The sequence below is a fragment of the Variovorax sp. Varisp85 genome, assembly GCF_047304045.1.
Lineage (GTDB): Bacteria > Pseudomonadota > Gammaproteobacteria > Burkholderiales > Burkholderiaceae_C > Variovorax.
The window spans coordinates 55,574-111,308 of record NZ_JBGLYN010000001.1; the positions used below are offsets into that span (position 1 = coordinate 55,574).

General features: G+C 67.5%; 52 protein-coding genes (2 of these 52 cut by a window edge). 28 read left to right on the plus strand and 24 right to left on the minus strand.

Annotation, left to right across the window (positions count from 1 at the left end; genetic code table 11):
• The 8 genes from ACCC97_RS00285 to mnhG form a co-directional block, all read left to right on the plus strand.
• Positions 1 to 1,267: the 3' portion of a TRAP transporter large permease gene (locus ACCC97_RS00285; protein WP_413314750.1), read on the plus strand. The gene continues 35 nt to the left of window position 1, outside the view; only the last 1,267 of its 1,302 coding nucleotides appear in the window; the start codon falls outside the window, past its left edge; the stop codon is at positions 1,265 to 1,267.
• 31 nt (positions 1,268 to 1,298) lie between these two features.
• Positions 1,299 to 1,679 (plus strand): fluoride efflux transporter CrcB, encoded by a 381-nt coding sequence (gene crcB / locus ACCC97_RS00290; RefSeq protein WP_413314751.1) that lies wholly within the window; start codon positions 1,299 to 1,301, stop codon positions 1,677 to 1,679.
• 77 nt (positions 1,680 to 1,756) lie between these two features.
• Positions 1,757 to 4,696 (plus strand): monovalent cation/H+ antiporter subunit A, encoded by a 2,940-nt coding sequence (locus ACCC97_RS00295; RefSeq protein ID WP_413331325.1) that lies wholly within the window; start codon positions 1,757 to 1,759, stop codon positions 4,694 to 4,696.
• Positions 4,696 to 5,046 (plus strand): Na+/H+ antiporter subunit C, encoded by a 351-nt coding sequence (locus ACCC97_RS00300; RefSeq protein WP_007829346.1) that lies wholly within the window; start codon positions 4,696 to 4,698, stop codon positions 5,044 to 5,046. Before ACCC97_RS00295 ends, ACCC97_RS00300 begins: the two co-directional genes overlap by 1 nt.
• Positions 5,047 to 5,087: 41 nt before the next feature.
• Positions 5,088 to 6,746, plus strand: a complete 1,659-nt coding sequence (locus tag ACCC97_RS00305) for a monovalent cation/H+ antiporter subunit D (RefSeq protein WP_042672813.1) — start codon at positions 5,088 to 5,090, stop codon at positions 6,744 to 6,746.
• On the plus strand, positions 6,743 to 7,234 hold the full coding sequence (locus ACCC97_RS00310) for a Na+/H+ antiporter subunit E (protein ID WP_413331326.1): 492 nt from the start codon (positions 6,743 to 6,745) through the stop codon (positions 7,232 to 7,234). The genes ACCC97_RS00305 and ACCC97_RS00310 overlap by 4 nt, the downstream gene beginning before the upstream one ends.
• Positions 7,231 to 7,509, plus strand: a complete 279-nt coding sequence (locus ACCC97_RS00315) for a K+/H+ antiporter subunit F (protein ID WP_007829342.1) — start codon at positions 7,231 to 7,233, stop codon at positions 7,507 to 7,509. Before ACCC97_RS00310 ends, ACCC97_RS00315 begins: the two co-directional genes overlap by 4 nt.
• Complete coding sequence (gene mnhG, locus ACCC97_RS00320) at positions 7,506 to 7,862, plus strand: monovalent cation/H(+) antiporter subunit G (protein ID WP_007829341.1); 357 nt, start codon at positions 7,506 to 7,508, stop codon at positions 7,860 to 7,862. The genes ACCC97_RS00315 and mnhG overlap by 4 nt, the downstream gene beginning before the upstream one ends.
• A 98-nt stretch (positions 7,863 to 7,960) precedes the next feature.
• On the opposite strand, the gene ACCC97_RS00325 is transcribed toward mnhG, so the two are convergent.
• From ACCC97_RS00325 to ACCC97_RS00355, 7 genes are all read right to left on the minus strand, one after another.
• The gene (locus ACCC97_RS00325; protein ID WP_007829339.1) at positions 7,961 to 8,974 is read right to left on the minus strand and encodes an XdhC family protein; all 1,014 of its coding nucleotides are present in this window, start codon (positions 8,972 to 8,974) and stop codon (positions 7,961 to 7,963) included.
• Positions 8,975 to 8,991: 17 nt separating this feature from the next.
• On the minus strand, positions 8,992 to 9,600 hold the full coding sequence (locus tag ACCC97_RS00330; RefSeq protein ID WP_413331327.1) for a CoxG family protein: 609 nt from the start codon (positions 9,598 to 9,600) through the stop codon (positions 8,992 to 8,994).
• Positions 9,601 to 9,633: 33 nt separating this feature from the next.
• The gene (locus ACCC97_RS00335; RefSeq protein ID WP_413331328.1) at positions 9,634 to 10,848 is read right to left on the minus strand and encodes a vWA domain-containing protein; all 1,215 of its coding nucleotides are present in this window, start codon (positions 10,846 to 10,848) and stop codon (positions 9,634 to 9,636) included.
• A 30-nt stretch (positions 10,849 to 10,878) separates the two neighbouring features.
• A complete protein-coding gene (locus tag ACCC97_RS00340; protein ID WP_007829333.1) occupies positions 10,879 to 11,781 on the minus strand; it encodes an AAA family ATPase in 903 nt (300 codons plus the stop codon).
• A 67-nt stretch (positions 11,782 to 11,848) separates the two neighbouring features.
• Positions 11,849 to 12,640, minus strand: a complete 792-nt coding sequence (locus ACCC97_RS00345) for an FAD binding domain-containing protein (protein WP_413331330.1) — start codon at positions 12,638 to 12,640, stop codon at positions 11,849 to 11,851.
• A gap of 20 nt (positions 12,641 to 12,660) precedes the next feature.
• Positions 12,661 to 15,045 carry a xanthine dehydrogenase family protein molybdopterin-binding subunit gene (locus tag ACCC97_RS00350; protein ID WP_413331331.1) on the minus strand — a complete coding sequence of 795 codons (2,385 nt, stop codon included), beginning with the start codon at positions 15,043 to 15,045 and terminating at the stop codon, positions 12,661 to 12,663.
• Positions 15,046 to 15,058: 13 nt separating this feature from the next.
• On the minus strand, positions 15,059 to 15,556 hold the full coding sequence (locus tag ACCC97_RS00355) for a (2Fe-2S)-binding protein (protein WP_413314757.1): 498 nt from the start codon (positions 15,554 to 15,556) through the stop codon (positions 15,059 to 15,061).
• A gap of 179 nt (positions 15,557 to 15,735) precedes the next feature.
• On the opposite strand from ACCC97_RS00355, the gene ACCC97_RS00360 reads away from it, so the two are divergent.
• Positions 15,736 to 16,875 (plus strand): helix-turn-helix domain-containing protein, encoded by a 1,140-nt coding sequence (locus tag ACCC97_RS00360; RefSeq protein WP_413331332.1) that lies wholly within the window; start codon positions 15,736 to 15,738, stop codon positions 16,873 to 16,875.
• Between the two features lie 25 nt (positions 16,876 to 16,900).
• On the opposite strand, the gene ACCC97_RS00365 is transcribed toward ACCC97_RS00360, so the two are convergent.
• From ACCC97_RS00365 to ACCC97_RS00400, 8 genes are all read right to left on the minus strand, one after another.
• Entirely contained in the window at positions 16,901 to 17,278 is a 378-nt protein-coding gene (locus ACCC97_RS00365; RefSeq protein WP_007829322.1) for a nuclear transport factor 2 family protein, read from the minus strand.
• Positions 17,279 to 17,370: 92 nt separating this feature from the next.
• A complete protein-coding gene (locus tag ACCC97_RS00370) occupies positions 17,371 to 18,867 on the minus strand; it encodes a M81 family metallopeptidase (protein ID WP_413331334.1) in 1,497 nt (498 codons plus the stop codon).
• Entirely contained in the window at positions 18,864 to 20,120 is a 1,257-nt protein-coding gene (locus ACCC97_RS00375) for a Zn-dependent hydrolase (RefSeq protein ID WP_413331335.1), read from the minus strand. Before ACCC97_RS00375 ends, ACCC97_RS00370 begins: the two co-directional genes overlap by 4 nt.
• A gap of 34 nt (positions 20,121 to 20,154) precedes the next feature.
• The gene (locus ACCC97_RS00380) at positions 20,155 to 20,868 is read right to left on the minus strand and encodes an ABC transporter ATP-binding protein (RefSeq protein ID WP_413331336.1); all 714 of its coding nucleotides are present in this window, start codon (positions 20,866 to 20,868) and stop codon (positions 20,155 to 20,157) included.
• Complete coding sequence (locus ACCC97_RS00385; protein WP_413331337.1) at positions 20,865 to 21,632, minus strand: ABC transporter ATP-binding protein; 768 nt, start codon at positions 21,630 to 21,632, stop codon at positions 20,865 to 20,867. The genes ACCC97_RS00380 and ACCC97_RS00385 overlap by 4 nt, the downstream gene beginning before the upstream one ends.
• Positions 21,629 to 22,588 carry a branched-chain amino acid ABC transporter permease gene (locus ACCC97_RS00390; protein WP_413331338.1) on the minus strand — a complete coding sequence of 320 codons (960 nt, stop codon included), beginning with the start codon at positions 22,586 to 22,588 and terminating at the stop codon, positions 21,629 to 21,631. The genes ACCC97_RS00385 and ACCC97_RS00390 overlap by 4 nt, the downstream gene beginning before the upstream one ends.
• A gap of 5 nt (positions 22,589 to 22,593) precedes the next feature.
• Positions 22,594 to 23,454, minus strand: a complete 861-nt coding sequence (locus tag ACCC97_RS00395; protein ID WP_007829315.1) for a branched-chain amino acid ABC transporter permease — start codon at positions 23,452 to 23,454, stop codon at positions 22,594 to 22,596.
• 22 nt (positions 23,455 to 23,476) lie between these two features.
• Complete coding sequence (locus ACCC97_RS00400) at positions 23,477 to 24,682, minus strand: ABC transporter substrate-binding protein (RefSeq protein WP_413331339.1); 1,206 nt, start codon at positions 24,680 to 24,682, stop codon at positions 23,477 to 23,479.
• A 209-nt stretch (positions 24,683 to 24,891) separates the two neighbouring features.
• Between ACCC97_RS00400 and ACCC97_RS00405 the strand changes: the two genes are divergently transcribed.
• The gene (locus ACCC97_RS00405) at positions 24,892 to 25,656 is read left to right on the plus strand and encodes a FadR/GntR family transcriptional regulator (RefSeq protein WP_413313371.1); all 765 of its coding nucleotides are present in this window, start codon (positions 24,892 to 24,894) and stop codon (positions 25,654 to 25,656) included.
• A 122-nt stretch (positions 25,657 to 25,778) separates the two neighbouring features.
• Here ACCC97_RS00405 and ACCC97_RS00410 read toward each other — a convergent pair whose 3' ends face one another.
• Complete coding sequence (locus ACCC97_RS00410; RefSeq protein ID WP_007829312.1) at positions 25,779 to 26,735, minus strand: LysR family transcriptional regulator; 957 nt, start codon at positions 26,733 to 26,735, stop codon at positions 25,779 to 25,781.
• Between the two features lie 106 nt (positions 26,736 to 26,841).
• Here ACCC97_RS00410 and ACCC97_RS00415 point away from each other — a divergent pair, with 106 nt between their 5' ends.
• Complete coding sequence (locus tag ACCC97_RS00415) at positions 26,842 to 28,197, plus strand: aspartate aminotransferase family protein (RefSeq protein WP_413313375.1); 1,356 nt, start codon at positions 26,842 to 26,844, stop codon at positions 28,195 to 28,197.
• A 34-nt stretch (positions 28,198 to 28,231) separates the two neighbouring features.
• Here the strand turns inward: ACCC97_RS00415 and ACCC97_RS00420 are convergent, their stop codons facing one another.
• Positions 28,232 to 29,092, minus strand: a complete 861-nt coding sequence (locus ACCC97_RS00420) for a hypothetical protein (RefSeq protein ID WP_413331341.1) — start codon at positions 29,090 to 29,092, stop codon at positions 28,232 to 28,234.
• A 107-nt stretch (positions 29,093 to 29,199) separates the two neighbouring features.
• On the opposite strand from ACCC97_RS00420, the gene ACCC97_RS00425 reads away from it, so the two are divergent.
• Positions 29,200 to 30,639 carry an MFS transporter gene (locus tag ACCC97_RS00425; RefSeq protein WP_413331342.1) on the plus strand — a complete coding sequence of 480 codons (1,440 nt, stop codon included), beginning with the start codon at positions 29,200 to 29,202 and terminating at the stop codon, positions 30,637 to 30,639.
• A 10-nt stretch (positions 30,640 to 30,649) separates the two neighbouring features.
• Here the strand turns inward: ACCC97_RS00425 and ACCC97_RS00430 are convergent, their stop codons facing one another.
• Positions 30,650 to 31,951 carry an SUMF1/EgtB/PvdO family nonheme iron enzyme gene (locus ACCC97_RS00430; RefSeq protein WP_413331343.1) on the minus strand — a complete coding sequence of 434 codons (1,302 nt, stop codon included), beginning with the start codon at positions 31,949 to 31,951 and terminating at the stop codon, positions 30,650 to 30,652.
• A 176-nt stretch (positions 31,952 to 32,127) separates the two neighbouring features.
• Between ACCC97_RS00430 and ACCC97_RS00435 the strand changes: the two genes are divergently transcribed.
• The 3 genes from ACCC97_RS00435 to ACCC97_RS00445 are packed head-to-tail and all read left to right on the plus strand — an operon-like array spanning position 32,128 to position 34,743.
• Positions 32,128 to 32,667: a TRAP transporter small permease subunit gene (locus ACCC97_RS00435; protein WP_413313379.1), complete on the plus strand. Its 540-nt coding sequence runs from the start codon at positions 32,128 to 32,130 to the stop codon at positions 32,665 to 32,667.
• A 58-nt stretch (positions 32,668 to 32,725) separates the two neighbouring features.
• Positions 32,726 to 34,267 carry a TRAP transporter large permease gene (locus tag ACCC97_RS00440; protein ID WP_007829307.1) on the plus strand — a complete coding sequence of 514 codons (1,542 nt, stop codon included), beginning with the start codon at positions 32,726 to 32,728 and terminating at the stop codon, positions 34,265 to 34,267.
• Positions 34,264 to 34,743 carry a hypothetical protein gene (locus ACCC97_RS00445; RefSeq protein WP_007829305.1) on the plus strand — a complete coding sequence of 160 codons (480 nt, stop codon included), beginning with the start codon at positions 34,264 to 34,266 and terminating at the stop codon, positions 34,741 to 34,743. Before ACCC97_RS00440 ends, ACCC97_RS00445 begins: the two co-directional genes overlap by 4 nt.
• 162 nt (positions 34,744 to 34,905) lie before the next feature.
• On the opposite strand, the gene ACCC97_RS00450 is transcribed toward ACCC97_RS00445, so the two are convergent.
• From ACCC97_RS00450 to xseB, 4 genes are all read right to left on the minus strand, one after another.
• Positions 34,906 to 35,985, minus strand: a complete 1,080-nt coding sequence (locus tag ACCC97_RS00450; protein ID WP_413313388.1) for a TRAP transporter substrate-binding protein — start codon at positions 35,983 to 35,985, stop codon at positions 34,906 to 34,908.
• A 110-nt stretch (positions 35,986 to 36,095) separates the two neighbouring features.
• Positions 36,096 to 37,952 carry a 1-deoxy-D-xylulose-5-phosphate synthase gene (dxs, locus tag ACCC97_RS00455; RefSeq protein ID WP_007829285.1) on the minus strand — a complete coding sequence of 619 codons (1,857 nt, stop codon included), beginning with the start codon at positions 37,950 to 37,952 and terminating at the stop codon, positions 36,096 to 36,098.
• A 21-nt stretch (positions 37,953 to 37,973) separates the two neighbouring features.
• Positions 37,974 to 38,894: a polyprenyl synthetase family protein gene (locus tag ACCC97_RS00460; RefSeq protein WP_007829284.1), complete on the minus strand. Its 921-nt coding sequence runs from the start codon at positions 38,892 to 38,894 to the stop codon at positions 37,974 to 37,976.
• Positions 38,891 to 39,157 (minus strand): exodeoxyribonuclease VII small subunit, encoded by a 267-nt coding sequence (gene xseB, locus ACCC97_RS00465; RefSeq protein ID WP_007829283.1) that lies wholly within the window; start codon positions 39,155 to 39,157, stop codon positions 38,891 to 38,893. Before xseB ends, ACCC97_RS00460 begins: the two co-directional genes overlap by 4 nt.
• A gap of 277 nt (positions 39,158 to 39,434) precedes the next feature.
• Here xseB and ACCC97_RS00470 point away from each other — a divergent pair, with 277 nt between their 5' ends.
• From ACCC97_RS00470 to ACCC97_RS00505, 8 genes are all read left to right on the plus strand, one after another.
• Entirely contained in the window at positions 39,435 to 40,574 is a 1,140-nt protein-coding gene (locus ACCC97_RS00470) for an aromatic ring-hydroxylating oxygenase subunit alpha (protein WP_007829282.1), read from the plus strand.
• Between the two features lie 147 nt (positions 40,575 to 40,721).
• On the plus strand, positions 40,722 to 41,639 hold the full coding sequence (locus ACCC97_RS00475; RefSeq protein ID WP_007831137.1) for a DMT family transporter: 918 nt from the start codon (positions 40,722 to 40,724) through the stop codon (positions 41,637 to 41,639).
• 40 nt (positions 41,640 to 41,679) lie between these two features.
• Positions 41,680 to 42,588 (plus strand): sulfurtransferase, encoded by a 909-nt coding sequence (locus ACCC97_RS00480; protein ID WP_007831138.1) that lies wholly within the window; start codon positions 41,680 to 41,682, stop codon positions 42,586 to 42,588.
• Positions 42,585 to 43,184, plus strand: coding sequence for a DUF2796 domain-containing protein (locus ACCC97_RS00485; RefSeq protein ID WP_007831140.1), 600 nt, complete (start codon positions 42,585 to 42,587; stop codon positions 43,182 to 43,184). The genes ACCC97_RS00480 and ACCC97_RS00485 overlap by 4 nt, the downstream gene beginning before the upstream one ends.
• A 4-nt stretch (positions 43,185 to 43,188) precedes the next feature.
• Positions 43,189 to 43,935, plus strand: a complete 747-nt coding sequence (locus ACCC97_RS00490) for an ABC transporter ATP-binding protein (RefSeq protein ID WP_042673075.1) — start codon at positions 43,189 to 43,191, stop codon at positions 43,933 to 43,935.
• Entirely contained in the window at positions 43,932 to 45,194 is a 1,263-nt protein-coding gene (locus ACCC97_RS00495) for an ABC transporter permease (RefSeq protein WP_413331344.1), read from the plus strand. Before ACCC97_RS00490 ends, ACCC97_RS00495 begins: the two co-directional genes overlap by 4 nt.
• Positions 45,195 to 45,197: 3 nt before the next feature.
• The gene (locus ACCC97_RS00500) at positions 45,198 to 45,833 is read left to right on the plus strand and encodes a DUF3299 domain-containing protein (protein ID WP_007831145.1); all 636 of its coding nucleotides are present in this window, start codon (positions 45,198 to 45,200) and stop codon (positions 45,831 to 45,833) included.
• 167 nt (positions 45,834 to 46,000) lie between these two features.
• The gene (locus ACCC97_RS00505) at positions 46,001 to 48,076 is read left to right on the plus strand and encodes a DUF3300 domain-containing protein (protein ID WP_413331345.1); all 2,076 of its coding nucleotides are present in this window, start codon (positions 46,001 to 46,003) and stop codon (positions 48,074 to 48,076) included.
• A gap of 42 nt (positions 48,077 to 48,118) precedes the next feature.
• Here the strand turns inward: ACCC97_RS00505 and ACCC97_RS00510 are convergent, their stop codons facing one another.
• A complete protein-coding gene (locus tag ACCC97_RS00510; RefSeq protein WP_413331346.1) occupies positions 48,119 to 49,324 on the minus strand; it encodes a M20/M25/M40 family metallo-hydrolase in 1,206 nt (401 codons plus the stop codon).
• Positions 49,325 to 49,347: 23 nt separating this feature from the next.
• Positions 49,348 to 50,061, minus strand: coding sequence for a helix-turn-helix domain-containing protein (locus tag ACCC97_RS00515; RefSeq protein WP_413331347.1), 714 nt, complete (start codon positions 50,059 to 50,061; stop codon positions 49,348 to 49,350).
• A 202-nt stretch (positions 50,062 to 50,263) separates the two neighbouring features.
• On the opposite strand from ACCC97_RS00515, the gene ACCC97_RS00520 reads away from it, so the two are divergent.
• The 5 genes in view from ACCC97_RS00520 to ACCC97_RS00540 are tightly spaced (at most 46 nt apart) and all read left to right on the plus strand, a layout consistent with a single transcriptional unit that may run on beyond the window.
• Entirely contained in the window at positions 50,264 to 51,421 is a 1,158-nt protein-coding gene (locus ACCC97_RS00520; protein WP_413331348.1) for an NAD(P)/FAD-dependent oxidoreductase, read from the plus strand.
• 45 nt (positions 51,422 to 51,466) lie between these two features.
• Positions 51,467 to 52,918, plus strand: a complete 1,452-nt coding sequence (locus ACCC97_RS00525) for a M81 family metallopeptidase (RefSeq protein ID WP_413331349.1) — start codon at positions 51,467 to 51,469, stop codon at positions 52,916 to 52,918.
• Positions 52,919 to 52,964: 46 nt separating this feature from the next.
• Positions 52,965 to 54,557, plus strand: a complete 1,593-nt coding sequence (locus ACCC97_RS00530) for an ABC transporter substrate-binding protein (protein ID WP_413331350.1) — start codon at positions 52,965 to 52,967, stop codon at positions 54,555 to 54,557.
• Positions 54,558 to 54,575: 18 nt separating this feature from the next.
• Entirely contained in the window at positions 54,576 to 55,511 is a 936-nt protein-coding gene (locus ACCC97_RS00535; protein WP_007831166.1) for an ABC transporter permease, read from the plus strand.
• 24 nt (positions 55,512 to 55,535) lie between these two features.
• Positions 55,536 to 55,735: the beginning of an ABC transporter permease gene (locus ACCC97_RS00540; protein WP_413331416.1), read on the plus strand. 694 nt of this gene lie beyond the right edge of the window; 200 of the gene's 894 nt are visible here — the first part of the coding sequence; it begins with the start codon at positions 55,536 to 55,538; its stop codon lies beyond the right edge, outside the window.

Consider the following 55,735-nt stretch of genomic DNA (forward strand, 5'->3'; position numbering starts at 1 on the left):
CGCGCTGTTCCTGATCCTCGGCAGCGGCGTCTGGATCGGCCTCACGCTCTCGGGCGTGGCATGGATCGCCATGCAGATCTTCTCGTCGCGCTCCGCCGGCGACGCCATGGCCGTGACCATCTGGGGATCGGCCTCGAGCTGGACGCTCACCGCGCTGCCGCTGTTCGTGTGGATGGGCGAGATCCTGTTTCGCACCCGTCTCTCGCAGGACATGTTCAAGGGTCTCGCACCCTGGATGCAAAGCCTGCCGGGCCGGCTGCTGCACACCAACGTGGTGGGCTGCGCGGTGTTTGCCGCGGTCTCCGGGTCGAGCGCGGCCACTTGCGCCACCATCGGCAAGATGAGCCTGCCCGAACTCAAGCGCCGCGGCTACCCCGACGACATGGTCATCGGCACGCTGGCCGGCGCGGGCACGCTCGGCCTCTTGATTCCGCCGTCGATCATCATGATCGTCTACGGGGTGAGCGCGGACGTATCGATCGCTCGGCTGTTCATCGCGGGCGTCATCCCGGGCATCATGCTTGCGCTGCTGTTCTCGGGCTACATCGTGTTCTGGGCGCTGCGCCACCCCGACCGCGTCCCGCCGGCCGACGCGAAGCTTCCTTTCATGGAAAAGCTCAAGGCCTCGATGTCGCTGATCCCGGTGGCCCTGCTCATCCTGTCGGTGCTCGGCTCCATCTATGCGGGCATCGCCACCGCCACCGAGGCGGCGGCCGTGGGCGTGGTCGGCGCGATGATCATCTCGGGCGCGCAGGGCTCGCTCACCTGGCAAAGCTTCAGGGACGCGTTGCTGGGAGCCACGCGGCTGTACTGCATGATGGCGCTGATCCTCGCGGGCGCGGCCTTCCTCACGCTGGCCATGGGCTACATCGGCCTGCCGCGGCACCTGGCCGAATGGATCGGCTCGCTGGGCCTGTCGAAGTTCCAGCTCATCCTGGCGCTGGCTGCCTTCTACATCGTGCTGGGCTGCTTCCTCGACGGCATCTCGATGGTGGTGCTGACCATGGGCGTGATCATGCCGACGGTCACAGCAGCCGGCATCGATCCGGTCTGGTTCGGCATCTTCGTCGTGCTGGTGGTCGAGATGGCGCAGATCACGCCACCCGTGGGCTTCAACCTGTTCGTGCTGCAAGGCATGACCGGCAAGGATCTGCTCTACATCGCGCGCGTCACCTTGCCGATGTTCTTCCTGATGGTCGCGGCCGTGCTGATCATCTACTTCGTGCCGCAGTTGGTGACCTGGCTGCCGCAACAGATGGCGCCCTGAAACCGCGGGGCGACGCGCCGACAATAGACGCATGCTTCTTCTACCGATTCTTGCCATCTGCATCGGCGCCTCGATCGGCGCCCTGGCCCGCTGGGGCCTTGCCCTCTGGTTGGGCATGGGCGGCCTCATGCCCTGGGGCACGCTGGCTGCCAACCTGATCGGCGGCTACCTCATCGGCGTGGCCGTTGCCACCTTCCAGCTGCTGCCCGACCTGGATCCGGTCTGGCGGCTCGCGCTGATCACCGGCTTCCTCGGCGGCCTCACCACCTTCTCGAGCTTCTCCATCGAGGTCACCACCATGCTGCTCGAAGGCCGGCTGGGCGTGGCCATGGTCACGGCCTCGGCCCACCTGGGCGGCTCGCTCTTCTTCACTTGGCTCGGCATCCGGACCGTGCGGATCTTCTCGGCTTGAACAGGGCATAAATGCGCCTTATGTCTTGCGGTTATGGATAGGGCTTCCCAAAGGGTCGATCGATAGAATCGATCCCAATGCCTCTGGTCTTTCTCGTCGCACTCCCCTTCATTGCCAGCGTGCTGGCCGCGTTGATGCCATCCAACGCGCGCAACAGGGAGTCGACCCTCGCGGGACTGGTCGCACTGGGCTGCGCGATACAGACCGCGTGGCTCTTTCCGCAGATCGCGCACGGCAACGTGCTGCGGCAGGAGATCGAATGGCTCCCGGCCCTCGGCCTCAACCTCGTGTTCCGCATGGACGGCTTCGCCTGGCTGTTCTGCATGCTTGTGCTGGGCATCGGCGCGCTGGTGGTGCTCTATGCGCGCTACTACATGTCGGCCTCCGACCCGGTGCCGCGCTTCTTCTCGTTCTTCCTCGCGTTCATGGGCGCGATGATGGGCGTGGTGCTCTCCGGCAACCTGATCCAGATGGCGCTGTTCTGGGAGCTCACCAGCCTCTTCTCCTTCCTGCTGATCGGCTACTGGCACCACCGCCGCGATGCGCGGCGCGGGGCGCGCATGGCGCTCACCGTCACCGGCGCGGGCGGGCTGTGCCTGCTGGCCGGCGTGCTGGTGCTGGGCCGCATCGTCGGAAGCTACGAGCTCGACGTGGTGCTGGCATCGGGTGACCTCATCCGCGCGCATGTGCTCTACCCGGCCGCGCTGGTGCTGGTGCTGCTCGGCGCCTTCACCAAGAGCGCGCAGTTCCCGTTCCACTTCTGGCTGCCGCGCGCCATGGCCGCGCCCACGCCGGTCTCGGCCTACCTGCATTCGGCCACCATGGTGAAACTCGGCGTGTTCCTCATGGCGCGGCTGTGGCCCGTGCTCTCGGGCACCGAGCAGTGGTTCTGGATGGTGGGCGGCGCGGGTGCGGTCACGCTGCTGCTCGGCGGCTTCATTGCCATGTTCCAGCGCGACCTGAAGGCACTGCTGGCCTATTCGACCATCTCGCATCTCGGGCTCATCACGCTGCTGCTGGGCCTCAACAGCCCGTTGGCGGCAGTGGCGGCGGTGTTCCACGTCATGAATCACGCGACCTTCAAGGCATCGCTGTTCATGGCGGCCGGCATCATCGACCACGAGAGCGGCACGCGCGACATCCGCAAGCTCAGCGGCCTGCTGCGGCTGATGCCGATCACCGGCACGCTGGCCATCATCGCCAGCGCCTCGATGGCCGGCGTGCCGCTGCTCAACGGATTCCTGTCGAAGGAGATGTTCTTCGCCGAGACGGTGTTCATCCAGTCCACGCCATGGATCGACTGGAGCCTGCCGATCATCGCCACCGTCGCGGGCGTCTTCACCGTGGCCTACTCCGCCCGCTTCGTGTTCGACGTGTTCTTCGGTCCGCCCTGCGGCCCCGACGTGCCCAGGCAACCGCATGAGCCGCCGCACTGGATGCGCGTGCCGGTCGAGCTTCTGGTGCTGCTGTGCCTGGTCGTGGGCGTGGCGCCGGCCTGGTCCATCGGCCCGCTGCTGGCGGCGGCCGCGGCGCCCGTGGTGGGCGGCACGCTGCCCGAGTACAGCCTGGCCGTATGGCACGGTTTCAACCTGCCGCTCGCGATGAGCTTCGTGGCGCTGGCGGGCGGCGCCGCGCTCTACCTGCTGCAGCGCAGCCGGCGCGCGGACGGCGGTCTCACGCACACGCCGCTGCTGCACCGCTTCGACGGCCAGACCATCTTCGAACACCTGCTCGCGCTGCTGAGCGAGGCGGGCCGGCGCAGCCGCCGCCTGCTCGGCACGCGGCGCATGCAGTGGCAGTTGCTGCTGCTGGTTGTCGTGGCCATCGCGGGCGCCGCGGCCTCGCTGTGGGCCACGCCCGCTGCGCCCGGCACGCGCGAGCTGCTGCCCTTCTCGCCGATGTTCGCCATGACCTGGATCATCGGCGGCACCTGCGCGCTGGCCGCCGCGTGGCAGGCCAAGTTCCACCGGCTCGCGGCGCTGATGCTGGCTTCGGGCGCCGGGCTTGTCTCGTGCGTGACCTACATCTGGTTCTCCGCGCCCGACCTCGCGCTGACGCAGCTGGTGGTCGAGGCCGTGACCACCGTGCTGATCCTGCTGGGGCTGCGCTGGCTGCCGATGCGCAGCAAGGACGCCGTGCAGCCCGCGCGCGCACGGCTGCGGCCCTGGGGCCGGCGCGGGCGCGACCTGCTGGTGGCGACTGTCGCCGGCGGCGGCATGGCGATGCTGGCCTGGGCCATGATGACGCGCGAGTTCCCGCAGAGCATCTCGCCCTTCTTCCTTGAACGCGCGCTCACCGAAGGCGGCGGCACCAACGTGGTCAACGTGATGCTGGTCGACTTCCGGGGCTTCGACACTTTCGGCGAGATCACGGTGCTCGGCGTGGTGGCGCTCACCGTGTATGCGCTGCTGCGGCGCTTCCGCCCCGCGATCGAATCGATGGCCCTGCCCATACAGCAGCGCCTGCAGGTCGACGACGGCAGCAGCGACCTGCTGAACCCGCGCCGCGCCAAGGACACCGCCGTCGGCTACCTGATGGTGCCGGCCGTGCTGGTGCGGCTGCTGCTGCCGCTGGCGGTGCTGGTGTCGGTCTACTTCTTCATGCGCGGCCACAACGCGCCGGGCGGCGGCTTCGTCGCGGGGCTGGTGATGTCGGTGGCGCTGGTGCTGCAGTTCATCGTCTCGGGCACCGAATGGGTCGAAGAGCACTTGCGCATCTATCCGCGCCGCTGGATCGCCATCGGCCTGCTGTTCGCGCTCGCCACCGGCAGCGGTGCGGTGTTCTTCGGCTACCCCTTCCTGACCACGCACACCGCGCACGTTCACCTGCCGCTGCTGGGCGAGGTGCATGTGCCCAGCGCCCTCTTCTTCGACATCGGCGTGTTCGCGCTGGTGCTCGGCGCCACCATGCTGATCCTCACCGGGCTGGCCCACCAGTCGATAAGAAGCCACCGCTGGGCCGACGAGCAAGCAGAGAGAGAGGCCGAAGCCAAGGCCGCCGCAGAGGGAGCCCGCTGATGGAAATCGTGCTCGCACTTGCCATCGGCGTGCTCACCGGCTCGGGCGTGTACATGCTGCTGCGCCCACGCACCTTCCAGGTCATCATGGGCCTGACGCTGATCTCGTACGCGGTCAATCTCTTCATCTTCAGCATGGGCCGGCTCAAGGTCGACAGCGAGCCGGTGCTCGTCCAAGGCTTCACCGCCACGCTGGCGAACACGGCCGACCCGATGCCGCAGGCCCTGGTACTGACCGCCATCGTGATCGGCTTCGCGATGACGGCGCTGTTCCTCGTGGTGATGCTCGCCTCGCGCGGCCTCACCGGCACCGACCATGTGGACGGTGAAGAGCGGCAGGAGGCAGAGTGAAGGAGATCTCCCATCTGCTCGACAGGTTGCTCGAGTTCGGCATGCCGCATTTGGTGGCGGTGCCGATCCTCGTGCCCATGCTCACGGCCGCGCTGATGCTGATGCTTGGCGAGCGCCGGCGGCGCACCAAATCGGCCCTCAGCGTGGTGTCGGGCCTCGTCGGCCTGCTCGCCGCGCTTGCATTGCTGCGCTGGGTCAACGCGGCCGACACCGGCGGCGGCCCCGGATCCATCGGCGTCTACCTGCCGGGCAACTGGCGCGCGCCCTTCGGCATCGTGCTGGTGGCCGACCGGCTCTCGACCATGATGGTCACGCTCACCGGGGTCATCGCATTTGCCGCATCGATCTACTCGACCTCGCGCTGGGACCGTGCGGGCGTGCATTTCCATCCGCTGCTGCAGCTGCAGCTCATGGGCCTGAACGGTGCCTTCCTCACGGGCGACCTGTTCAACCTGTTCGTCTTCTTCGAGGTCATGCTCGCAGCCTCGTACGGCCTGCTGCTGCACGGCTCCGGCCGGCTGCGCGTGCAGGCCGGGCTGCACTACGTCGCGATCAATCTCGCGGCCTCGTCGCTGTTCCTGATCGGCGCGGCCATCCTCTACGGCGTGACCGGCACGCTCAACATGGCCGACCTCGGCGTGCGCATCGCCGAACTCGCGCCGGGAGACCGCGGGCTGGTGCATGCGGCGGCAGCCATCCTCGCGACAGCCTTCTTCGCGAAGGCCGGCGCATGGCCGCTCAACTTCTGGCTGGTACCGGCCTACAGCGCGGCGGTGTCGCCCGTGGGCGCAGTGTTCGCTCTGCTGACCAAGCTCGGCATCTACACGATCCTGCGGCTGTGGACCGTGCTCTTCGCGCCCGACACCGGCGACTCGGCGGCCTTCGGGCAGGCCGCGCTGGTGGGTACCGGCCTTGCCACGCTGTTCGTCGGCGCCCTCGGCATCGTCGGCACCCAGCGGCTGTCGAACCTCGCGGGCTTCAGCGTGCTGGTGTCGGCCGGTACCCTGCTCGCGGCGCTCGGACTCGGACGGCCGGCCGTGTGGGCGGGCGCGCTGTACTACCTGCTGAGCTCCACGCTCGCGGTCAGCGCCTTCTTCCTGCTGACCGACATGATCGAACGCTGGCGCAACGCCGGCATGAGCGTCGCACCGCACGAGGCGGCCGGCAACGCCCCCTTCCTCGCCGAAGACCTGCGCGCGCTCGACAACGTGAACCTCGACGACGAGGCGCAAGCGCTCTACGGCCGCGCGATTCCCGCCGGCGTGGCCTTCCTCGGCCTGAGCTTCGTGGGCTGCACGCTGCTGCTCGCGGGCCTGCCGCCGCTGTCAGGCTTCATCGGCAAGTTCGCGATGCTCTCGGGCTTGCTCGGCGCAAAGGCGCTCGGCACCGCCAGCTGGATCTTCCTCGCGCTGCTGATCGTCTCCGGTTTTCTCTCGCTGATCGCCCTGAGCCGCACCGGCATCCGCCATTTCTGGACGCAGCTCCACCCCACCATGCCTTCGCTGCCCGCGCTCGAAGTGCTGCCGGTGGCCGGACTTCTCGCGGCCTGCGTGGCGCTGACCGTGTGGGCCGAGCCCGTGATGCAGCACGCCAGGGCCACGGCGGAGGGCCTGAAGACCCCCACGGCTTACCGCAACGCGGTGCTGGGCGCCAGGCAGATACCGAACCCAGTGAAGAAAAAGGAAGGCACGGCCCCATGAAGCGCCTTCTGCCTTCCCCGCCGCTGTCGTTCGCGCTGTTCATTGTCTGGCTGCTGCTCAACCAGTCGCTCGATGCGGCCACGCTGCTGGCAGCCCTGGTCCTCGCCATCGCCGTGCCGTTGCTCACCAAGGGCCTGCGTCCGGCGGCGGTACGCATGCGCCGGCCTGGCGTCGCGCTGCGGCTGTCCTTCATCGTGACCTTCGACATGCTGAAGTCGGCGTACGACGTGGCCCGCCTGCTGCTCACGCGGCGCACCTCGCGCATCGGCTCGAAGTTCGTGCAGATTCCGCTCGACATGCGCGACCCCAACGGGCTCGCGGTGCTGGCGATGATCATGTGCCTCACGCCCGGCACGGCCTGGGGCGAAGTGTCGTTCGACCGCAGCACGCTGCTGATCCACGTGTTCGACCTCGACGACGATGCTGCCTTCATTGCGCTGATCAAGCAGCGCTACGAACGCCCCCTGATGGAGATCTTCGAGCTATGACACCCATCCTCTTCTGGGCCCTGAAATTCGCGCTCTTCCTGCTGGCCGTGGCCATGCTGTGCGCGCTCTCCCGGCTGCTGATCGGCCCGAGCGCGCAGGACCGCGTGATGGCGCTCGACTGCCTCTACATCAACGGCATGCTGATGATGCTGGTGCTGGGCATCGTCTACGCGAGCAACGTCTACTTCGAGGCGGCGATGCTGATCGCGCTGTTCGGCTTCGTGGGTTCCACGGCGATGGCCAAGTTCCTGCTGCGCGGGGAGGTGATCGAATGACGGACTTCATCGCAGGCCCGCTGCCGCTGTGGGCCGAGATCGTCACCGCCGTGTTCGCCGTGCTGGGCGCAGCTTTCGCAGCCATCGGCTCGTTCGGCCTGATCCGGCTGCCCACCTTCTTCCGTCGCATCCATGCGCCCACATTGGGCGCGACGGTAGGCGTGTGGTGCATGACCGTGGCCACCATCGTGTACTTCTCGGTGCAGGGCTTCAGCCTGTTCCTGCACGCGGTGCTGATCGTGCTGTTCATCGCACTCACGGCGCCGATCACCACCATCTTCCTGATGCGCGCGGCGCTGTTCCGCGAGCGGCAGAAGGGTGGCGATGTGCCGCCTGAGGCGAAGTCGGGCTGACTTGTCTGTGTCTGCGTAGTTTCGGGGCGCGATCGTTCAGAGCAAACGCCGCGCCCATCGTGCTCAGGGCACCCCGAATGCCCCAGACATCGGCCAGGCTACAACTGCTGCATCTCCTTGGCCCGAGCCACTTCGACTTCACGCGGCAGAGTCACCGCGTTCTTCACCGCAAGAATTTCCGCCATCACGCTCACCGCGATCTCCGGCGGTGTCTTGCTGCCAATGTAGATGCCGATGGGCCCGCGCAGCCGCGCGAGCGACTCCTCGGTCTGGTCGAAGTGCTCGATCATGCGGTCGCGCCGCGCGTCGGCGTTGCGGCGCGAGCCGATGGCGCCGACGTAGAAGGCCTCGCTCTGCAGCGCCTCGAGCAACGCCAGGTCGTCGAGCTTCGGGTCGTGCGTGAGCGCGACCACGCAGCTTCGGCGGTCGGGCTTGAAGGCCAGCACCGCGTCGTCCGGCATCTCGGTCGTGATGTGCACGCCAGACAGCGACCACGCCGTTCGGTATTCGGCGCGCGGATCGCACAGCGTCACCGCGAAGCCGCTGAACTTGGCCATCGTGGCGAGGTACTCGGCGAGCTGGCCGGCACCGATCAGCAGCATGCGGTATTCGGGGCCGAAGGTGTTGGTGAGTTCGGTGTCGTTCACCGTGAGCTCGTCGGGCGCCGTCGCTTCGGCGAGCCGAACCTCGCCGGTGGCGAGCGTCACCGTGCGCTGCATGAGCTTGCCCTGTTCCAGCTGTGCGACCAGCAGGTCGAGCGACCCGGCATCGGGCGCGTACTCGAGCAGCAGCTCCAGCGTGCCGCCGCAAGGCAGTCCGAAGCGATGAGCCTCGTCGGCGGTGATGCCGTACTTCACGAGCGCGGGCGGCGCGCCCAGCGGCACGTCCTCGCCCTTGCCGTGGGCGTGGCTGTAGCGCGCGATCAGGTCGTCCTCGATGCAGCCGCCGGAGACCGATCCCACCACCGCACCGTCTTCGGCCAGGGCCATGATCGAACCCACGGGCCGCGGCGACGAGCCCCAGGTGCGCACGACGGTCGTCAGCAGCGCGCGTTTGCCGGCACGCCGCCAGTCGCGCAGCGTGCGCAGCACCATGACGTCGAGATTTTCCATAGCGCGGTTCGCCCCCCTCAGCCGGCGCCGCCGGTCGCGGCGGTGTCGTCTTTCTTGCCGAGGCCGATCTTCTTCATGAGGCCGGACATCATGCCGCTCTTCTCGGCCGGCGCCTCGGCGCTGGCGGCTTCCTCGGCCGGCGCAGGCGGGGGGCCATAGCGGCTCTGCATCTCGGCCTCGAAGCGCTTGAAGAAATCATCTGCGGTCGACTTGGCAGCGCCGTCGATCAGGCGTTGGCCAAGTTGGGCAATCTTGCCGCCGACCTGTGCCTGCACGGTGTAGTCGAGCTCGCAGCCGGCAACCGGCGGCGTCGCGGCCTCCGCTTCGGCCACCGGCTTGAGCGTGACGCTCGACGAGCCCTTGGCAAAGCCCGCCACACCGCCCTGCCCCTCGAAGGTGAGCTTGTAGCCATCGGGTGCGACGATGTCCGACAGCACCACCTTGCCGTTGAACTTGGCCGAGACCGGACCGATCTTGAGCGCGAGGGCAACGCTGTACTGGTTGTCGCCCGTGAGCTCGAACTTGTCGCAGCCGGGGATGCATTTCTTCAGCGTCTCGGGGTCGTTGAGCGCGTCCCATGCCTGTTGTTGGGTGATGCCGAGGCGGCGGTTTCCGAGCATTTCCATGGTGGTTTCCTTTTGCTTCCTTCCTGGGCAACGCTAGCGGCCGGACCGCATCAAGGCGGCCAGGCTCGCGGCGAGCTGTTCGAGTGCGCTGAGATTGTGAACCGCCAGCATCGCATCTGCTTGCCGGTGCAGCACGCCGGCCCCACGCGCCAGAGGGGCGTAGCCCTCGAAACGCAGCAAGGGGTTGAGCCACAGCAGGCGGCGCGAATGGCGCTTGAGCCACAGCAGCTCCTGCTCCAGCAGCGATGGCTCGCCGGTGTCGAGCCCGTCGCTGATCACCAGCACCAGCGTGCGGCGCCCGGTCAGGCGGCGGGCGTGGGCGCGGCGCAGTTCGGTCAGGGAACTGCCGAGCCGGGTGCCGCCTGCGAAGTCGTCGATGGCGAGGCTGGCTGCACTGAGCATGGCATCGGTGTCGGCGAGCCGGAAGGCGGGGGTCAGGTCGGTCAGGCGGGTGCCGAAGGCGAACACGTCGCGGCGCCCCGCCCGGCGCGTCGCAGCATGAAGGAACGCCAGAAGCAGCCGTGCATAGCGCTCCATCGAGCCCGACACATCGACCAGCACCAGCAGCGGCAGGGGCTGCTGGCGCCGCGCGAGCCTGGGCAGCCGCAGGATCTCGCCACCGGTGCGCGCCGCCTCGTGCAGCACGCCCGGCCAATGGATGCGCGCATGCTGCTGGCCCGCATCGCCAGCCACGCGCAGGCGGCGTGACGGCAGTTCGGGAATGGGCAACCGGATGTCGCGCGCAAGCCGTTCGACGAGGCGGTATTCGGATGCGCCGAGCGCGTTGAAGTCCGCATGCTGCAGGCGCTGGCGATCGCTCGACGTCATGGCGGCGTCGAACTCGATCTCGCGGTCGGGCTTTGCCGGCTCGGCTGGCCTGGCGGGGCTGCGCGGTGCGGTAAGCGCTTCGCGCACGCGCGGCCGGCGCTTCGAGGGCTCGGCCTTGCCGTCGGCACTCGGCAGCATCTGCGCGAGCAGCTTGTTGGCCAGTTCCGGGTCGCGAAACCAGGCGTCGAAGAGTTCGCGAAACACCATGCGGTCCTGCTCGCGGCTCACCATCACGGCTTCCATCGCGGCGCCCAGGTCGAGCCTGTCGTCCACGCCCACCAGCGTGGCCGCCTCGGCAGCCAGCGCGATGCGCATGGCATCGGTACGCACGCCGGCACGGCGCAGGGCACGGCCGAAGGCGGTGATGTTGCCGGCGAGCTTGCCGCCGCGGACGTCGCCGAGTTGCTGGATTCCGGCCATGCGAAATCGCTGTCTGGAACAGGGACGCGCTCAGCGCGCGACCGGCTCCTCGGGTTTGAGCAGATCCGATGCCAGCTCCCGCGTGAGCGCCGCCACGTCGTCGCGCTGCTTGAACAGGATGCCGGCGGTATCCACCACCACTTCGGGGTCGAGCTCGACGGTGTCGAGCGCGATCAGCGCCCTCGCCCATTCGACGCTCTCGGCAATGCCGGGCGCACGCTGGAAGGCGTTGACGAAGGGCGCATCGCGCAGCCGTGCGACGAAGGCCGCCACCTGCGCCGACAGCTTCTCGCCGGCCTGCGGCACCTGCGCGCGCACGATGGCCAGCTCGCGCTCGCGCTCCGGGTAGTCGAGCCAGTGATACAGGCAGCGGCGCTTGACCGCGTCGTTGAGCTCGCGCGTGCGGTTGCTCGTGAGGATGGTCACGGGCGGCACCACGGCGCGCACCGTGCCCAGTTCGGGAATGCTCACCTGGTACTCGCCCAGGTATTCGAGCAGGAAGGCCTCGAACGGCTCGTCGGCGCGGTCCACCTCGTCGATCAGCAGCACGGCACCGGGCAGCGGCGTCTGCAGCGCCTGCAGCAGCGGGCGGCGGATCAGGTAGTGCGGCTGGTAGACCTCGGCCTCCACATCGCGCGCCGCGCCGGTGGCCTCGGCGGCGCGCATGTGCAGCAGCTGCGCGGCGTAGTTCCATTCGTAGAGCGCCTCGCGCTGCTCCAGGCCGTCGTAGCACTGCAGGCGCAGCAGCTCGCGGCTCAGCGCAGTCGACAGCGCCTTCGCCAGTTCGGTCTTGCCGACCCCGGGCTCTCCTTCGAGCAGCAGCGGGCGCTGCAGCTTGAGCGCGAGGAAAACGGCCGTGGCCAGCCGGCGGTCGGCAAAGTAGCCGGCCTGCATCAAACCTTCGGAGAGGGAATCGATGGTCGGGAAGATCATGGCGAAGCGTAGCGGAAGACGCGAGGCTGTCGCGTCTTCCGTAGAGCGAACAACAACCCCGGCTTCTTCAGCCCAGGGCCTTGGTGACTGCGCGCTGCGTCAGCACGCTGATCAGGTTCGCGCGATACGCGGCCGAAGCATGCAGGTCGCTGTTCAGGTCGCTCGCGTCGATCTTCACGGCTGCGGCAGCGGCCGCCGTGAAGCTCTTGTTGAGCGCATCCTCGAGCCCCGCATGGCGGAACACGCCGTTGCCCGCGCCGGTGATCGCCACGCGCACGCCGCTGTCGTATTGCGCAAGGAACACGCCGACCAGCGGGAAGTTCGACGCCTTCTGGCGCAGCTTTTCGTAGACGGCGCGCTTCGGAATGGGAAAGCGGATCGCGGTGATCAGTTCGTCCTCTTCGAGTGCCGTGGTGAACAGGCCCAGGAAGAAATCGTCCGCCGCGATCTCGCGCTTCGAGGTGATGACCGTCGCGCCGGAGCCCAGCACCGCGCTGGGATAGCAGGCGGCAGGGTCGTTGTTGGCCACGGAGCCGCCGATGGTGCCCATCGCGCGCACTTGCCGGTCGCCGATGCGCGCGGCCAGGTCGGCCAGCGCCGGGAAGGCGGCCTTCACGTCGGCGTTGTTCGCCACGTCGAGATGGCGCGACATGGCACCGATGGTGATGGCATTGCCGTTTTTCGCGATGCCGGTGAGTTCCTTGATGCCGCTCAGGTCCACCAGCTGATCGGGGGCCGAGAGCCGCAGCTTCATCGAAGCCAGCAGGGTCTGGCCGCCCGCCAGCGGCTTGGCGCCTGCGGCAACGAGTTTGGCCGCGTCGGCCACGGAAGCGGGCCGTTCGAGTGTGAAGGCGTACATGGTGCGGTTCCTTCTTTGTTTTAGTGTGTGGCTGCGGCCTGCATCGCTTCCCAGACGCGGCTGGGCGAGGCGGGCATGTCGAAGTCCTTGACGCCCAGCGGCGCCAGCGCGTCGAGCACGGCATTGATCACGGCCGGCGGCGAGCCGATGGCTCCCGCCTCGCCGCAGCCCTTGGTGCCCAGCGGGTTGTGCGTGCACGGGGTGCACACGGTGTCGAGCTTGAACTGCGGAAAGTCGCCTGCGCGCGGCATGGCGTAGTCCATGAAGCTGCCGGTGAGCAGCTGGCCGGTCTCGTTGTCGTAGACGCAGTTCTCCAGCAGCGCCTGGCCGATGCCCTGCACCAGCCCGCCGTGTACCTGGCCCTCGACGATCATCGGGTTGATGATGGTGCCGAAGTCGTCCACCGCGGTGAAGCGGTCGACCTTGACCTCGCCGGTCTGCTTGTCGACCTCGACCTCGCAGATATAGGTGCCGCCCGGGAAGGTGAAGTTGGTCGGGTCGTAGAAGGCGGTTTCGTTCAGGCCGGGCTCCAGCTTGTCGAGCGGGTAGTTGTGCGGCACGTAGGCCGTGAGCGCCACCTGGCCGAACGGAATTTTCTTGTCGGTGCCCTTGACCGTGAACTCGCCATTGGCGAACTCGATGTCGGCGTCGCTTGCCTCCATCAGGTGCGCGGCAATCTTCTTGGCCTTGGTCTCGATCTTGTCGAGCGCCTTCATGATGGCCGCGCCGCCCACCGAGATGGAACGCGAGCCGTAGGTGCCCATGCCGAAGGGCACGCGGCCGGTGTCGCCGTGCACCACGTCGACGTTCTCGACCGGAATGCCCAGCCGCGCCGCCACGACCTGCGCGAAGGTGGTCTCATGCCCCTGGCCATGGCTGTGCGAGCCGGTGAACACCGTCACGCTGCCGGTCGGGTGCACGCGGATTTCGCCGCATTCGAACAGGCCGGCGCGCGCGCCGAGCGCGCCGGCGATGTTCGACGGTGCGATGCCGCAGGCCTCGATGTAGCTCGAGTAGCCGATGCCGCGCAGCTTGCCTGCGGCCTCGCTGGCCGCCTTGCGCGCGGCGAAGCCGTCAACCTCGGCCAGCACGCGGGCCTTATCCATGCAGGCGTGGAAGTCGCCCGTGTCGTACTGCAGCGCGACCGGCGTCTGGTAGGGAAAGGTGCTGATGAAGTTGCGCTTGCGGATCTCGTCCTGCCCCAGGTTCATTTCCCAGGCGCAGCGCGACACCAGCCGCTCCAGCAGGTAGGTGGCCTCGGGCCGCCCCGCGCCGCGGTACGCGTCGACCGGCGCGGTGTTGGTGAACCAGGCATCCACCTCGACGTAGATCTGCGGCGTGGTGTACTGGCCCGCCAGCAGCGTGGCGTAGAGGATGGTCGGCACCGCGGTCGAGAAGGTCGACAGGTAGGCGCCGAGGTTGGCGTCGGTGTGCACGCGCAGCGCGAGGAACTTTCCGTCCTTGTCCATCGCCATCTCGGCGTGGCTCACGTGGTCGCGGCCGTGCGCGTCCGAGAGGAAGCACTCGGAGCGTTCCGCCGTCCACTTGATGTTGCGGTTGAGCTGCTTGGCGGCCCAGGTGAGGCACACGTCTTCGGCATACAGGAAGATCTTGGAGCCGAAGCCGCCCCCCACATCGGGCGCGATCACGCGCACCTTGTGCTCGGGCAGGCCCAGCACGAAGGCCGTCATCAGCAGGCGTTCGACGTGCGGATTCTGGTTCGACACATACAGCGTGTAGTCGTCGGTACCGCGGCTGTAGCTGCCGATGGCCACGCGCGGCTCGATCGGGTTCGGAATCAGCCGGTTGTTGACCAGGTCGAGCTTGGTGACGTGCGCGGCGCTGGCAAACACCGCGTCGACCGCCGCCTTGTCACCGAGCGCCCACTTGTAGCACTGGTTGTCGGGCGCCTCGTCGTGCAGCGTGACGCCGCTCGCCTTCTTCGCCGCATCGGCCACGCTCACGAGCGCGGGGAGCACCTCGTAGTCGACCACCACCGCCTCGGCGGCGTTCCTGGCCTGCTCGACCGTCTCGGCCACCACCATCGCGACGTGGTCGCCGACGTAGCGCACCTTCTTGATCGCGAGGATCGGGTGCATCGGCTCCTTCATGGGGGTGCCGTCGGGGTTGTTGATGAGCCAGCCGCAGGGCAGGCCGCCCATCTTTCCTTCGATGTCCTTGCCGCTGAAGATGCCGACCACGCCAGGCATCTTCAGCGCCTCGGCGATGTCGATCGACTTGATGGCGGCATGGGCGTGCGGCGAGCGCACGAAGACCGCATGGCTCTGGTTGGCCAGCGTGATGTCGTCCGTGTAGTTGCCGGCGCCGGTCAGGAAACGATAGTCTTCCTTGCGCCGCAGGGCCTCGCCGATGTGCGGCAGGCTCGAGAAGTCGGAAGCACCCATGATGTTGCTCCTTTCACGCCGTGACGGTTGTCTTGACCGGCGTACCCGAGGCCATGGCCTCGCCGCCCATCTTCACGGCCTTCACGATGTTCTGGTAGCCGGTGCAGCGGCACAGGTTGCCCTCGAGCAGTTCCCGGATTTCCGACTCGCTCGACTTGGGGTGGTGGGTGCAAAGGTCGATGGCGCTCATGACCATGCCCGGGGTGCAGAAGCCGCACTGCAGGCCGTGGCACTCCTTGAATGCAGCCTGCATCGGGTGCATGGTGCCGTCGGCCTCGGCGATGCCCTCGATGGTGGTGATGTCCGCGCCCGTCGCCTGCGCGACCAGGATGTTGCACGACTTGACTGCCCTGCCGTTGACGTGGACGGTACAGGCGCCGCACTGGGCGGTGTCGCAGCCGACGTGGGTTCCGGTGAGGTGGAGGTGCTCTCGGATGGCGTGGACGAGGAAAGTATTGGGAGGAGCGTCGACCGTGACCTGACGGCCGTTGATCTTGAAAGCGACCTGCATTTGGCTGTCTCCGTGAAAGGTGATGGCTGGTTCAGCAAAAAGCATCTTGGATGCCCACCTTTCGCACTATCCTAGGCAAAACCCTCGACTCTTGCACAGAGCGAACGAAATTCTCAAAATGAAACAGCTTGCCGTCCGGCGAGCCGGGAAAAGCCGCCCCACACGCGCGAAAAACCACGATGCCCGCCACTGTCGTTTCGCCACCTCCTGAGCGTTCCCTGGCCATTGCCCAAGCCCGCCGCGAACTGATCGAGGGCGAGTCGCCGCCCCGTGTGCGCAGTGCCGCGTGCGTCGATTCGTGGATCACCCGTTCCTGGCAGCGCTGCATCGAGGCCGGCCGCCGGCCGCAGCAGCGGGTCAGCTTCGATCCGGTGAGCCGGGCTGCCGGCTGCGATGTCGCCGAACACAACCGGGCGCTGGTTTCCGCGGCCCGGCCGGTGATCGACCGGCTTTCGCGCGCCATCGCCGACACCCGCTATTTCGCCATCCTGACCAATGCCGACGGCATCGTGATCGACGTGGGCCACCTGCCCGGCGGCGTCGACGCCGCCAGCCGCCATGCGCGCGACATCGCGCGCGTCGGTGTCGACCTTTCGGAACGCGCCATCGGCACCAGCGCGATCGGCACCGCGCTGGCCGAACAGGAATCGGTGTGGCTGCACCGCGGCGAGCATTTCTTCGACGACACCAGCGTCTACAGCTGCGCGGGCGCGCCGCTCTTCGGTCCCCGGGGCGACTGCATCGGCATGCTCGACCTGACCGGCGTGCAGGTGGTCGAGCGCCCGGAGCTGCGCCACCTGGCCACCCTGTCCGCGCGCAGCATCGAGAACATGCTGCTGATCCGCGAGCCCTGCGAGCTGCTGTTGCACCTGGCCTGGCCGGGCAGCCCGAGCAGCGAAGCCACCGAGGGACTGCTGTGCATCGACGCTGGCGGTGGCATCACGGGCGCCAATGCGGCGGCCCGGCAGATGCTGCACCAGCCGCTGGCGCGCTGCGAACACGCATTGAATTTCAACGACCTGTTCGCGCTGCCCCTGCACATGATGTTCGACGCGGCCCGGCGCGGCGACGCGGTGCTCGAAGTGCCGCTCTGGTCGGGCTTGCGGGTGCAGGCGCGGCCCCGGCGCGGCGGCAGCTCCGAAGGTGCTTCCGCATCCAGCACCCGTCCGCGATTGCGCGACGTCGAAACCGAGCTGATCCGCAAGGCGGTGACCGACGCGCGCGGCAACGTGGCGGAAGCCGCGCGGGCACTGGGCATCAGCCGTGCCACGGTCTACCGCAAGCTGTGGCGCGGCCGCTCGGCCGGCATGCCGGACTGAGCGCACAGCGTTCAGCTTTCCTGCTTCAGGCCCCCACGGGTACCTTGTCCAGGAAGCCCGTGACCGAGCGGAGCTTGCCGGCATCCAGCTGGGCGAAGTCGGTGCCCTGGATCATGTCTTCCGCCCCGCTCGGCCCCAGCGTCCACGAGAAGCGCAGATGGTCGCCATGCGCGTCCGCCTTGCCCAGCAGGTTGAAGCGGAAGCCCGGGTAGCGCTGGTGCACCGCGCCGACCAGCGCGCTGATCTGCTCATGCCCGCTGGCCTGCGCCATCGGGTCCACGTAGTGCGCGTTGGCGGCCCACCCGGCTTCGATCAGCGCGGCGCGGCGCGCGGCGTCGGTTTCGTTCCAGACGGCGATGTAGCGTTGGGCAATCGCGGTGGCATCGTGTGCGGCGGTGTTCATGATGACGATTCCTTTCGAAGGGTTCGGCCCGCAACATCGCGGGGTGAAGGAATGGTCGCGCCGCACGCGATTCGCGTCGATGACGTGGCAGGTTATGCGGCAAGCTCCATCGAGGCGTTCGCATCCAGCGGAAACACCGGCCGGCGCACCTTGCCGAAGGGGAACAGGCCGTAGTCCGAACTGGTCACACCCGGGCTGTCGCACTCCACCAGCGCGGCCGACAGCGGCTCGAACACCGGCCGGCAGTACATGCGCGACTTGAGCAGCAGGAAGCGTTCCCTGCGCGGATCGAGCCCCGCGCACTCGAAGACGCCGATGTCCCACGGCTCCTGCGTGCGCTCGGTCACCACGATGCGCGCGGCGCCGATGTCGAACAGCACCGTGCGGCCCATGCTGCTGCGCTGGCCGGTGTAGGTGGGGCCGGTGATCACGTACTCGCCGTTGCCGATGGTGCGCACGGTGCCCGTCAGGCGCACCGGCGTTTTCTTCAACCCGATGCCTTCCAGCGAGACCTTGTTGCCGAGTGCGACTGTCGCCTCCGCGCCCTCCCCCGCCGCGATCAGCTCGGCCACCGCTTCGGGGTCGCACAGCGGCCCCACGCCGATGCCGTGCAGCCCTTGCGCAAGCGCTTCCTGCAGCACGTCCATGGTGTCGCAGCTGCCGCCCGACATGCAGTTGTCGCCATGGTCGAGCAGCAGCACCGGGCGGGTGGCGCCCTGGGCGATGAGCTTTGCGCGGGCCACCGACTGCGTGAGCGGCTCGCTGCGGTAGATGAAGGCTTCGCGCTCGCTCCACATCTGCATCGCGATGCGGTCGGCCGTGGCCTGCGCGCCTTCGGGCGATTGCGCGTCGACCACGATCACGCTCATGCACGGCGCCTCGATGTCCGACAGCGAGAAGCCCGCCAGGATCGACACCGCGAGCGACTCCGACGATTTCTCGGCTTCGCGCGCCGCCTCGATGGCGCGCTGCATTGCACCGGTGAACGAGGCGCTGCGCAGCGTGTGTGCCATCAGCGGCAGCCGGCGCCAGCGCATCGCCGGCCTGCTGCGCCCGGCCAGCAGGTCGAACAGCAGGCGCCCGGCGTGCTCGCCGGTTTCGTACATGTCGATGTGCGGATAGGTCTTGAAGCCGACGATGACGTCCGCATTGCCGACCATCTCGGGCGTGACGTTGGCATGCAGGTCGAGCGCCACGCCGATGGGCACGCCCGGCGCCGCGGCGCACAGGCGCACGAGCAGGTCGCCTTCGCCGTCGGCACTGTTCTGCGCGACCATCGCGCCGTGCAGGTCGAGCAGGATGGCGTCGCAGCCCGGCGCCGCATCGACGATGCACTGCGTGAGCGTGGTGTAGGCCTGCGCGTCGACCGGCCCGCTCGGGTTGGCCGAGGCCGACACCGGCGTGACCAGCGTGGCGCCGGCCTGCTCCGCCAGGTCGATGAAGGCCGACATCGCCGTGCGCATGCCCTTGTTGTCCCGGTAGGCCTGCTCGCCGAAGGTCGGGCCGTCGGGGCCGAAAGCCGCGAGCGGCGTGGGCACGGGCGAGAAGGTGTTGGTCTCGTGGTTGAGACGCGCGATCAGCACCTTCATGACGACGCCACTCCCGCGCTTTGCAGCATCGCCTGCAGCAACACGTTGCAACCGGCCTCGAGGTGGTCGGGCTGCGCGTCCTCGATCTCGTTGTGGCTGATGCCGTCGAGGCAGGGCACGAAGATCATGGCCGTAGGGCAGACGCGCGCGAGGTACACGGCGTCGTGGCCGGCACCGCTGATCACGTTCATCCAGCTCATGCCCTGCGCCTGTGCGGCTTCGCGCACGGCGGACACGAGCTTGGGCGTGAAGGGCTGCGGCGGGAAGTAGACGACCTGTTCCACCGACATCTCGACCTTGCCCTTCGTCGCGATGCGCTGCACCGCTTCTTTCAGCTCGGCATCCATGGCCGACAGCACCACGTCGTCGGCCGCGCGCAGGTCCACGCTGAGCTTCACGCGGCCCGGGATCACGTTGCGCGAGTTCGGATAGTTGTCGATCCAGCCGACCGTGCCGCGCGCATGCGGCGCGTGCGCCAGCGCGATACGGTTGACCTCGATCACGAGCTCGGAGGCGGCCAGCAGCGCGTCCTTGCGCAGCTCCATCGGCGTGGGGCCGGCATGCGCTTCCATGCCCTGGACCACCACGTCGTACCAGCGCTGGCCCAGCGCCCCTTCGACCACGCCGATCACGCGCTCGTTGGCTTCGAGCACCGGGCCCTGTTCGATGTGCGCCTCGAAGTACGCGCCCACCGGCGACGCGGCCACCGAAGCAGCAGTGCTGCCTGCATAGCCGATGGCGGCAAGCGCGTCTGACACGCTCACGCCCTCGTGGTCGCGCTGCGCCAGCGCATGCTCGAGCGTGAAGGCGCCGACGAACACGCCGGAGCCCATCATCACGGGCACGAAGCGCGAGCCCTCCTCGTTGGTCCACACGGCCACTTCGAGCGGTGCTTCGGTTTCGATCTTCGCGTCGTTGAGGCTGCGGATCACCTCCAGCCCCGCGAGCACGCCATAGTTGCCGTCGAACTTGCCACCCGTGGGCTGCGTGTCGATGTGGCTGCCGGTGGCGATGGGCGGCAGCGCGTTGTTGCGGCCGGCGCGGCGCGCGAAGATGTTGCCGATGGCGTCCACGCGCACTTCGCAACCCGCTTCGCGCATCCAGCGCGTGAACAGGTCGCGGCCCTGGCGGTCGAGGTCGGTCAGCGCGATGCGGCAGACGCCGCCTTTCTCGGTGGCGCCGAGCTGCGCCAGTTCCATCAGCGAGTTCCAGAGCCGCTGGCCGTCGATGCGGAGTTCGGTGTGTGAGTTCATGGCTTTGCGATAAGGAAAAGTGTTGCGGGAAGCCTCAAGCAAGGCCCACGCCCAGATAGCGGTCTTTCACTTCATGGTCGGCCATGAAGTCGGCGTTGCCGGCCTCGTGCACGATCACGCCCTGCTCCACGATGTAGTGGCGGTCGGCCAGCTGCACGCAGACTTCGAGGTTCTGCTCGACCAGCAGGATGGCCACGCCGGCCGCCTTGATGGTCTTGAGTTGCGCGACGATCTCCTCCACGATCACCGGCGCCAGGCCTTCGACCGGCTCGTCGAGGATCAGCAGGCGCGGATGGTTCATGAGCGCGCGGCCGATGGCCAGCATCTGCTGCTCGCCGCCCGAAAGCTGCCCGCCGCCGTTGCGCCGCCGCTCCTTCAGCCGCGGAAAGATGCGGTAGATGTCGGCCAGCTGCCAGGGCGATTCGCGCCGCAGGCCGAGCAGCAGGTTTTCTTCCACCGTCAGCAGCTTGAAGACGCCGCGGTGCTCGGGCACCAGGCACACGCCGCGTGCGGCGATGCGGTGCGGCGGCATGTCCGCGATGTCCGCGCCCTGGAAGCGCACGCGTCCACCCGTGGGTGTGACCGCGCCGGCAATGCTCTTGAGCGTGGTCGACTTGCCCGCGCCGTTGCGGCCCAGCAGCGTGACCAGTTCGGCATCGCCAACGCGCATCGAAACGCCCTGCAGCACATGGCTCTTGCCGTAGTGGGCGTGCAGCCCCTCGACTTCGAGGATGTTCTTTCCGCTCATGCCTTGCCCCCGGTGATCATGTTGCCGAGATAGGCCGTGCGCACGCGCGCATCGGAGCGGATGTCGCCCGGCAGCCCCTCGGCAAGCACGCGGCCCAGCTGCATCACGGTCACTGTGTCGGAGATGTCCATCACGATGTTCATGTTGTGCTCGATCAGCACCACGGTGTGCTGGTCGCGCAGGCCGCGGATCAGGTGCTTCATGTCGTCGAGGTCGTCGATGCCCATGCCCGAGGTCGGCTCGTCGAGGAAGATGGCCTTCGGCCTGGCGGCCAGCGCCATGCCTACTTCGAGGCGGCGCTGCTGGCCATGCGACAACTCGCTGGCCGGCATGTTCGCCAGCCGTTCGAGCCCCACGCGCTGCAGCACCTCGTCCACCGTCTGCGTGCAGGCCAGTTCGCCGACCGGCGCGCGCCAGCAGTTCATGGCCTGGCGCGGCGAAACGCCCTGCGCCGCCACGCGCAGGTTCTCGCGCACCGACAGGCTCAGGAACAGCGCCGTGACCTGGAACGAGCGCGCCATGCCGCGCTGCACGCGCCGATGGTCGGGCTCGCGCGTGACGTCGTGGCCGTCGAACAGGATGCGGCCGCCCGTGGTGGTGCCGGTGCCCGTGAGCATGTGGAACAGCGTGGTCTTGCCCGCGCCGTTCGGGCCGATCACCGAGTGCACGGTATTGCGCCTGATCTTCAGGTCGACGCCGCCGAGTGCAGCGAACTTGCCGTAGTGCTTGGTGACGCCGACGGCCTCGATGAGGATGTCCGTCATACTTTTTCTCCCAGGGCCGCAGGCACTTTGGCGCCAGGCGATGTCTTGCGGAAGATGCGGCGCCACGCGCCCTCGCCCAGCCCCCAGAGCCCGCGCTGCATGCCGATGCTCACGCCGATCAGCAGCAAGCCCAGCAACAACAGCCAGCGCGGCCACAGCGTGGAGAGCCAGTCGGCCAGCAACACATAGAAGGCCGAGCCCAGCACCGAGGCGAACAGGTTGCCGGTGCCGCCGATCACGGTGATGACCAGGATCATCTCGCTGGTGTGGTACTCGGCGTTCGACAGCGGCGCGATGCCGGTCATCATCGCGTGCAGCCCGCCCGCAAGGCCGGTGACGGCGCCCGAGATCACGAAGGCCAGCAGCTTGAAGCGCTTGAGGTCGTAGCCCACAGCGGCGGCCCGATCCTCGTTGTCGCGGATGGCCAGCAGCGTGCGGCCGAAGATCGAATCGGTCACGCGCAGCAGCAGCCCGAACGCGATCAGGAAGATCACCGCGACGAAGGCGTAGTACTTCCACGGCGTGTCCATGAAACCGGGGCGCGGCACGTCGAGCAGGCCGTTGTCGCCGCCCGTGAGGTCAGTCGCGGTGTAGGCGATGAAATAGAACATCTGCGCGAAGGCCAGCGTGAGCATCACGAAGTAGGTGCCGCGCTGGCGGATGGCGACCCAGCCGACCAGCGCCGCGCCAAGCGCGCCTATGGCCACGGCCGCCAGCAGGGCGAGCGGCATCGGCAGGTGCAGGCGCGTGAGCAGGATCGCGATGGTGTAGCTGCCCAGCCCGAAGAAGATGCCCTGCCCGAAGGACAGCAGCCCCGTATAGCCCAGCAGCAGGTTGCAACCCAGGGCCGCGAGTGCATAGATCAGCACCTCGCTCGCGAGCGAGCCCGAGCGCAGAACCAGCGGCAGGCCCAGCGCGGCGGTCAGTGCCAGAAGGAAAGTGATTTTTCTCGGCATGGCGTTCATCCTTTTCGGCCGAGCAGGCCATGCGGGCGCAGCAGCAGCACGGCCGCCATCGCGATGTAGATCATCAGGCTCGCCCCCGGCGGCCAGATGGTGCTCATGAGGCTTTGCACGATGCCGATGAGCAGCCCGCCCACGAGCGCGCCGCCGAAGCTGCCGAGCCCGCCGATCACCACCACCACGAAGGCGACGCTCAGCGCCTCGACGCCCATGAAGGGCTCGGCCCCGCGGATCGGCGCGGCCAGCACGCCAGCCAGCGCCGCCGTGGCCGCACCCAGCGCGAACACAAGGCTGAACACCCGGAACACGTTGATGCCGAGCAGCGACACCATCTCGGTCGATTCGCTGCCCGCGCGCACCGCGCTGCCCAGGCGCGTGCCTTCGAGCACCCACCACAGCAGCACCGCGAGCACAGCGGTGAAGCCGATCACGAACAGCCGGTACTTGGGATAGACGAAGGCGCCCCACATGACCACGCCCTGCAGCAGGTCGGGCGTGGCCACGCTGTTGCCCAGCGGGCCCCAGAACACGATCACGATCTCCTGCACCGCGAGCGCCAGGCCCACCGTCACGAGGATGTGGAACTCGTGCGCCTTGGCGTACACGCGGCGCAGCAGCAGCTTCTCGGCCAGCCAGCCCAGCGCGCCCACGGCGAGCGGCACCACAACCAGCGCGACCCAGAAATCCAGGCCCCACTGCATGGCCTGGTAGCACAGGTAGGCTCCGAGCAGATAGAAAGCGCCGTGTGCAAAGTTCACGAAGCGAAGCAGGCCGAACACGATGGACAAGCCAACGGCCAGCAGGAAATACAGCATGCCGATGCCGATTCCGTTGATGGTCTGGAGCAGGTAGACGGTCATGGGCTCGTTGGCTTGCGTTGCGTCAGGCCAGCTTGCAGCCGCTCTTGTCGATCGAGAGGAACGACTTGCCGGAACTCACCACGTCGACATAGTCCGCTGCATCCTTCATCTTCGACTTGGCCTTGCCCTTGAGCAGGTAGTAGTCCTTGACGACCTGATGGTCGGCCTTGCGGATTTCTTCCGTGCCCGTGAGGCCATCGAACTTCATGCCTTCGAGCGCGGCGATGACGGCCTTCTGGTCCACAGAGCCCGCCTTCACGATGCCGTCGATCAGGATCTTGGTGCAGATGTACGAGCCCGCCAGGCTGTAGTTGGGCACGATCTTGAGCTTGTCGGCCGTGCGCTTCACGAGGTCCTTGTTGAGCGCGGTGTCGGCCGTGTGCCAGTACTGCGCACCGAAGTACACGCCGTCGCACAGGTCGGCGCCCAGCTCGTCGAACTGCTCGAGCCCCGAGGCCCAGGCGATGAGGATCGTCATGTTCTTGTGCATGCCGAAGCTCACTGCCTGTCGCAGCGCGGCCGACGACTGCGCACCGAAGTTCAGCAGCAGCAGCACGTCGGGCTTGGCCGCCATGGCGTTGGTGAGGTAGCCGCTGAACTCCTTCTCGTTGAGCGAGTGGTAGCTGTTGCCCACGTGCTCGATGCCCTTCTCCTGGAAGATGTTCTTGGCCGCGCCCAGCAGGCCCTCGCCGAACACGTACTGCGGCGTGATGGTGTACCAGCGCTTGGCCTTGGGCATCGACGCGATCAGCGGGCGCACCGTCTGCTCGATGGCGCCGAAGGTGGGCACCGACCAGCGGAAGGTGGCGGGGTTGCAGTCCTTGCCGGTGATCTCGTCGGCGCCCGCGGTGGTGATGAACAGGCCGCCGGCCTTCTCGGCCTCCTTGCCCATGGCCAGCGCTTCGGACGACAGGATGCCGCCCGCGAAGAACTTCGCGCCCTGCTGCTGCGAGGCTTCCTGCACCTTGCGCACGGCGGTCGCCGGCTTGCCTTCGGTGTCGAGCACCGTGTAGGCCAGCGGACGCTTCAGCACGCTGCCGTATTGCTCGATGGCCAGCTTCATGCCCAGGTCGGCGAACTTGCCATTGGCAGCGAACGCGCCCGACATGGGCACCGGGCAGCCGAAACGGATCGCATCGGCCGATTGGGCGAAGGCGGCGCGACCGGCCAGGAGCGAGGCGGGAGCGGCCGAGAGGGCGGCGAGTTGAAGAAGTTGTCTGCGTTGCATGGAGGAACTCCGGTCGTAGTGAAGGGGAGAAAAGAGGCTAGGGAGAGCAGGCGCCGGCAAATTTAAGCGGATAAATAGGATTAATATGCTGGTAAAAACCCGCTAGCAAGCCCTGTGCCCAAAACCAGACCACCCCTCTGCATCACGCCGTTTAAGATCGCGCGCTGTTGCGCATCCCGCGCATCTCCCGATGGGCATGGAGCGTTTCAATGAGAGTGGGAGAGAACCGTCCCAAGCGGCAGAAGCTCTCGGACGTCATCGTCGAGGACGTCAAGCGCTGGATCGTGGCGGAGCGCAAGCAGCCCGGCGACCGGCTACCGAACGAGAAGGAATTGATCGAGCTCTTCGGCTATTCGAAGAGCACGGTGCGCGAGGCACTGAAGGCGCTGGAGGTGCGCGGGCTCATCGCCATCCGCACCGGCCCCGGCGGCGGCGCCTACCTGCAGCAGGTGTCGGTCGAGCATGCCTCGGAGCCGCTGCGCAACTTCCTGCACTTCCATCACCTCGACGGACATCACATCTACCAGCTGCGCAAGGTGCTGGAGCCCGAGCTGGCGGTGAGCGTAATCGGCAAGCTGACGCCCTCGCAGTTCGAACGGCTCGAAGAAAACGTGCGCCTTTGCACCATCGAGCCCGCCAACGAGGACGAATTGCGCACGCAGCGCGAAGCCGAACTGGCCTTTCACACCATGCTGGCCGAGGCCTGCCCCAATCCGGTGCTGTCCTTCATGTGCCGCTTCCTGAACGACCTGCTGCGCGACCTCGTGGTCTATAAGAAGGCGTTGGACCATCACCACTTCGGCGAGACGAACGTCGACTACCACACGCAACTGCTGGCCGCCTACCGGCGCGAAGATGCCGACGAAGTGCGGCGCCTGATGACCGAACACATGGTCGATGCCGAACAGCACATGCACGAGATGGAGGCGCACATCGGGGCGAAGCATCTGTTGCTGCCGAGCGGGCAGCGTTAAATTTTTCAGGGCGCGTGCACAGGCCGCCGGTACTCCCCTCCGCGAATGTCCCCCGGCCTTTGGCCTCCTCATTTAGCTTGTGCCGGCCTATCAACCAGTGCTCTGAACGATCCCGCGCCGCTTCAGGCATGGGCCTTTTCCAGACACGCCTGAAACGCCAATACCGCCCGTGACGGTTTCGGCGACCGCCGCAGCAGGCTCACGAACCGGCACGCGTAATTGAAGCGCGCCGGCAGCACCGCCTTCATGAGCCCGCGCTGCTCGAACGCCTGCGCATAGTGGTCGGGCAGGAAGCCGAGGAAGCGCCCCGAGAGGATCAGCGTCGCGATCGCCTCCTGGTCGAAGCCGGTGGCCTTGCGCGACAGCTTGGCGCGGTGGCTCAGCTCCATGTTGGGCGAGTGGTAGCCCAGCCCCGCGAAATGATGCGCGCCAAGCTTCGACCAGGTGAGCTTGGCATGCGGGCTGTCGAACAGCGGATGGCCCCTGCCGCAGTAAAGCAGCATCGTCTCGTCGAACAGGTCCGCATACACGAGGCTCTTCGAAGTCCGGTGCGCCGGGATGATGCCGATCTGGAAGTTGCCCTCCAGCACGCCCTGCTCGATCGCGTTGATCGAACCCACATGCACCGCCAGGCTCACCTCCGGCGCGATCTCGGTGAAGCGCGCGATTGCCTCGCCGATGCGCGCCTTCGGGTTGGTCGCGGTCTTGTCGAACAAGGCCACGTCCAGTTGTCCGCCCATGCGGTTGTGGATGTCGTCGATGCTTCCGCGAAAGGCATCGACCGAGGCCAACAGCCGCAGCGTCTCGTCGTACACGCGCTGCCCCTCGGCCGTGAGCGCGAAGCCCGCCCGGCCGCGCCGGCACAGCACCAGGCCGAGCCGCGTTTCCAGGTCTTTCACATGGCGGCTCACGGTGGAGGTGCCGATGTTCAGCTCCAGTTCGGCCGCGGCCATGCCGCCGCAATCGACCACGCTCTTGAACACCTTGAGCAGCCGCAGGTCCATGTCGCTGAGCTGCCCCAGAACGGCGCGGCTGCGGGTGCTCTGGGCACTGTTCTGGGCCTTCTCTTTTACTTGCATGAACTGTCAAGTGAACATTGATAATGCGCCATTCTCCACACTGAAGGCTCTGCGAACAATCGGCACATCCCATCACCCCCGGAGCCCGCCCCGTGCGGGAAGCGCCATGACCCTCGCCACGCCCGCCATCGAACCGACGCCCGCCCTGCGCACCGACGCCGCCTGGCTCGACGCGCACTGGATGCCCTACACCGGCAACCGCAACTTCAAGGCCGATCCGCGGATCATCGTGGAGGCCAAGGGCGCCTACTTCACCGACGCCGACGGCCGCAAGATCTTCGACGGCCTCTCGGGCCTGTGGTGCTCGGGCCTCGGCCACGGCCGCCCCGAGATCACCGAGGCGGTGAGCCGCCAGATCGCGAAGCTCGACTACTCGCCCGCCTTCCAGTTCGGCCACCCGCTCTCGTTCGAGCTGGCCAACAAGATCAAGGAGCTCACGCCCGCCGGCCTCGACTACGTGTTCTTCACCGGCTCGGGCTCCGAAGCCGCCGACACCTCGCTGAAGATGGCGCGTGCCTACTGGCGCACCAAGGGCCAGGCAAGCAAGACGCGCCTGATCGGCCGCGAGAAGGGATACCACGGCGTCAACTTCGGCGGCATCTCGGTCGGCGGCATCGCGGCCAACCGCAAGCTGTTCGGCCAGGGCGTCGAGGCCGACCACCTGCCGCACACGCAGCTCGCATCGAACGCCTTCACGCGCGGCATGGCCGAGAACGGCGCCGAGCTGGCCGACCGCCTGCTCGACCTGATCGCGCTGCACGACGCCTCGAACATCGCGGCCGTGATCGTCGAACCCTTCGCGGGCTCGGCCGGCGTGGTGATTCCGCCCAAGGGCTACCTGAAGCGCCTGCGCGACATCTGCACCGCGAACAACATCCTGCTGATCTTCGACGAGGTCATCACCGGCTTCGGCCGCTGCGGCGCGCTCACGGGCGCCGAAGCCTTCGGCGTGACGCCCGACATCATGAACATCGCCAAGCAGGTCACCAACGGCGCACAGCCGATGGGCGCGGTGGTCGCCAACAAAGAGATCTACGACACCTTCATGGCCGCCGGCGGCCCCGACTACATGCTCGAGTTCCCGCACGGCTACACCTACGGCGCACACCCGGTGGCCTGCGCCGCGGGCATCGCCGCGCTCGACGTGCTGCAGAAGGAAGACATGATCGGCCGAGTGCAGGCGCTGGCGCCGCACTTCGAGAACGCGGTGCACAGCCTCAAGGGCAGCAAGCACGTCGCCGACATCCGCAACTACGGCCTCGCCGCGGGCATCACCATCGCCGCGCTGCCGGGCGAACCCGCGCGCCGTCCGTACGAGATCGCGATGAACTGCTGGAAGAAGGGCTTCTACGTGCGCTACGGCGGCGACACGATCCAGCTCGCGCCACCTTTCATTGCGGAGAAGGCGGAGATCGATCGCATGGTCAACGCACTGGCCGACGCGCTGGCCGAGACGGCCTGATCGAAGACAAGGGGAGATCTGGCGGAGCAGCCCCTCAGATCCGCCCCGACTTGATCTTGATGTTGGACGCGCGCACTGCGTAGATGCCGTCGAAAGTCCTGAACCACACCAGATCTTCCGACCGTGCGATGAAGCGGCCGCGCATTTGGATCTCGAAACGCGGCGTCAGCAGATCCGAGACATAGGTGAATTCCTTTTCCGGCGCGGTCTTCCCCAGTCCATCTTTTGGCTGCCCTTCCTTCGCAATGAAGGCCGCAAGTTCCGAGAAGCCCCGTGCGGCCTCCGTACTCAGCTGACGCTGGATCTCCTCGGTAGGCCTGGCCAGATCGTCCAGCGAGTAGGAAAGTGGCAGTTGGTACAGGTAGAGGCCGGTCCACTGGTCGGCACCGGTGCCCTGCTCCAAGCGGACCGCCACGGCTGTGAGCAACCGCTCGTTGCTGGCCTTGCTGATGTGCAGATAGGGCGTTGCGCCGGTTTGCCCCGCCGCACCCGCGCTGGCCACATCCAGCCCCTGGCGAATCGCGGCATCGAGGAACAATTGCCGGGGCTCCAGCGTGAGCTTGCCTTTCAGGCGCTGCGCGTCTAGCTCGGTTCTGTTGTCGATCATGCCGGCGTTGGCCGCTGCGCCCAACGGACCGAACAGCAGCCCGACCGCAACGCCGCCCCCGCCCGCGGACTGCGTATAGACAACGCTCCTGGCTTCATCCAGATGACGCATCGCATGCCGCGGCTCCTCTACCGCCTTTGCATGCGCTAACGCAAAAGTCCCGGGCGAAGCACCGGAAACCGGACGATTCTTGTAGGTGGGCGGCGCGCCGCAGCCCGTCAAGCTGGCAATTGCCAGAAATGCACAAAGCCAGAACGCGCGGCGATGCGCGCCATCGAGACCAGTCATGTTTCCCCTCGCTGCATTGATGTAGTCGCCGCTCCCTCGCGGCGCGCGGATCATAGACCGGCACGGTCCTACAACGACCGCCGCGGCCAACTTCCAGAATCACGGGCATGACGGTGTTGCGCAGCGATATCCCCGCCCGCCTCGACCGCCTGCCGTGGTCGCGCTGGCATTGGCGCGTGGTGATCGCACTGGGCGTGGCCTGGGTGCTCGACGGGCTCGAAGTCACGCTCGTGGGCTCCATCGGCGCGGTGCTGGAACGGCCCGACACGCTCGGGCTCACGGCCGGCGAGATCGGCCTCTCGGGCTCGGTGTACGTGGCAGGTGCGGTGCTCGGCGCCCTGCTCTTCGGGCGGCTCACCGACCGGCTCGGACGCAAGAAGCTGTTTCTCGTCACGCTGGTGGTCTACACCATCGGCACGCTGGCCACCGCGTTCTCTCCCGACTTCGCCTTCTTCGCGCTGTGCCGCTTCGTCACGGGGCTTGGCATCGGCGGCGAATACGCGGCCATCAATTCGGCCATCGACGAGCTGATTCCGGCGCGCGTGCGCGGGCGCGTCAACCTCGCGATCAACGGCAGCTTCTGGATCGGCGCGGCGCTGGGCGCGGCGCTGAGCCTCGTGCTGCTCGACGCGCGCGTGATCGGCCCGGTGTGGGGCTGGCGCGCAGGCTTCGCGCTGGGCGCGGTGCTGGCTGTGGCGATCCTGCTGGTGCGGCGCCACGTACCCGAGAGCCCGCGCTGGCTGGTAGCGCACGGGCGGGCCGATGAAGCCAGGCGCATCGTCGAGCGAATCGAGGCCGAGGTCGAGGCGCAGCACGGACCGCTGCCCACGCCGCAAGGCCATGTGAACTACACGGCCGCGCGCCCCAACAGCCCGCCGATGCGGGAAGTGGCGCGCGTACTGCTCAGGCGCTACCCGCAGCGCAGCGTGGTCGCGCTGGCGCTGATGATCTCGCAGGCCTTCTTCTACAACGCGATCTTCTTCACCTATGCGCTGGTGCTCACGCGCTTCTATGGCGTACCCGAAGGCGACGTGGCGCTCTACATCTTTCCGTTCGCGCTGGGCAACGTGCTCGGGCCGCTGCTGCTGGGGCCGCTGTTCGACAGCGTGGGGCGGCGCCGGATGATCGCGCTGACCTATGTGCTCGCGGGCGTCGGCCTCGCGCTCACGGGCTGGGCTTTCATGATGGGCTGGCTGGATGCGCGCAGCCAGGCGCTTTGCTGGTCGGCGGTGTTCTTCCTGGCTTCGGCGGCGGCGAGCTCGGCGTATCTCACGGTGAGCGAGGTGTTTCCGCTCGAGATGCGGGCCATCGCCATCGCGATCTTCTATGCGGTCGGCATGGGCGCGGGCGGCTTCGCTGCGCCGCTGCTGTTCGGCCTGCTGATCGAGACCGGCAGCCGGGGTGCGGTGATGGTGGGCTACGGCATCGGGGCGGCGCTGGTCATCGTCGCGGGGCTGCTGGCCCTGCGCCATGCGGTCGACGCAGAGCGCAAGCCGCTGGAGGAGGTGGCACCGCCGCTGTCGTCCGAAGCCGGCGGCGAACGCTGACCATCAGTCTCTACAGCGCGCAGGTGCGAAAGCCGAAGAAGCCGTCGTCGCGATGAGGCAGCGCAAAGCCGCGGCGGCGCGGCGAACGCAGGCGCGCACGCGTCGCGAACGAAGCCCCGCGCAGCACGCGCGCGCGGCCGAAGGCTGCCGCAGGATCGAATTCGCCTCCCGCGCTCCACGGGTCGGGCCGGTAGCCCGGCCACGGCTGCAGGGTGCCCGCCGTCCATTCATGCACGTCGGCCCAACGGAAGCCGCGCCGCGCGGCCGTGTGCGCCGCGATCTCCCATTCGACCTCGGTCGCGATGCGACGTCCGGCCCAGCGTGCCCAGGCATCGGCCTCCCACCAGCTCAGGTGCACCGCACTGTGGTGGCCGGCCGCGCGCACCGTCGCGCCGAAGCGCTGCTGCAGCACCGAACCGCCGGTGCCGCTGCGTGCTCCGCCGATCTGTTCGACGTGGCGAGGCCCGCGTCGGCCCTCGGCCTGCGCAGCCAGCCAGCGCCAGCCTTCGCCGTGCCACAGCTCCTCGCGGTCGTAGCCGCCGTCATCGACGAATTCGATGTACTGGTTCCAGGTGACGGGCTGCGCGTCGATCTCGAACTCGGGCACGTCGACGCGATGCGCTCCTCGCTCCTGCGCAAAGGCGAAGCCGCTCTCGGGCATGCCCAGCTCCCAGCGCGTGGCCGGCAGCAGCAGCGGCTCGCGCGTGACGGCGATGGGCGCCTGCTCGAAGCCCAGCGGCAGCCCCAGCGTCTGCGCCATCACCACGAACTGCTCGCCGCGCAGGTCTTCGTGGAACAGCGCGAGGCGATAGAAATACAGGCCGGCATCGGTCTCGGCCGCGTTGTCGAGCAGCTCGAGAGTGCTCTCCAGCGTTTCGAGCAGGTAGGCCTTGGTCTGCGCGAGGTCCGGCAGGTCGGGTGTCCAGCGCCGCTGCGGCGCACTCTGCGCGGGATTCCACCAGCCGTCGGCACCAGGGTCGATGGCCGCAAGGCGCGTGGGCCGCACCGGGCAGTCGACCCCGAAAGCGCGCTGGGTGTTGCGCCCGATCCACCACTCGGCGAACCAGCCGATGTGGCCGGCCAGCCAGACCGGCGGCAGCACGCCCTCTTCCTCGAGCATCGGCGGCGCGGCAAGCGCCTCGGCGCCCAGCACCTGCTCGTACAGCGACAGCAGGTGCAGCGTGTGGTTGCGCGCATCGATCAGCGCCAGGGACAACAGCTCCCGGCCGGCGCGGCACATGTCAGGAGAATCGATCGAATGGGGCAGGCCCATGGCGCCCGAAGGCGTCGAAGGCGGAAGGCGCGAAGACATGGGCGATTATGGCGACCGGGGCGTCCCCCCACGTCCCGGACGAGACCCATATTCCGGGTAAACCCCGCCCCCCGCGTCAAGGCAATACAAAGGTTCACCGAGGTAACATCTCGGGCTTTGCGCAGCCCCCACCAGGGGCAGGCGTTTCACCTTTGGGCTTCGCGGGAGACACCCCCTTGTCTGCATTCCTCAAATTCGCGACCGGCATGGACTGGGTCAGCGAAAAGCTCGGCAAGATCGCCGGCTACGCCGTTCTGGCGGCCTCGCTGATTTCAGCCGGCAATGCGCTCATCCGCTACGGCCTGGACTTCAGCAAGAACTCCTGGCTCGAAATCCAGTGGTACCTTTTCGCAGCCACCGTGATGCTCGGGGCACCTGTTGTGCTGCGCTTCAACGAGCATGTGCGCGTGGACATCATCTATGGCAAGCTCAAGGGCCACGGCCCGGTGTATGTCGACCTGTTCGGCCTCATCTTCTTCCTGCTGCCGGTGATGGGCCTGTTCACCTACCTCACCTGGCCCTTCTTCTGGAACATGTGGGTCACGGGCGAGATGTCGGGCAACATCGGCGGCCTGGTCCGATGGCCCGCCGCGCTGCTGATGCCCGTGGGCTTCGCTGCGATGTTCCTGCAGGGCGTTGCGGAAATCATCAAGCGCATTGCCTACCTGCGCGGCCTGATCACGATGGACACGCACTACGAGAAGCCGGTGCAGTGACGAGCGCCCTGCGCCCCCTTCCGGCCTCGCCCTCTCCCGCACCGCAGGACAAGTAGAAATGCACATGGAAAATTTCGCCCCGATCATGTTCGCGGGGCTCGTGGTGATCATGCTGATCGGCTTCCCGGTCGCGTTCTCGCTCTCGGCCCTCGGCCTGATCTGCGGCTTCTTCGCCATCGAGATGGGCTGGTTTCCGGCCGGCTTCATGGCCAACCTGCCGCTGAACGTCTTCGGCATCCTGGCGAACGAAACGCTGCTCGCGATTCCGTTCTTCACCCTGATGGGAGCGGTACTGGAGAAATGCGGATTGGCCGAGGACATGCTCGACTCGATGGGCCAGCTCTTCGGCCCCGTGCGCGGCGGCCTCGGCTACTCGGTGATCATCGTGGGCTTCATCCTCGGCGCCATCACCGGCACGGTGGCCGGCCAGGTGATCGCCATGGCGATGATCTCGCTGCCAATCATGATGCGCTACGGCTACGACATGCGCTACTCGACCGGCGTGCTCGCCGCCTCGGGCACCATCACGCAGCTGGTGCCGCCCTCGCTGGTGCTGATCGTCATGGCCGACCAACTCGGCACCGACGTGGGCCAGATGTACAAGGGCGCCTGGGGTCCGTCGATCCTGCAGGTTCTGATCTTCGCGATCTACACCTTCATGGTCGGCCGCATCCGCCCGCACTTCGTGCCGGGCCTGCCAACCAGCGCGCGCACACTGAACGGCTGGGCGCTGTGGGGCAAGTGCCTGCGCGGCATCATTCCCTCGGCCATCCTGATCTTCGCGGTGCTCGGTTCGATGGGCGGCCTGCCGTTCATGGACAAGGCCATCGCCACGCCGACCGAGGCCGGTGCGATGGGCGCGGTGGGCTCGCTCATCCTCGCGCTGATCCATCGCCGCCTGAACTGGGAACTGCTGAAGGGCGCGATGGAAGGCACCATGCGCCTCACGGCGATGGTGGTGTTCATCCTGATCGGCTCGCGCGTGTTCTCGCTGGTGTTCCAGGGCGTCGACGGCGCCAAGTGGATCGAGCACATGCTGTCGGGCCTGCCGGGTGGCCAGGTGGGCTTCCTGATCGCGGTGAACTTCTTCGTCTTCTTCCTCGCGTTCTTCCTCGACTTCTTCGAGATCGCATTCATCATCCTGCCGCTGCTGGGCCCCGTGGCCCACAAGCTGGGCATCGACATGGTGTGGTTCGGCGTGCTGCTGTGCGTGAACATGCAGACCTCGTTCATGCACCCGCCGTTCGGCTTCGCGCTCTTCTACTTGCGGGGCATCGCGGACACGCTGTTCAAGAACGGGGCGCTGCCCAAGAAGGTGGACTCGCGCGACATCTATCTCGGCGCCGTGCCGTGGGTGCTGATGCAGCTGCTGCTGGTGGCCATCGTGATCTTCTTCCCGCAGACGGTCACCGTGTTCCTCGAGAAGGAAAAGGTCGTCGACATCGACAAGGTCAACCTCGACATGCCGGTGGACGAGCAGGCCAACTCGCCCGACAACAACAACGGCGTGAACATGGAAGACCCGTTCGGCAACGAGAAGAAGACGCCGGAAGAAACGCCGGCACCGCCGCCGGCTTCCGGCGAAGCCACCAAGCCGTGAGCATCGGCGACGGCAGCAGCAGCGCCCCGCTGGAGAGCCCGGCCTTCCCGCCGCTGCTGCGCACGCTGGCGGTGGTGCTGGTGGTCGACCTCTTCGCATTCGCGATCTGGAGCCTTCCGTCGCTGCGCGCGGCCGAGTGGACGACCGGCGCACTGGTGGTGATGGGCATCGCCGCGCTGTGCGTGGTGTGGGTCGGCTACTGGATCGTCTACAGCCGCACGCGGCTCGAAGGCGATGTGCTGGTGCAGACCTGGCTATGGGACAAGCGCGTGAGCGCGCAGGACGTGGCGCAGCTCAAGCTCGTGCACATCCGCATGCTCGAACGCGTGATCGCGCCGCGGCTGCTGGTGCGGCGGCGCATGGGCGGTATCACATGGTTCCATGCGTCGGACCCCGCGGTGCTGATCGCATTCGGCGAACGCGTTGCGCAGCGCACGATGCCTTCTCCAACGGCGCCTGAGGCGGGCGCACGGTAAGGCTGTTTCCTTCGTTCGGGGCGTGTGCCCAGGCCACCCGGTACTCCCCTCCGCGAATGTCCCCCGTCGGCGTGATCGCGCCCCGAACAGCGCTCCATCCGCCACAAATAAAAAAGCCCCGCCAGACCCGGCAGGGCTTCGAAGTGTTCGCCGACGAACCGCTTACAGCTTCTGCTGCTGCATGAAGCGGTCGAACGTGCCTTCCGTGTAGCGGAACCAGGCGTTCTGGTCAGCCAGGAATTTCGACCAGTCGCTGTAGATCTTCTTCCACTCGGGGTTGCTGTTGTTCAGGTCCGAGTAGATCTGCTGGGCCGACTTGAAGGCGGCGTTCATCACGTCCTGCGAGAACGGGCGCAGCTTGGTGCCCGAGCCTACGAGCTGCTTCAGCGCGATAGGGTTCTTGGCGTCGTACTTGGCCGTCATCGTGATGTTGGCGTGCGCGGCAGCAGCCTCGACGACCGCCTTGTAGTCGGCCGACAGGCCTTCCCATGCCTTGGTGTTGATGTAGAAGTCGAGCTCGGGGCCGCCTTCCCACCAGCCGGGGTAGTAGTAGAACGGGGCGATCTTGTTGAAGCCCAGCTTCTGGTCGTCGTACGGGCCGACCCATTCGAGGCCGTCCAGCGTGCCCTTTTCGAGCGCCGGGTACAGGTCGGCGCCGGGGATCGATTGCGGGATCACGCCGAAGGGCTCGAGCACCTTGCCTGCGAACGGGTTGGTGCGGAACTTCAGGCCCTTCAGGTCGGCAACCGACTTGATTTCCTTGCGGAACCAGCCGCCCATCTGCGCGCCTGTGTTGCCGCCCGGCAGGTTGATGATGTTGTACTTGGCGTAGAACGCACGCATCAGCTTCAGGCCGTTGCCTTCGTACATCCATGCGTTCTGCTGGCGGGTATTCATGCCGAAAGGCACGGCGCAGCCGAGGCAGAAGGTCGGGTCCTTGCCGTAGAAGTAGTACGGGGCCGTGTGGGCCATTTCGACCGAGGCGTTCTGCACGCCGTCGACCACGCCGAACGCGGGCATCAGCTCGCCACCCGCGTGCACGGAAATCTGGAACTTGCCGCCCGTCATGTCGCTGACGCTCTTCGCGAACACTTCGGCGGTGCCGAAGATGGTGTCCAGCGACTTGGGAAAACTCGACGCCAGGCGCCAGCGAACGGTGGCCTGCGCGTGAACCGCGGGTGCGATGCCGGCAGCCAGAACGCCCGCGATGCCGGCGTTTTTGATGAGGGAACGACGATCCATTGATAGCTCTCCGAGTTCTTGGAATAAAACAAAACGCGGCTTGTGGCCGCGTTGGGGACTGTGTAAGTCTTCTTGATTGTAAAAACGCGCTTACAGGGCTCGGCGGGGGTTTACCCTGCGCCCGAAATGAAGCGCTCGCGGATCGAGGCTTCGATGCCGGGCGCGTCGAGCCCGATGCTCGCCAGCAGCTTCGCCGGATCGCCGTGTTCGATGAAGCGGTCGGGCAAGCCGAGCTGCAGCACCGGCTTCTGGATGTTGGCAGCCTGCAGCGCCTCGAGCACCGCACTGCCCGCGCCGCCCATGGTGGCGCCCTCTTCCAGCGTGACGATGGCGTCGTGCGTGCCCGCGACCTTCAGCAGCAGTTCGACATCGAGCGGCTTGGCCCAGCGCATGTTGACCACCGTGGCGTCGAGCGGCTCGGCCGCAGCAAGCGCGGGATACAGCAGCGTGCCGAACGCGAGGATGGCGATGCGCCTGCCTTCGCGGCGGATCTCGCCCTTGCCGAAGGGCAAGGCCTCGAGCGTGAGATGCGGCGCAGCGCCGGCGCCCGCTCCGCGCGGATAGCGCACGGCCACCGGATGGTTCTGCTCGTAGGCGCTGGTCAGCAGCTGGCGGCATTCGCGCTCGTCGGCCGGGCAGGCAATGCTCATGTTCGGAATGCAGCGCAGGAACGGAATGTCGTACGCGCCCGCGTGCGTGGCGCCGTCCGCGCCCACGAGGCCCGCGCGGTCGAGCGCGAACACCACCGGCAGGTTCTGGATCGCCACGTCGTGGATCAGCTGGTCGTACGCGCGCTGCAGGAAGGTCGAGTAGATCGCGACCACAGGCTTGAGCCCCTCGCAGGCCAGGCCGGCCGCGAAGGTCACGGCGTGCTGTTCGGCGATGCCGACGTCGTAGTAGCGGTCGGGGAAGCGCTTCTCGAACTCCACGAGTCCCGAGCCTTCGCGCATCGCGGGCGTGATGCCCACCAGCCGGCCATCGGCGGCGGCGGTGTCGCACAGCCACTGGCCGAACACCTGGGTGAATGTCTGCTTCACCACCGCAGCGGACTTGACCAGCCCCACCTGCGGATCGAACTTGCCGGGGCCGTGGTAGGCGACAGGATCGGCCTCCGCGAGCTTGTAGCCCTGCCCCTTCTTCGTGACCACGTGCAGAAACTGCGGGCCCTCGAGGTGCTTGAGGTTCTCGAGCGTGGGCACCAGCGAGTCGAGGTCGTGGCCGTCGATCGGGCCCACGTAGTTGAAGCCGAACTGCTCGAACAGAGTGGCCGGCACGACCATGCCCTTGGCATGCTGCTCCAGCCGCTTGGCCAGCTCGAACAGCGGCGGCGCGTTGCGCAGCACGCTCTTGCCGACGCTCTTGGCCGCGGCGTAGAAGTTGCCGCTCATCAGCTGCGCGAGGTAGCGGTTGAGCGCGCCCACGGGCGGGCTGATCGACATGTCGTTGTCGTTCAGGATGACGAGCAGCTTGCAGTCGCACACGCCCGCGTTGTTCAGCGCCTCGAAGGCCATGCCGGCCGTGAGCGCGCCGTCGCCGATGATGGCCACGGCATGGCGGTCTTCGCCCTTCTGCTTGGCGGCCATGGCCATGCCGAGCGCGGCGGAGATGCTGGTCGACGAATGGGCGGTGCCGAAGGTGTCGTACTCGCTCTCAGTGCGCTGAGGAAAGCCCGAGATGCCGCCGATCTGCCTGAGCGTAGGCATGCGCTCACGCCGGCCCGTGAGGATCTTGTGCGGGTAGGTCTGGTGGCCCACGTCCCACACCAGCCGGTCGTGCGGCGTGTTGAACACGTGGTGCAGCGCGACGGTGAGTTCGACCGTGCCGAGGTTGGAGCTCAGGTGGCCGCCGGTGCGCGAGACGTTGTCGAGCACGCAGGCGCGCACCTCGTCGGACAGTTGGCGCAGCTGGGCCCGGTCGTATTTGCGGATCGGCGAGGGGTCGTGGAGTGTGGGAAGCAGCGGAGCCATGGGAAGGTTTGTACTTTTCTCTCAGCGATCGCGATCGACCACCATGTGGGCCAAAGCGCGCAGCGCTGCGGTGTCGGGCAGGCCGCTGCGGGCCAGCGCGGCCAGCGCGTCGGCCAGCAGCTGGCGGGCCTGGGCGCGCGCGCCGTCGAGGCCCAGAAGGGACACGTAGGTGGGCTTGTCGGCAGCGGCATCCTTGCCGGCGGTCTTGCCCAGGGTGTGCGAGTCGGCCGTGACGTCGAGGATGTCGTCGACCACCTGGAACGCCAGGCCGATGGCCGCGCCATAGTCGCGCAACGCGGCCAGTGCCGAGCCGGCGAGGGAGCCGCAGGCAGCACCCATCTCGACGCTGCCCTGCAGCAGCGCGCCGGTCTTCAGGCGGTGCATTTCGCGCAGCTGTGCTTCATTCAATGCAATGCCGACGCTCGCCAGGTCGATGGCCTGGCCGCCGGCCATGCCCTGGCTGCCCGCGGCCCGGGCAAGCAGTCGGCACAGCTGGGCCTGGGTGGCAGCGGGAATCTCGTCGCCGTCGGGCGTGAGCAGTTCGAAGGCCAGGGCCTGCAGCGCATCGCCGGCCAGCAGGGCATCGGCCTCGCCGAATTTCACGTGCACGGTGGGCTTGCCGCGGCGCAGCACGTCGTTGTCCATGCACGGCAAGTCGTCGTGCACCAGCGAATAGGCGTGGATCAGCTCGGTGGCGCAGGCCGCGCGCAGGGCAGCGGCCTGGTTGCCGCCGACGGCCTCGCTGGCCGCGAGCACCAGCAAGGGCCGCAGGCGCTTGCCGCCATCGAGTACGGCGTAGCGCATGGCATCGCCCAGCAGTACGGGCGCATCGACGCCGACCCAGCGCGACAAGGCCGCCTCGACGTTCGCCAGATGGGGGTCGCTCCAGCCGGCGAGCGTGCGGGCGTCCCAATGGCTGGAATTCAGCGCGGCGGCGCTCATTCAGGCGTCCAGACCTTGAGGCTGCCCGAATCGAGCACCTTGATCTGGTCTTCGACCGCCTGCAGCTTGTCGCGGCAGAAAGCGAGCAGCGCCGCACCTCGCTGGTAGCTCACGAGCAGCTGGTCGAGGGGCAGCTGGCCCGATTCGAGTTCCGCCACCAGTTGCTCCAGTTCCTGGAGTCCGGCTTCGTAACTGGCAGGCAGCGGGCCGGTATCGGGCGTTGCCGCCGGGCTGGACGAGGAAGGGGGAGGCACCTTGGGCATGCAAGCGAAACGTGGGTGAAACCGGGCATTTTAGGACTGGGAGCAGAACAACCGTGCGGCCGTCCCTCCAGACGAGCCGCGCCCACCCTCGAGCGGTGCCCGATTGCACGCGGCCAAGCCGGGTGAAGAGCCGGGGGACAAAAAATGCCCCCCGGGTACAATGCGAACTTCTCTCGTTGGCGACGTCAACACACTCTTCGGGCCGTCGAGCCTCCCGGACGGCGCCTTTCCGTTCTTTCCTTTTTTTCTCCCTGTGGGGAGCTTGGTCAGGTCCTCCATGTCTGATTTAAGTCTTCAACTGCAGCAGGCCGCGAGCCAACTTCCAGTTTCCGCGTATTTCGACGAGGCACTCTATGCCCGCGAAATGCAGAACCTTTTTTCGCGAGGGCCCCGCTATGTCGGCCATCGCCTGGCCGTGCCCGAAATGGGCGACTTCCACACCTTGCCGCAGGAGCACCAGGGCCGTGCGCTGGTTCACACACCCAAGGGCGTGGAGCTGATCTCCAACGTCTGCCGCCACCGCCAGGCCCTGATCCTCCAGGGCCGGGGCCGGCTCGACAACCAGGCCGGCGGCAACATCGTCTGCCCGCTGCACCGCTGGACCTACGCCGCAAGCGATTCGCGCACCACCGGCACGCTGATCGGCGCCCCGCATTTCGAGCAGGACCCCTGCCTGAACCTGCACAACTACCCGCTGACCGAATGGAACGGCCTTCTGTTCGAGAAGAACCCGGATGGCTCAGGCCCTGACGTGGCGGCTGACATGGCCGGCCTCGGGCCGCAGGCCGATCTCGATTTCAGCGGCTATGCGCTCGACCGCGTCGAACTGCACGAGTGCAACTACAACTGGAAGACCTTCATCGAGGTCTACCTCGAGGACTACCACGTTGGCCCGTTCCATCCGGGACTGGGCAGCTTCGTCACCTGCGACGACCTGCGCTGGGAGTTCAAGCCCCGCTATTCGGTGCAGACGGTGGGCGTGGCCAACCGCCTGGGCCGCGCGGGCAGCCCGATCTACCAGAAGTGGCAGGAGCAGCTGCTCAAGTACCGCGACGGCAAGCCGCCGAAGTACGGCGCCATCTGGCTCACCTACTACCCGCATGTGATGGTCGAGTGGTATCCGCACGTGCTCACGGTGTCTACCCTGCACCCGGTGAGCCCGACGAAGACGCTCAACATGGTCGAATTCTTCTATCCCGAGGAAATCGTCGCGTTCGAGCGCGAGTTCGTCGAAGCCCAGCAGGCCGCCTACATGGAAACCTGCGTGGAAGACGACGAGATCGCCGAGCGCATGGACGCCGGCCGCCGCGCGCTGATGCTGCGCGGCGACAACGAAACGGGCCCTTACCAGAGCCCGATGGAAGACGGCATGCAGCAGTTCCACGAGTGGTATCGCAGCGCGATGCAGAACGCCTGAGTCGATGACAGCCGCATCGACGGGTGTGATGGAAACACCGCGGAACCGGCTTTGCCGGGCCGCTGGTGTTGCCCCCGGTGAGGGGGTAGGAGAAGCGACACGAAGTGCGCGAAGCCTGGGGGAGAGTAGATAGTGCAAGCGCTCTGGATGGTGCTCGGCGCCTTTTTGTTCGCCACGATGAGCGTGGTCGTCAAGGTGGCCTCGGCGTGGTTCAACAGCGGTGAGATGGTGCTGGGCCGCGGCCTCATCGGCATCGTCTTCCTCTGGCTCCTGGCCCGCAACCGCGGCGTCTCCCTGGCCACCCGCTACCCCGGCATGCACGCCTGGCGCAGCACCATCGGCGTGGTCTCGCTGGGCGCGTGGTTCTATGCCATCGCCCACATGCCGCTGGCCACCGCCGTCACGCTCAACTACATGAGCAGCGTGTGGGTCGCGGCCTTCCTCGTCGGCGGTTCGCTGCTGGCGTGGGTGCCGGTGCCCGGGCGCGACGGCCGCGTGGAACGCCCGCCGCTGCAGGGCGCGCTGGTGCTGACCGTGCTGGCGGGTTTCGCGGGCGTGGTGCTGATGCTCAAGCCCAGCGTCAACGCCAACGAAGGCTTCGCGGGCATGCTGGGCCTGCTGTCGGGCCTCACGGCCGCCTTTGCCTACATGCAGGTGGTGGCGCTGTCGCGCATCGGCGAGCCCGAACTTCGCACGGTCTTCTACTTCGCGGTGGGCTCGGCCGTGGCCGGTGGCATTGCCACGGCGACCACCGGGTTTTCGGACGGCGGTGCATGGACGTGGCAGCATGCGCTGTGGCTGCTGCCCATTGGCTTGCTGGCCGCCCTCGGACAACTCTGCATGACCCGCGCCTACGCAACCGCCAAGACCGCAGCCGGTACGCTGGTGGTGGCCAACCTGCAGTATTCGGGCATCGTGTTTGCTGCGTTCTACAGCGTGGTGCTGTTCAACGACCGCATCGATGCCACCGGCTGGGCCGGGATGGCGCTCATCATCGCGAGCGGCATTGCTGCAACCGTGTTGCGACAGCGGGCGGTGCCCAAGGCGCCGGCCGAAGAGCACTGAACGACATAAATACATTCTCGATTTCGAAGGAGCACACGCCATGTACACCACCCTCATCTCCGTCGAACAACTCCAGCAATTGCAAGCGGGCGACACGCCCTTGATGGTGTTCGACTGCAGCTTCGACCTCATGAAGCCCGAAGCGGGCGCACAGCAGTACGCCGCCGCCCACATTCCGGGCGCCCTGTACGCCAACCTCGACACCGACCTCAGCGCCAGGCACGGCGTCCCGGGTGCACACGGCGAGGTGGTGGTGGCGCAGGAAGACGGCGTGCCCGCATCGGGCGGGCGCCACCCGCTGCCCAGCCGCGAAAAGTTCGCGGCGTGGCTGTCGAGCATCGGCTTCGCCAACGGCATGCAGGCCGTGGTGTACGACCGCAACGGCGCCAACTACTGTGGCCGCCTGTGGTGGATGCTCAAGTGGATGGGCCACGAGGCTGTGGCCGTGCTCGACGGCGGCCTGCAGGCCTGGCAGGCCGCGGGCGGCGAAGTCACCGACCGCGAGGAGCCCGCGCGCTTCCAGTCGAACTTCGTCGCGGGCGAGCCCATCGCGAAGCTCGTGACCACCGACACCGTGGTGCGCCGGCTCGGCCAGCCTGACCAGAACCTGATCGATGCACGCGCTGGCGCACGTTACCGCGGCGAGGTGGAACCTCTGGACCCGATTGCCGGTCACATCCCCGGGGCCCTCAACCGGCCCTTCGCCGACAACCTCGGCCCCGACGGCAAATTCAAGCCGGCATCGCAATTGCGTGCCGAGTTCGAAGCGCTGCTCGCGGGACGCGAAGCGGCGACCGTCGTCCACCATTGCGGCAGCGGCGTGAGCGCCGTGCCGAATCTGCTCGCCATGCAGATCGCGGGGTTCGGGACGACCGCGCTCTATGCCGGCAGCTGGAGCGAATGGAGCAACACGCCGGGGCTGCCGACCCGGCAAGGCGCTGAACCATGACATTGATGACGACGAGTCGACCATTCCGGAGCTTCCAACGCACCGCGGGACTCGCAATCGCCGCCGCGCTCTTCGCGGCGGCCCCGTTCCTCCCGGCACAGGCCCAGCAGCAGCACGCCCACGTGCACGGCCAGCTCAAGCTCGACGTGGCCGTCGACGGCCCCACGGTGGTGATCGACATGGAGTCGCCCCTGGACAACATCATCGGCTTCGAACGCGCACCCAAGACCGATGCCGAGAAGAAGCTCGTCGAAGAGGCCGTCGCCCAGTTGCGTGCGGCCGACAAGCTCTTCATCGTCGACCCCGCCGCCAACTGCAAGCTCGGACCAGTCGACCTGCGCTCAGGCGCGCTGGGCCTGGGCAACCCCGACCCCGCCGAGCCCGTCGGCCACGCCGACCTCGACGCCACCTTCTCCTTCAACTGCACCAACGCGGCCGCCGCGAAGTTCATCGACCTCAACCTGTTCGGTGCATTCAAAGGCTTGCGCCAGATCGACTCGCAGATTGCCACGGCGCAGGGACAGTTCAAGCGCCAGCTGAAGCGCCCTGCCGGTGCGCAAGCCGCCCAGCCCGTCCGCCTGAGCTGGGGCAAGTAAGGCTGTGAGTACCTCCCTGCAGGCCGAGCCGTCGCCCTTGCGCGTCGTGCTCGCAGCCGAAGCATTGCGCTTCGCATGGCCCCGCGTGAAGAAACCGTGCATCGACATCGAGGCCTTTCGCATCACCGCGGGCGAATCGGTGTTCCTGCACGGCCCGAGCGGCTGCGGCAAGAGCACGCTGCTGTCGCTGCTGGCCGGCGTGCTGGTGGCCGACGAAGGCCGGGTCACGCTGCTCGGGCACGACTGGTCGAAGCTCTCGGGCGCCGCACGCGACCGCAGCCGCGTGGCCCATGTGGGCTACATCTTCCAGCAGTTCAACCTGCTGCCGTACCTGAGCGTGATCGACAACGTGCTGCTGCCCTGCCGCTTCTCGCAGCGGCGCGAGGCGAATGCATCGCGCAACGGCAGCTCGCGCGACGAGGCCGAGCACCTGCTCGACCAGATGGGCCTCGACCGCAACCTGTGGAAGCGCCAGGCCGTTCAGCTGTCGGTCGGGCAGCAGCAGCGCGTGGCCGCCGCGCGCGCACTCATCGGCCAGCCCGAGGTGGTGATTGCCGACGAGCCCACCTCCGCGCTCGACGAAGACCGGCGCGAAGCCTTCCTCGACGTGCTGCTGACGGCCTGCGCCGAGCACCACAGCGCGCTGGTGTTCGTGAGCCACGACCAGCGCATCGCGCAGCGCTTCGCGCGGCATGTGCTGCTGCCCGAGATCAACCGTGCGGCCACCAGCGCGATGGCGGTGGACGCATGAAGGCACTCTTCTCCATTGCATGGCACAGCGCCTGGAACCGGCGCTTCACGCTCGCGCTCACCGTGTTCTCGATCGCACTGTCGACCTTTCTTCTTCTGGGTGTCGAACGCATCCGCACCGAGCTGCGCGAGAACTTCTCATCGTCCGTCTCGGGCACCGACCTGATCGTGGGCGCGCGCACCGGCTCGACGCAGTTGCTGCTGTACTCGGTGTTCCGCATCGGCGCGGCCACCAACAACATCTCGTGGAAGAGCGTGCAGGCCCTGTCCGCGCACCCGGGTGTCGACTGGGTGGTGCCGCTGTCGCTCGGCGATTCGCACCGCGGCTTCGCGGTGCTGGCCACGTCCACCGACTACTTCACGCACTTCCGCTACGGCGACAGGCAGACGCTGAAGCTGCGCGAAGGCAAGCCCTTCAGCGAGCTGTTCGATGCGGTGGTGGGCGCCGAAGTGGCCGACAAGCTCGGCTACCACGTGGGCCAGAAGATCACCCTCGCCCACGGCAGCGGCGAACTCAACGTGGCCGAGCATGCGGACAAGCCCTTCACCGTGGTGGGCGTGCTCGCGCGCACCGGCACGCCGGTCGACCGCACGGTGCACATCGGCCTCGCCGCGATGGAGGCCATCCACCTCGAATGGGTGGGCGGCGCGCCGATGCCGGGCGTGCACATTCCGGCCGAGCAGGTGCGCAAGTTCGACCTCACGCCCAAGAACGTGACGGCCGCGCTGGTGGGCCTGAAGAACCGCGCCGCGGTGTTCGGCGTGCAGCGATGGATCTCGACCTATACCGGCGAACCGCTGATGGCCATCCTGCCCGGCGTGGCGCTCGACGAGTTGTGGAGCGTGATCGGCATCGGCGAGAACGCGCTGCTGCTGATGTCCGCGCTGGTCGCGCTGGTCAGCCTCGCGGGGCTGGTCTCGGTGGTGATGGCCGGCCTCAACGAACGCCGCCGCGAACTCGCCGTGCTGCGCGCCGTGGGCGCTGGCCTGCGCCATGTGCTGGCGCTGCTCGCGCTCGAAGGCGCGATGGTCACCGTGCTCGGCGTGGCCTTCGGCGTGGTGATGGCTGTGCTGGGCATCACCCTGCTCTCGCCATGGCTGCAGTCGCAGTTCGGACTGACACTGAGCCTCTCGGAACCTACACTGAACGAATGGCTGCTGATGGCAAGCCTGCTGGCGGCCGGATGGCTGGCAAGCCTCTTGCCCGGCATCCGCGCCTACCGCCTCTCCCTTGCCGACGGCCTCTCACCGAGAATTTGAATCATGCCCATCGCACACACGACGTCCAAAAGCAAAGCTTTCATCCGGCTTTCGATGCTGCTCGCAGGCACCGGCCTTGCCGCCGCCGCCTGGGCCGTGGAGCCTGCACCCAAGGACACCACCGCCACCAACCCGCTGGGTGGCAAGGCAACGCCAGCCGCGCCCAAGGCCGTGCCGGGCCAGCCGCGCCAGATCACCTGGGAAGAACTGGTGCCCAAGGACTGGGACCCGGCGAAGGAATTCAAGGGCATGGACCTGAGCGCGCTCGACGACGGCGACCCGCGCGCCAACGAGATGCTCATGAAGATGCAGGAGGTGTCGAACAACGCGCCGACCAATCCCGCGATGAACGGCACCGAAGTCAGGATCCCCGGCTTCATCGTGCCGCTCGAGGAAGCCAAGGGCGAAGTCACCGAGTTCCTGCTGGTGCCTTACTTCGGCGCCTGCATCCACACGCCGCCGCCGCCGGCCAACCAGATCCTGCACGTGGTGCCGCAGAAGGGCGCCAAGTTCCGCGCCATGGACACGGTATGGGTCACCGGCAAGCTGCAGACCCTGCGCAACGATTCGATGATGGGCGTGAGCGGCTATCACGTGAGTGCCACCAGCGTCACCAAGTACACGGGCGGCGCCAAGTAGCCGCAGCAAGGCAGCGGCCTCCTGGCCGTGTGGTTCTGCGCCGACAGGCTTGACCGCGCAGAACCGACACAGACCGTTGCATCCGGGGCGCAGGCTTTGTCATCGCCTGCCGCCGCGCACCGTTGAAAGAGTTCCGGGCCGACGCCGGCGCCCACATGGAACTCCAGATGACAAAAACCCATCGCCCAACGGTCCCGCGCCTCCTGACGATTTCGGTGTGCATCGGCGCACTCGCCATCGCAGGCTGCGACAAGCCAACCAGCACGCCAACCGCCGCCGTCGACCCCGCCGCATCGTCCATTCCCGCGCCGTCGGTGCCGCAGAACAACGCGCCTGCAGCCGTGCCAGTGGCCTATGTGCCACCCTCGGCCGACCAGCTCTACCAGATGGTCGCGCCCATTGCGCTGTACCCCGACAAGCTGGTCGCGCAGATCCTGGCCGGCGCCACCTACCCCGAGCAGATCACCGCCGCGCACGACTGGCTCGCGCAGAACCGCGGCCTCAAGGCCGGACCGCTGGCCGATGCAGCCAACCAGCAGCCCTGGGACCCTAGCGTGAAGTCGCTCACCGCCTTCCGCAGCGTGGTCGACCAGATGGCCGCCAACATCCCGTGGACCGAGTCGCTGGGCAAGGCCTACTACAACGACCCGACCGACGTGATGAACGCGATCCAGGTCATGCGGCAACGCGCGGCCAAGGCCGGCCGGCTCAAGAACAACGACAAGCTGCGCGTGGTCAGCGCGGCGACGCCCCAGAACTACGCGCCCGCGCCCGATTCACAAGCCGCGTACTACAGCGGCCCCGCGGTGATCGAACCGCCGCCGCAATACATCACCATCGAGCCCGTGCAGCCCGACGTGGTGTATGTGCCGGCCTATGACCCGCAGGTGATCTACGGCACGCCGCAGCCGGTGTACCCCGGCTATGCGTATGCGCCGCCGGTCGAGGTGGCGCCGGGCTACAGCCAGGGCCAGATGATTACGGCCGGCGTGCTCGCGTTCGGCGCTGGCGTGGTGGTCGGTGCCGCGCTGGAGCGGCACGACTGGGGCTGGCATTCGTGGAACGTGAACTGGGGCGCGCCGGGTTGGCGCGTCCGAGACCGTGGCGCCCCCCCGCCCCCGGCCTACCGCCCGGCCGTGGTCTACAACAACAACACCTACATCTCGCGCTCGACCACGGTGGTCAACAACGTGAACGACGTGCGCACCGTCTACAACAACAACGGCGGCGCACCGCGCGGGCTGCCGGCCGGCGCCGCGGCACCCAACTTCGCGGCCGCTCCGGGCTTCGCGCCGCCGCAGCAACAGCAGATGCAGCAGCAAGCCGCGCTGGCCCAGCAGCAACAACAGCAGGCCCGCCAGCAGGAGGCCCTGCTTCGCCAGCAGCAGATGCAGCAACAGGCGCAACAACAACAGGCGCAGCAGCTTCACGCGCAGCAACAGCAGCAGGACCAATTGCGTCGACAACAAGCGCAGCAGGCAGAACAACAGGCGCATCAGCAGCAGCACCCGCCGGCGCGCCTCGCGGGCCAACCGCCGGGAGCACAGCAGCAGCAGCAACAGGCGCAGTTGGAGCAGTCAAGACGCCAGCAGATGCAGCAACAACAGCAGGCACAACAGCAAGCGCGAGCGCAGCAGCAGGCCCAGTTGCAGCAACAGCAACAACAGGCACAGGTCCAGCACCAACGGGAGCAGCAGCAACAACAGGCGCAGAACCAGGTGCGCCAGCAGCAGGCACAGATGGAGCAAATGCGTCAGCAGCAGGCGCACCAGCAACAGCTGCAACAACAGGCGCAGGTCCAGCACCAACGGGAACAGCAGCAACAACAGGCGCAGAACCAAGCACGCCAGCAGCAGCAGCAGGCACAGATGGAGCAAATGCGTCAGCAGCAGGCGCACCAGCAACAGCTGCAACAGCAGCAACAACAGGCCCAGATCCAGCACCAACGGGAACAGCAGCAACAGGCGCAGAACCAAGCGCGCCAGCAGCAGCAGGCACAGATGGAGCAGATGCGCCAGCAACAGGCGCAACAGCAAGCCGCGCACCAGCAACAGCAGCAACAGGCGATGCAGATGCAACAGCAACGCCAACAACAACAGGCGCAGCAACAGCAGGCAGCGCAGCAGCACGCCCAGCAACAGGCGCAACAGCAACAACAGCGCGTGGCCGCGGCGGCAGCAGCAGCAGCAGCCCATCGCCCGCCCCGTCACGGCGAACCAGGGCAGCCGCAAGAGCGTCCCTGAGCGGCGAGCCGGCTAACGCATGCCGGCTCTTTTCAGAACCTGTCAGTTCTTGCCGATTTCGGTCAGCAGCCGCGTGACGAGGTAGATGCGCGGCACGATCGAATCGACTTCGATGTACTCGTCGCGTGCGTGATAGCCGAAGCCCGCGAGGCCGAAGCTCTCGACCACCGTTGCCTTGCCCGAACGGCCCGCGTAGCCCGCATCGGTGCCGCCGCCGGTCATCGGCATCAGCGCGAGCTCGCGGTCGATTTCCTTGTAGATGGCCTGCGCCTTCTCGGCCAGCGCGCGGCCCTTGTCCCCCGCGATGAAGGCCGGGCGGCCCACTTCCACCTTCACCGTGGTCTCGGTGTCGGGAATCAGCTTGCCGGCGGCGATCTTGGCCTGCAGCGCTTCGTTGAGCTTCTTCTCGGCGCCCGGCTGCGTGATGCGGATGTCGCCCAGCGCCTGAGCCTTCTCGGTGATCTGGTTGATGGGGCCGGTGGCGCGTGCCACGGTCCAATTGAGCGTCACGCCGGGAATGTCCTTGGCGAGGTCCCTGGTCTGCAGCATCTGGTACGACAGTTCGTACAGCGCGTTGCGGCCCAGTTCGGGCGCGGCACCGGCATGCGCGGCGCGCCCCTTCACCTCCATCGTTGCCTGTGCGATGCCGGCCGCGCCCAGGAGCAGCGACTCGCCCTTGGCCACCGATTTCGCCACCGTCGGTTCGAAAGACAGCACCGTGTCGTGCTGGTCGGCCATGGTGGCGATCAGTTCGCCGGAGCCGACCGAGCCCACTTCCTCGTCGGGATTCATCAGCACGGTGAGCGTGTCGTAGTCGCGCCAGCCGGCGTCGGCCAGGATCTTCAGCGACGCCAGTATCACCGCGAGGCCGCCCTTGTCGTCGGCGATGCCGGGGCCGTAGATGCGGTTGCCGTCGACCTTGTAGGGCTGGCTGTTCAGGATGCCGGGCGCGTACACCGTGTCCATGTGACCCTGCAGCATGATCTTGCGCTTGCCCGTGCCCTTGAGGGTGCCGATGACGAGGTCGGCGCCCGCGCCGGCCGTGGCCTTGCGGCGCTCGGTCTTGAAGCCGGCGGCCTTCAACCGCCCTTCTACCACGTCAGCCATCTTGAGCAGGCCCTCGACGTTGAGGCTGCCCGAATCGATCAGCACCATCTCCTTGAGGTTGTCGATCACGGCGGGCTGCGCCTTCTCGGCGGCGGCGAGCATAGCGGGGCAAGGCGCCGGCCGCGCGCAAATCGGAGACACCCGGCGCCGTGCGAGAACGCTGCTCAGCGCTTGGCGCGAGCCGCGGTCTTCTTCGCGGCCCTGGTCTTGCGAGGCGCCTTCAACGCAGGCGCCTCGCGCGCAGATTGCATGTGCCCGCTCTCGCCGATGGTCATGCCCACGATGCGCGCAAGCTGGCGGCTCACGCTGATGTAGGCGTGGCCCAGGCGGCTGTCGAAGTACAGCGAGTCGCCCTTGGCCATGCGCACCACCTCGCCGTTGTCGAAGTGCACCTCGATCTCGCCCGACAGCACATAGGCGAACTCCTCGCCGCCGTGCCGCACGAAGTCTTCCGGGCCGTGGATCTTTCGCGCATGCACCGTGCCGACGATGGGGCTCATCTGCTTGCCCGCCGCGGTGGTGCCGAGGAACTCGTAGGCGATGGAAAGCCCCTTGTAGACCACGCCCTTGCCCGCGCGCGTGACCACCGGCCCGTCGAGCTGCGCGGGCTTGACGCCGGCGCCCGCGAACATGGCGTTCATGTCCATCTCCAGCGCGCGGCCCAGCGCCGTGAAGTTCTCGTAGCCCAGCGCGAGCTGGCCGCGCTCGGCGCGCGAGATGGTGGTGATCGACACGCCCGAGCGCTCCGCGAGCTGCGCCAGCGTCCAGCCGAAGCGCTTGCGCGCGGTGCGCAGGCGGTTGCCGAAGGTGGCGCGGTCCAGCGTGGGCGGCTCGTCCCCGGGCTTCGCTCCCGTCTTGGTCCCTGTGTGTGGATTCACGCTTGGCTTTCTCCTGTGGTGCCGGAGATTCTGCCAGCCGGGGCGCGCGCCATCCATGCCAACCCGCGTGACGCAGGCGCGAAAGTTGCGTATACGCAAATTGCGTGAACGCAAATTTCACCAGCACGGTGCATCATGGTTTCCCCTTGGCATCTCTGAATTAATTTGCGTATCCGCAAAATTCTTCCTACACTTTTCGTCGATGACTTCCAGCACTGCAGAGCCCATCGTGGCTGACTTCCTCGTGATCGGCGGCGGCATCGCCGGGGCCTCGGTGGCCCACTGGCTCGCGCCGCACGCCCGCGTGATCCTTCTCGAACGCGAATCGCAACCCGGCTACCACTCCACCGGCCGCTCCGCCGCCCTCTTCATGGAAAGCTACGGCACCGCGCAGGTGCGTGCCCTCACCATGGCGAGCCGGGCCTTCCTCGAACACCCGCCCGAAGGCTTCAGCGAGCACCCGCTGCTCACGCCCCGCGGCGCGATGATGGTCGCGGGCGCCGACCACATGGCCGAGCTCGAAGCCCACTGGCAGGTGCTGCGCGACATGAACACCGGCGCCTCGCGCCTGAGCGGCGAAGAGGCGCGCGAGATGGTGCCGGCCTTGCGCCCCGAGCAGGTGCAAGGCGCCGTCTACGAGCCTGATGCGTCCGACATGGACGTGCACGCCATCCACCAGGGCTATCTGCGCGGCATGCGGCGCGCGGGCGGCAAGCTGGTGTGCGATGCGGGCGTGACGGCCATTCAACGTGTGGGCGACCGCTGGCGCGTGGAAGCCGGCGGCGCGATGTACGAAGCGCCCGTGGTGCTCAACGCGGCCGGTGCATGGGTCGACACCATCGCGCGCATGGCCGGCGTGCCGCCGCTGGGCATCGAGCCGCGCCGGCGCTCGGCGTTCATCTTCGCGCCACCCGATGGCCAGAGCGTGGCTCACTGGCCGATGGTGTTCGGCGCCGACGAGGGCTGGTACATCAAGCCCGACGCCGGCATGCTGCTCGGCTCCCCGGCCAATGCCGATCCGGTCGAGCCGCAGGACGTGCAGCCGGAGGAGATGGACATCGCCATCGCCATGCATCGCATCGAGGAAGCGACCACCCTCGCCATCCGCCGCCCCACGCGCACCTGGGCCGGCCTGCGTTCCTTCGTGGCCGACGGCGATCTCGTCGGCGGCTTCGAACCCGGCGTGCCCGGCTTCTTCTGGGTGGCCGCGCAGGGCGGCTACGGCATCCAGACATCGGCCGCCATGGGCGAGGCCTGCGCCGCGCTGGCGCGCGGGCTGCCGCTGCCCGAGCGCATCGCCTCCTTCGGGCTCACGGCGGAAATGCTGGGCCCGCAGCGGCTGCGCGCGGCCGCGGGCTGAGCCCGACCCGCCTCCGACAACAAACCCACCCCACGAGGTCCGACCATGCGCGTCTTCAGTGCTTCCCTTGCCACCGAAACCAACACCTTCGGTCCGATGCCGACAGGCCTCGCCTCCTTCAAGGACCGTGGCTACTTCCCCGCCGGCAAGCACCCCGAGGCGATGACGCTGTTCTCGGGCCCGCTGTGGGCCGCACGCATGCGCGGCGCCGACAAGGGCTGGACGCTGTTCGAAGGCATGGTGGCCGGCGCGCAGCCCAGCGGCACGACCACGCGCCACGCCTATGAGACGCTGCGCGACGAGCTGCTCGACGACCTGCGCGCGGTGCTGCCGGTCGACATGGTGCTGCTCGGCCTGCACGGCGCGATGGTGGCCGACGGCTACGACGACTGCGAGGGCGACCTGCTGGCGCGCGTGCGGCAGATCGTCGGCCCCGACGTGGTGATCGGCGCGGAGCTCGACCCGCACAACCACCTCACGCGGGAGATGATCTCCAACGCGAACGTGATGATCTCCTTCAAGGAGTACCCGCACACCGACGTACTCGAGCGCGGGCTGGAGCTGGTCGACATCTGCGCCGCCACGGTCGAGGGCAAGGTGCGGCCGGTGCCCGCGGTGGTCGACTGCGACATGATCGTCACCGTCCACACCTCGCGCCAGCCGGCGCGCGGCTTCGTCGAGCGCATGCAGTCGCTCGAGGGCAAGAACGGCGTGCTCTCGGTCTCGCTCACGCACGGCTTTTCGTGGGGCGACGTGCCCGAGATGGGCACCAAGGTGCTGGTCTACACCGACGGCGACAAGGCCCAGGCCGACCTGCTGGCGCGCCAGCTCGCCGACGAGGTCATCGCCATGCGCGACGGCCTCACCGTCAACTACCCAGGCATCGATGCATCGCTGGACGAGGCCCTGGCCTTCGACGGCGGCCCGGTGGTGATCTCCGACGGCGCCGACAACCCCGGCGGCGGCGCGGCCAGCGACTCCACCTTCATCCTGCGCCGCATGGTCGAGCGCGGCATCACCAATGCGGCGCTGGGCCCGCTGTGGGACCCGATCGCGGTGCGCATCGCCTTCGACGCGGGCGTGGGCGCGAAGCTGCCGATGCGCCTCGGCGGCAAGATCAGCCCGCTGTCGGGCGACCCGCTCGATGTCGAATGCACCGTGAAGGCGCTCAAGCACGACCTGGTGATGACCGGCCTGGCCGGCACGCCCACGCTGATGGGCGACAGCGCGCTGGTCGAGGCCAACGGCATCGAGATCGTGCTGATCACCCTGCGCAACCAGGCGATGGGCACCGACCTCTTCACGCAGCTGGGCTGCGACCTCGCCGCCAAGAAGATCATCGTCGTGAAGTCTTCCCAGCATTTCTACGCGTCGTATTCCAAGGTGGCGAAGCACGTCATCTACGCAGGCGCACCGGGCGCCGTCACGCTCGACCTGAACACGCTGCCGTATCGCAAGGCCCGCCTGCCGAAATGGCCGATCGGCGTCGCGGCCTGAGCCCTTCCTTCTTTTTTTGCTGCCTGCCCTCACCGGAGAACCGACGATGAAACGACGGACGCTTGGCGCTCTCGCCGCCCTGGCCCTTTCCACCGCCTTCGCGGCGAGCCTTCCCGCGCATGCCCAGACGCCGCAGCCCAAGACGCTGAAGGTGGTGGCGCATGCCGACCTGAAGATCCTCGACCCGACCTTCACCACCGCCTACATCTCGCGCAACTTCGGCTACATGGTCTACGACACGCTCTTCGCGCAGGACGCGAACGGCAAGCCGCAGCCGCAGATGGTGGAGAAGTACACCGCCTCGAAGGACGGCAAGCAGTGGAGCTTCACGCTGCGCCCCAACCTCAAGTTCTCCGACGGCAGCGCCGTCACCTCGGCCGACGCGGTCGCCTCGCTGCAACGCTGGGCCGCACGCGACAGCCTCGGCCGCGCCATGACGGCCAGCGGTGCCGAGTGGAAGGCCACCGACGCGCGCAGCTTCATGCTCACGCTCAACGAGCCCTTCGGCATGGTGCTCGACGCGCTGGCCAAGCCCTCGGGCTTTCCGCCGGTGGTCCTGCCCGAGCGGCTGGCGAAGATGCCGGCCACCGCGCCGCTCACCGAAGTGCTGGGCTCCGGCCCCTTCGTCTTCAAGCGCGACGAATGGGTGCCGGGCAACAAGGCGGTGTTCGTGCGCAACCCCAACTACGTGGCACGCAGCGAGCCGCCGAGCGGCCTGGCCGGCAGCAAGAAGAGCAGCTTCGATCGCGTCGAGTGGCTCTACCTGCCTGACGCCAACAGCGCCGTGGCCGCCCTCAAGCGCGGCGAGGTCGACATCATCGAGCAGCTGCCGCCCGACTACATCGCGCCGCTGCGCACCGACACGGGCGTGAAGATCGGCTCCGGCGGCGCCTACCAGGGCTTCCTGGTGATGAACCAGCTGCATCCGCCCTTCAACAACCCGAAGGTGCGCCAGGCGCTGCTGCAGGCCGTGAGCCAGGAGCGCTTCATGGCGGCCATGGGCTTCCCGCTGGACATGCGCATGGCCTACTGCGCCACCTACTTCATCTGCGGCAGCCCCAACGACACCGCGGCCGGCGCCGAGCCCTACCGCAAGGCCGACGTCGCCAAGGCCAAGAAGATGCTCGCCGACGCCGGCTACAAGGGCGAGAAGGTGGTGCTGCTGGTACCCAGCGACGTGCCCTACCTGAACGCCGAGGCGCTGATGGCCGTGCAGACCATGAAGAGCATCGGCCTGAACGTCGACGCCCAGACCATGGACTGGGCCTCCATCGGCGCGCGCCGCGCCAAGCGCGACGCTGGCGATGCCGGCGGCTGGAACATGTACGTCACCGTGGCCGGCGAGTTCGACGCCAACTCGCCCATCAGCAACGCCTACCTGAGCGCGGCCTGCGGCAACACCCTGCCCGGCTGGCCCTGCGACAAGCCACTGGACGAACTCCGCACCGCATGGCTGAAGGAAACGGTGCCCGCCAAGCGCAAGGAACTGCTCGACGCGTTCCAGGCCCGCGCCTACGAGGCCGTGCCCTACATCAACGCAGGCCAGTACTCGGCCGCCTTCGCGGCGCGCACCAGCCTGAAGGGGCTGGACAAGCTGTGGTCCGGCATGCCGACAGTCTGGGCGCTCGACAGGCAATAAGGATTCGAGGGCACCGCCATGGGCTACATCGTTCGACGCTTCATCGCGACCCTGCCCGTCATGGCGGTGGTGGCCGTGGTGGTGTTCCTGCTGATCCATCTTTCACCGGGCGACCCGGCCGCGCTCATCGCGGGCGACCTCGCCACGACCGAAGACATCGAGAAGCTGCGCGCCGCGCTCGGCCTGAACCTGCCGCTGTGGCAGCAGTTCGGGCTGTGGATCGGCAAGCTCTTCACCGGCGACCTCGGCACCTCGATCTTCACGCAGATGCCGGTCACACAGCTGCTGGGTCAGCGGCTGGAGCCGACCGTGTCCATCGCCGCACTGACGATGCTCATCACGCTGGTGGTCTCGGTGCCGCTGGGCACGCTCGCGGCCTACCGCGCGGGCAGCTGGATCGACCGGCTGGTGATGCTGTTCGCGGTGCTGGCCTTCTCGGTGCCGGTGTTCCTCGTGGGCTACCTGCTGGTCTACAGCTTCGCGATCCAGCTGCCGTGGTTTCCGGTGCAGGGCTACGTGCGCTTCGCCGAGGGCCCGGGCGAGTGGCTGCGCTCGCTGGTGCTGCCTTGCGTGAACCTGGCGCTGGTCTACATCGCGCTGGTGACACGCATGACGCGCGCCACCGTGCTCGAGGTGCTGCACGAGGACTACATCCGCACCGCCCGCGCCAAGGGCCTGGGCGTGCTGCCGGTGCTGGGCCATGCGCTGCGCAACGCGGCCATTCCCATCGCCACCACCGTGGGCGCGGGCATCGCGCTGCTGATCGGCGGCGTGGTGGTCACCGAGACGGTGTTCGCCATTCCGGGCGTAGGCCGGCTGGTGATCGACTCGGTGCAGCGCCACGACTACCCGGTGATCCAGAGCGTGCTGCTGCTGTCGGCCGGGGTGTACGTGCTGATCAACCTGCTGATCGACCTGAGCTACCGCCTGTTCGATCCGCGCATCCAGTACTGAACAAACATGTCCACGGTCCTCCCCATGAGCGAGATCGACGCGCCCGCCCCCACGGTGCCGGATGCACACGGCGACACCCCCTTCGTGCCGCCGCGCTGGCGCTGGGCGCGCAAACACCCGACGCTGATCATCGGCGCACTGCTGCTGATCCTGATGGCAGCCCTCTCCATCGGCGCCCCCTGGGTCGCCACGCACGACCCGCAGGACATCGACCCTCTGATGCG

Excerpts from the sequence above, each read along its gene's own strand:
- crcB (WP_413314751.1), top strand. The coding sequence starts at position 1,299 with ATGCTTCTTCTACCGATTCTTGCCATCTGCATCGGCGCCTCGATCGGC.
- ACCC97_RS00295 (WP_413331325.1), top strand. The coding sequence starts at position 1,757 with ATGCCTCTGGTCTTTCTCGTCGCACTCCCCTTCATTGCCAGCGTGCTG.
- ACCC97_RS00300 (WP_007829346.1), top strand. The coding sequence starts at position 4,696 with ATGGAAATCGTGCTCGCACTTGCCATCGGCGTGCTCACCGGCTCGGGC.
- ACCC97_RS00305 (WP_042672813.1), top strand. The coding sequence starts at position 5,088 with ATGCCGCATTTGGTGGCGGTGCCGATCCTCGTGCCCATGCTCACGGCC.
- ACCC97_RS00310 (WP_413331326.1), top strand. The coding sequence starts at position 6,743 with ATGAAGCGCCTTCTGCCTTCCCCGCCGCTGTCGTTCGCGCTGTTCATT.
- ACCC97_RS00315 (WP_007829342.1), top strand. The coding sequence starts at position 7,231 with ATGACACCCATCCTCTTCTGGGCCCTGAAATTCGCGCTCTTCCTGCTG.
- mnhG (WP_007829341.1), top strand. The coding sequence starts at position 7,506 with ATGACGGACTTCATCGCAGGCCCGCTGCCGCTGTGGGCCGAGATCGTC.
- ACCC97_RS00325 (WP_007829339.1), bottom strand. The coding sequence starts at position 8,974 with ATGGAAAATCTCGACGTCATGGTGCTGCGCACGCTGCGCGACTGGCGG.
- ACCC97_RS00330 (WP_413331327.1), bottom strand. The coding sequence starts at position 9,600 with ATGGAAATGCTCGGAAACCGCCGCCTCGGCATCACCCAACAACAGGCA.
- ACCC97_RS00335 (WP_413331328.1), bottom strand. The coding sequence starts at position 10,848 with ATGGCCGGAATCCAGCAACTCGGCGACGTCCGCGGCGGCAAGCTCGCC.
- ACCC97_RS00340 (WP_007829333.1), bottom strand. The coding sequence starts at position 11,781 with ATGATCTTCCCGACCATCGATTCCCTCTCCGAAGGTTTGATGCAGGCC.
- ACCC97_RS00345 (WP_413331330.1), bottom strand. The coding sequence starts at position 12,640 with ATGTACGCCTTCACACTCGAACGGCCCGCTTCCGTGGCCGACGCGGCC.
- ACCC97_RS00350 (WP_413331331.1), bottom strand. The coding sequence starts at position 15,045 with ATGGGTGCTTCCGACTTCTCGAGCCTGCCGCACATCGGCGAGGCCCTG.
- ACCC97_RS00355 (WP_413314757.1), bottom strand. The coding sequence starts at position 15,556 with ATGCAGGTCGCTTTCAAGATCAACGGCCGTCAGGTCACGGTCGACGCT.
- ACCC97_RS00360 (WP_413331332.1), top strand. The coding sequence starts at position 15,736 with ATGCCCGCCACTGTCGTTTCGCCACCTCCTGAGCGTTCCCTGGCCATT.
- ACCC97_RS00365 (WP_007829322.1), bottom strand. The coding sequence starts at position 17,278 with ATGAACACCGCCGCACACGATGCCACCGCGATTGCCCAACGCTACATC.
- ACCC97_RS00370 (WP_413331334.1), bottom strand. The coding sequence starts at position 18,867 with ATGAAGGTGCTGATCGCGCGTCTCAACCACGAGACCAACACCTTCTCG.
- ACCC97_RS00375 (WP_413331335.1), bottom strand. The coding sequence starts at position 20,120 with ATGAACTCACACACCGAACTCCGCATCGACGGCCAGCGGCTCTGGAAC.
- ACCC97_RS00380 (WP_413331336.1), bottom strand. The coding sequence starts at position 20,868 with ATGAGCGGAAAGAACATCCTCGAAGTCGAGGGGCTGCACGCCCACTAC.
- ACCC97_RS00385 (WP_413331337.1), bottom strand. The coding sequence starts at position 21,632 with ATGACGGACATCCTCATCGAGGCCGTCGGCGTCACCAAGCACTACGGC.
- ACCC97_RS00390 (WP_413331338.1), bottom strand. The coding sequence starts at position 22,588 with ATGCCGAGAAAAATCACTTTCCTTCTGGCACTGACCGCCGCGCTGGGC.
- ACCC97_RS00395 (WP_007829315.1), bottom strand. The coding sequence starts at position 23,454 with ATGACCGTCTACCTGCTCCAGACCATCAACGGAATCGGCATCGGCATG.
- ACCC97_RS00400 (WP_413331339.1), bottom strand. The coding sequence starts at position 24,682 with ATGCAACGCAGACAACTTCTTCAACTCGCCGCCCTCTCGGCCGCTCCC.
- ACCC97_RS00405 (WP_413313371.1), top strand. The coding sequence starts at position 24,892 with ATGAGAGTGGGAGAGAACCGTCCCAAGCGGCAGAAGCTCTCGGACGTC.
- ACCC97_RS00410 (WP_007829312.1), bottom strand. The coding sequence starts at position 26,735 with ATGCAAGTAAAAGAGAAGGCCCAGAACAGTGCCCAGAGCACCCGCAGC.
- ACCC97_RS00415 (WP_413313375.1), top strand. The coding sequence starts at position 26,842 with ATGACCCTCGCCACGCCCGCCATCGAACCGACGCCCGCCCTGCGCACC.
- ACCC97_RS00420 (WP_413331341.1), bottom strand. The coding sequence starts at position 29,092 with ATGACTGGTCTCGATGGCGCGCATCGCCGCGCGTTCTGGCTTTGTGCA.
- ACCC97_RS00425 (WP_413331342.1), top strand. The coding sequence starts at position 29,200 with ATGACGGTGTTGCGCAGCGATATCCCCGCCCGCCTCGACCGCCTGCCG.
- ACCC97_RS00430 (WP_413331343.1), bottom strand. The coding sequence starts at position 31,951 with ATGTCTTCGCGCCTTCCGCCTTCGACGCCTTCGGGCGCCATGGGCCTG.
- ACCC97_RS00440 (WP_007829307.1), top strand. The coding sequence starts at position 32,726 with ATGCACATGGAAAATTTCGCCCCGATCATGTTCGCGGGGCTCGTGGTG.
- ACCC97_RS00450 (WP_413313388.1), bottom strand. The coding sequence starts at position 35,985 with ATGGATCGTCGTTCCCTCATCAAAAACGCCGGCATCGCGGGCGTTCTG.
- dxs (WP_007829285.1), bottom strand. The coding sequence starts at position 37,952 with ATGGCTCCGCTGCTTCCCACACTCCACGACCCCTCGCCGATCCGCAAA.
- ACCC97_RS00460 (WP_007829284.1), bottom strand. The coding sequence starts at position 38,894 with ATGAGCGCCGCCGCGCTGAATTCCAGCCATTGGGACGCCCGCACGCTC.
- xseB (WP_007829283.1), bottom strand. The coding sequence starts at position 39,157 with ATGCCCAAGGTGCCTCCCCCTTCCTCGTCCAGCCCGGCGGCAACGCCC.
- ACCC97_RS00470 (WP_007829282.1), top strand. The coding sequence starts at position 39,435 with ATGTCTGATTTAAGTCTTCAACTGCAGCAGGCCGCGAGCCAACTTCCA.
- ACCC97_RS00475 (WP_007831137.1), top strand. The coding sequence starts at position 40,722 with ATGGTGCTCGGCGCCTTTTTGTTCGCCACGATGAGCGTGGTCGTCAAG.
- ACCC97_RS00480 (WP_007831138.1), top strand. The coding sequence starts at position 41,680 with ATGTACACCACCCTCATCTCCGTCGAACAACTCCAGCAATTGCAAGCG.
- ACCC97_RS00485 (WP_007831140.1), top strand. The coding sequence starts at position 42,585 with ATGACATTGATGACGACGAGTCGACCATTCCGGAGCTTCCAACGCACC.
- ACCC97_RS00495 (WP_413331344.1), top strand. The coding sequence starts at position 43,932 with ATGAAGGCACTCTTCTCCATTGCATGGCACAGCGCCTGGAACCGGCGC.
- ACCC97_RS00500 (WP_007831145.1), top strand. The coding sequence starts at position 45,198 with ATGCCCATCGCACACACGACGTCCAAAAGCAAAGCTTTCATCCGGCTT.
- ACCC97_RS00505 (WP_413331345.1), top strand. The coding sequence starts at position 46,001 with ATGACAAAAACCCATCGCCCAACGGTCCCGCGCCTCCTGACGATTTCG.
- ACCC97_RS00520 (WP_413331348.1), top strand. The coding sequence starts at position 50,264 with ATGACTTCCAGCACTGCAGAGCCCATCGTGGCTGACTTCCTCGTGATC.
- ACCC97_RS00525 (WP_413331349.1), top strand. The coding sequence starts at position 51,467 with ATGCGCGTCTTCAGTGCTTCCCTTGCCACCGAAACCAACACCTTCGGT.
- ACCC97_RS00530 (WP_413331350.1), top strand. The coding sequence starts at position 52,965 with ATGAAACGACGGACGCTTGGCGCTCTCGCCGCCCTGGCCCTTTCCACC.
- ACCC97_RS00535 (WP_007831166.1), top strand. The coding sequence starts at position 54,576 with ATGGGCTACATCGTTCGACGCTTCATCGCGACCCTGCCCGTCATGGCG.